Source organism: Ochrobactrum sp. BTU1 (assembly GCA_018798825.1).
GTDB lineage: Bacteria > Pseudomonadota > Alphaproteobacteria > Rhizobiales > Rhizobiaceae > Brucella.
The window spans coordinates 1-57,671 of sequence record CP076355.1; the positions used below are offsets into that span (position 1 = coordinate 1).

The following is a 57,671-nucleotide window of genomic DNA, read 5'->3' on the forward strand; positions in this document are numbered from 1 at the left end:
ATCGTACTGCCCTATATACTACAATATATGTACGATTTTGCAGAACCAAGCGCCTCATTTTCTTTTAAAATACTGAAATATCTTCAAATTATGGGAAGAATAATTCCTTAATTATGTTCAAATAACAGCCTTGCCTAATATAAAAAATTCCTCATTATTATTTTGCCGCAGCTGGCTGCAAAATGGAGAGGGATAATGAGACATCGCGTAATTGCACCTGCCTTTGTAACGTTTCTTTCAAGCACAGCCATTATTACGATCAGTAGTTTTATACTGAAGGCAGATCCGGCTTTCGCGGCCTGTTCATTTTCTCCCACACTTGGTGACGACACTTATATTTGCGACAGCGGCACCTCTTTGGCCGGGCTGACTGATCTAAATGGTAATAACACTTTGCTGTTGCCACCAGGCGGCACGGGTACAATTAACGGCAATGTGTCCTTCGGCGCAGGCACAGACCGGATCGAAGTTCATTCCGGCACGATTGCGGGCAATGTCGTTCAGGGGGATGGCACGGATGCATTCGTGATTTCTGGCGGCGCTGTCACGGGCAATATTCAACAGGGTAGTGGCATTGATGATTTTCGCATGACGGGCGGCGAGGTCGGCTCTCTTAATCAGGGTGATGCGCTCGATACGTTCTTCATGTCTGGAGGCCGGATTGTTGATGCATTCGACGATGGCGATTATGCCGTCATGACCGGTGGCCGGATCGGTCGCGTCAACATGAAGCTCGATAACAATTACTTCAATATGTCCGGCGGCACTATTGATCGCAATCTGGTTGCGGGTTTTGGAGATGATACGATTATCATTTCCAATGGCATGATCGGTGGCAACATCAGCGTCAGCGGCGGCACAGATAGTGTGACGATTACCGGCGGTACGGTTGCAGGCGACATTCTATTGAGCTTCGGCAATGACCAATTTAGCTGGAATGGCGGCGGAATTGTCTACGGCAATATCGATATGGGCGGTGACAGCGATACGGCGGTGCTTACCAATCTGACAGAGGCAAATATCGGCGCGACCAAACGCCTGACAGGCGGCGAGGGTGTTGATGCACTGACTTTCAACAATGTCAAAACCGGTAAGGTTGCCCGCTTTGACAGTTGGGAGACGATCAACCTCACCAATGATACGCGCTTGACATTTGACACGATCCTGACCCTTGGCGACGCAGGCACAGGCACTGGAACGCTCAATGTCGATGCTGCCAGCACGATCTATGGCGGTTCGGCACAAAGTGGCATCAATTCTTTTTCTGCAAACCAGTTCGCGTCCGTCTTCAATGCCGGCCGTATCGATCTGACCAATGGTGGCTCAAGCACTACTGACACATTTACAATCAAGGGTAACTATACTGGCCAGAACGGTCTTCTCTTCGTTGATACTGTGCTTGGCGCGGATGGGTCGCCATCGGACAAGCTTGTCATTGATACAGGGAACGCCTCCGGCTCCACCGGTATCGTCGTCAACAATGTGGGTGGGGCGGGCGCTTCGACCATTTCCGATGGCATTATGGTTGTGCAGGCGCTTAACGGCGCGACCACAGCAAGCAGCGCATTCTCGCTCAATGGTCGTGTCGCAGCTGGTGCTTACGAGTATTTCCTCTTCAAAGGTGGCGTGTCTGCCAGTACGAACGAAAACTGGTATCTCCGTTCTACGCTTATCAGCGGCACTCAGCCTGCGCCTGTGGTTCCTGAGGAGGATTTGTCACCGCAAGCGCCCGAAAATTCTGCTCCACCGCCAACTCTTGAGCAACCACCGGCGACCCTGCCGGTCGATCCGAACGATCCAGACCCCGAAGATACATCTGCGCCTGTCACGGAAAGTTCGCCTGAGCCTGAAGCGCCACCTGCACCCCCAGCAGCAGAAGCGGCCAATCCGCCCGCTGGTTCCAGCGGACAATCGTCAATCCCGCAAATAGGCTTTGAAGGGGCGGTGTCACCATCGCCGGGTGCCACGCGTGTGCAAGGAGATGTCGTCACGCTTTATCGTGTCGAGGTACCGGCCTATTCAGCTTTGCCACCTGTTGCGCATCATCTGGCACTCACGTCTCTCGGAACCTTTCATGAGCGCCGTGGCGAACAGGATCTTCTTAAAAGCGGCGGTTATCTGCCATCTACCTGGGCGCGTTTGTTCGGGCAGAGTATCGATACGAAGTGGAAGGGCACTGTTGCGCCAGGGCTTGATGGCAAGCTTTTCGGCATTCAGGCCGGTCAGGACCTTTGGGGTCATGAGACAGACAGTGGCCATTTCGACCGTTTCGGCTTGTTCTTCGGCTATGCCCGTGTGACAGGAGATATTACAGGGCAGGCGCTGGGCTGGAATGATTTGGCGGTCGGCGATCTGGAAATGACTGGCACCAGCTTTGGCGGTTATTGGACGCATATTGGCCCGCAAGGTTGGTATCTCGATGCCGTGCTGATGGGCACGTGGTATGGCGGCGATGCCAATTCCAATGAAGGGCAGGGCATCGCTGTCGACGGCCATGGTGTCACAGCTTCGTTGGAAGGGGGCTATCCAATTGCGTTGAGTGAAAGCTGGACGCTGGAACCGCAGGCGCAGCTCATCTGGCAGAGCCTTTCGCTCGATGATCAGGCAGATCGTTACTCATCCGTATCGTTTGATTCAGATAATGCCTGGACCGGACGCATCGGAATGCGTCTGCAGGGTGCTGAGGAGACCTCCATCGGCAAGCTGCGTCCCTATTTGAAAGCCAATCTGTGGCAAAATTTTTCTTCCGATCAGACCGTGCGCTTTGCCACCGATCCGATTGTGACTGACCTAAAAGGCACTTCGCTGGAAGTTGGCGGCGGTTTGACCCTCGACATCACCGAGAAGGCCAGCCTTTATGCGACTGCCGATTACACAACCAATCTTGGTGGCGAACGCAACCGAATCTGGGAAGGAAATATCGGTTTGAATGTGAAGTGGTGAATTTTCACTCGCTACTCTGTCTGAGCTGGTGTGTTCGGCTACCTTTCTAACCGACTTGTGGTCGTCACATCCGCGTGATAGTTGCGTCTCCGGCCAATTTTAGGAGTACGCCATGGAACGACTGATCGAACGCAGCCTTTTCGCCAGTCGCTGGCTGATGGCCCCTATGTATATCGGCCTCGCAATGGCGCTGGTCATTCTGGTCTGGGTGTTCATCGTTGAGCTGTGGCGCTTTGCAATGATTGTTCCGTCCATGACGGTCAATGATGCTGTTCTTGGCGTGCTGGCGCTGATTGATCTTAGTCTTGCTGCCAATCTTTTGATGATCGTGATCTTCGCGGGCTATGAGAATTTCGTCAGCCGCATGGATCTGGCCGATCACAAGGATCGCCCTGATTGGCAGGGTGAAGTCGATTTCTCGGCGCTGAAGTTGAAGCTCGTAGCCTCGATTGTTGCAATTTCCGGTATCCATCTCCTTAAGGTGTTCATGGATGTTGCCAAATATTCGGCCGATCACATCAAGTGGATGGTCGTCATTCATCTGGTCTTCGTGATTTCGGGCGTGCTTCTGGCCGCTATGGACTGGATCGCCAATCATGGCAAGACGTTGAAGAAGTCCAAGGCATCCAAAGCGTCAGACTAACTTTGTTCAATTGCGTCGGCTTCGCGAAGACGATAGCCGACGCCTGTTTCCGTCAGAATATAATGCGGCTGATCGGGAGATTTCTCGATCTTCTGGCGCAGCTGACGAACATAGATGCGCAGATATTGAACATCCGCCGCCGGACCCCAGACGTGGCTTAGAATATATTGATGTGTCAGCACCTTGCCTGCGTGCTGCACGAGCAGGCGCAGGATTTCATATTCCTTTGGAGAGAGCTTTATCTCCATCTCATCAAGCTTCACAATGCGCCTGACCAGATCGACCGACAATCCATTGCTCTGAAAGACAGGCTTTTCTCCCTGCTGTTGCAGTTTATGGCGTAGCGCCACGCGCGTTCTTGCTGCTAGTTCCTTCATCCCAAAGGGCTTGCTGATATAATCGTCGGCACCCGCTTCTAGCGCTCGTACTATGCCCGCTTCATCGGTGCGGCTTGAAAGAATAAGAACTGGCAGTGTCAGTCCCTGTTCACGCCACAGACGGAGCAGCTCATGGCCGTCGGTATCGGGCAGACCAAGGTCAAGCAGAACGAGATCAGGATTTTCGCTTTGAAGCAGCATGTCTGCTTCGCGCGCATTGGCCGCTTCTATAATGCTATAGCCTTCGGTTGTAAGCCCAACCCGCAACAATTTGCGGATGGGTGGCTCATCATCGACAACCAGGATTTTCGGCTTTGGATCGCTCATCAGTTCCGGTCCATTTCTCTGCAGTACCCTGCATCCTAGCGCACGCACAAAAGACGCTCCGATGTCTATTTGCAAGCACGTCTTTATTCCAAAACCGGCTCCCACTTCTGGGAGACATGGTTCGCTGGCAAAGGTATTGTTATTGTGAAACGGGCACCGGAACTCTCGGCCCTGTTTCCGGCCCGAATGGTTCCACCCATTGCTTCAGTAAAGCCACGGGCAATGGAAAGACCAAGACCTGTTCCTGCCTGTACATGATCACCCTTTCGAACGCGATAGAATGTATCGAAAACCCGTTCAAGATCGACATCGGGAATGCCCGGGCCATGATCGCTGATCTCAAGCACCACATATCCACGCTCAACATGCGCTTCAAGCCTGATCTCTGATCCCTGCGGCGCATATTTTGCGGCGTTGTCGAGAAGATTAAACAGCACCTGCTCGAACAGGACCGCATCAAGCCGCAGCATGGGAAGCTCGGCTGCAACCGCTACCTGAACCTTGTGATGCGCGAGAATTTTGACGGCTCGATGCAACGCTGCCCCTACAATATCGCCAAGATAATGCAGCGACAAAGTGGGCTCCATAGCGCCTGATTCAATCCGTGTCATATCGAGCAGATTGGCAATAAAACGATTGAGCCGTTCGGACTGCTCGACAATGGTCGTTAGCAATTCGGTGCGATCGCTTCCAGGTAGTGACGCGGAATAGTCGCGCAATGTGGTGGCAGCACCCATGATACCGGCAAGCGGCGTTTTAAGATCGTGCGATATAGAGGTAAGAAGCGCGGAACGGAGCTTGTCTGCCTCTGCTGCAAGCTTGGCGCGTTCGACATCACCAACAAGCTGCACCCGCTCAATGGCAATGGCCGCCTGATCGCTGAGAGCTTCAAAAAGCCTTTGTTGTTCGGGTGTCAGGATTGGCCCCTGCCGATCATTGTCGAGGCCAATCACGCCGACAGACGTCCGTGCCGTCTTGAGCGGCAGATAAAGCCGCTTGGCACCAGGAAGGGTATCCGCACCTCGTCCCGCTGGCAGTTCATGTTCCCACGCCCAATGGGCTGCAGCAATATCGGCATCGACAAGACTGTCATCGGGTGGGTATCCTGCGCGAACCGCAATGCTGTCACCTTCCGGCAGCAGGATGACAACCCGTACTTTCAGCATGGAGGCGATCTGAAAGGCGGTTGCCCAGAGCACGTCGTCGAGCGAACCTGTCCCCGCCAGCTTCTTGCTGAAAAGATAAAGATCCTCAGTCATGTTTGCGCGCTGTCTTGCAGCTGCGGCCTGACGCTGTACGCGGCTTGCCAGATTGCTGGCGACAAAACTGACAAGCAGGAAGAACGAAAGCGCCACCACGCTTTCGGGGTCCGCGATAGACAGTGTGTAGAGCGGCGAGAGGAAGAAGAAGTTATAGGCAAAAGCGCTCAATACAGAGACAAACAGCGCAGGCCAAAGGCCAAGTGTGACTGCAACACCGAGAACACCGACAACGAAAACCAGTGCGATGCTTCGCACGTCGAGAAACTGATCAAGCAAAAGCCCAACACCAAGTGCACATGCTGTGACAAGTGTTGCGACGAGATATGGCTTGAGGTCATACCCGGATGAATGGCTGACGGTTTTAATGTTGCGGGCGGAACCGGCATTGTCGCGGTCAGCGGCCGCGGTGATATGAACATCAATTGCACCGGAATGGCGGATCAGTGCGTGGCCGACCGAGCCCTCAATAGCCTCGCGCCAACGTGGCTTGGCCGATTTTCCGGCGACGATATGTGTGAAATTATGCGTTGAAGCATAACGCACGAGGTCTTCGGCGATGCTTTGGCCGGGAATTATGATTGTTTCGCCGCCGAGCTGTTCGCAAAGTCGCATGGTTGCCGCAAGCCGATCCTTGGCTTCATCGGAAAGCCCGGCCGAACGCGGCGTTTCGATGTGAATTGCAGCCCATGGCGCGCGCATTCGGTCGGCTAGTCGCCGGGCATAGCGGACCAGTGAAGCACTGTTTGGGCGCTGGTCGATCGCAACGAGCACCCTGTCACCGGCAGCCCATGGCCCCTGGATGGCATTGGCGCGCATATGGGTTAGCAATTGCTCGTCAACCCGCTGGGCTGTGCGGCGGAGAGCGAGCTCACGCAAGGCCGTCAGATTGCCAGGGGAGAAATAGTTTCGGATTGCACGCTTTGCGGTTTTGGGCAGATAGATTTTGCCCTGATTAAGCCGCTTTATGAGATCGTCTGGCGTCAGATCAATCAACTCGACATCGTCGGCCCGGTCGATAATGCTGTCGGGCACGGTTTCGCGCACGCGAATGCGCGTAATCTGCGCCACCACATCATTTAGGCTTTCGACATGCTGGATATTAAGTGTGGTATAGACGTCGATCCCGCGCGCCAGAATTTCCTCGACATCCTGATAACGCTTGGGGTGACGGCTGCCCGGTGCATTGGTGTGGGCGAGCTCATCCACCAGAACCAGTTGCGGCTGTCTTTTGAGGATGGCATCAATGTCCATCTCTTCAAGACGGTGGCCATGATAGGACACTGGCTTACGGTCTATGATCTCAAGCCCATCGACAAGCGCTTCGGTTTCTTGTCGCCCATGGGTCTCGACAATGCCGATCACCACATCGATACCGTCTGCTTTTCGTGCACGCCCCGACATTAGCATTTCATAGGTTTTGCCGACGCCGGGTGCTGCTCCCAGAAATATCTTGAGACGACCGCGCGTTTCGCGTTCTGCCTGTTCAAGCAGCGCATCGGGGGAAGGCCTCATATCGCTAAGGCGAAGATCATCCGATACCAAGCGTTGTTCCTCGAAATTAAAAGGCGGCGGGAAAGCGCGCCGTTAGAGCGGTTCCGGTTTTAACAGAATTGTTGGAGCCGCTCTATCGTCTCGTTTGTGCACATGAGCCCGCGCAAACTGCTGCACGTTTTTGCTCAAAGTGCTTCGATCTACTCTAGTTACTGCCTGCCCTGTCGAGAACAAGGTTGAGCTTGAGCACATTGACCACCGGCTCGCCGAGAAAGCCAAGCTCGCGCTGCTCGATCTGCTGCTCGACAATGCCGCGAAGGCTTGTTTCATCGAGCCCACGTGCTTTGGCAACGCGAGGCACCTGAAAAAGTGCGGCTTGTGGAGAGATATGGGGATCAAGCCCACTGGCGGATGTTGTAACCAGATCAATCGGCACTTCGGGATTCGTCGTAGCCTCCCGCAATGAAGCTGCGTCGTCTTTTATGCGTGCAATCAGTGCTGGGTTGGTTGGTCCGAGGTTGGAGCCACCCGAGCTTGCAGCATCATAGCCCTCTTTTCCTGCTGCCGAAGGGCGACCATGGAAGTAGCGATCGCCTGCAAATTTCTGGCCGATCAGTTCGGACCCGATCACTTTGCCATCTTTTTCGATGAGGCTGCCATTTGCTTGTTGCGGAAAGATGGCTTGTGCAAGACCCGTCATGCCAAGCGGATAGATCAGCCCTGTAATCACAGTGAGAGCCACGATCATGACGAGTGCTGGACGCAGATGTTTCAGCATTTTTTATTCCTTAAACCAGGCCGATGGCGACGATTGCCATATCGATGAGCTTGATGGCGATGAACGGAACAATGACGCCGCCAAGGCCATAGATCAGAAGATTGCGCGACAGCAGTGCGCCTGCACCAACGGGCCGATAAGCAACGCCTTTCAGCGAAAGCGGGATCAGCGCCACAATGATGAGTGCGTTGAAGATGATCGCTGAGAGGATCGCGCTTTGTGGGGTCGCAAGACCCATGATGTTGAGCGCGCCAAGCTGAGGGTAAAAGGCGAGAAACATCGCGGGAATGATCGCAAAATACTTGGCAATATCATTGGCAATCGAGAACGTCGTAAGTGCCCCGCGTGTCATCAGCAATTGCTTGCCGATCTCGACAATCTCGATGAGCTTGGTTGGATCACTATCGAGATCGACCATGTTTCCGGCCTCGCGTGCGGCAACTGTACCGGTATTCATCGCAACGCCGACATCGGCTTGTGCCAAAGCAGGCGCATCATTGGTGCCGTCTCCGCACATGGCCACAAGCTTGCCCTTGGCCTGTTCCTGCCTGATAAGCTCGAGCTTGTTTTCAGGCGTGGCTTGCGCCAGGAAATCATCGACGCCTGCTTCTGCAGCAATCGCTGCCGCTGTCATCGGATTGTCGCCAGTGATCATCACCGTGCGAATACCCATGCGGCGCAATTCGGTAAAACGCTCACGGATCCCGCCCTTGACGATATCCTTGAGATGAATGACTCCAAGCAGGCGTCCATCCTTGCTGACCGCGAGCGGCGTACCGCCTGCTTTGGCAATCGTGTCGGCAATGGCTTGGAGTTCGTGAACAGTCTTCTCGTCCGAGGTCGCATGTTTGAGCACTGCATCAACCGCGCCCTTGCGGATTGACGATCCTTCAACATCGACACCACTCATTCGGCTTTGCGCCGTGAAAGGCACGAAGCTCGCATTCAGGCCCTGCATGTCGCGGCCACGCATGTCGTATTTTTCCTTGGCGAGAACGACAATGGAGCGACCTTCCGGGGTTTCGTCGGCAAGTGACGCCAATTGTGCGGCATCGGCAAGGGCGAGCTCGTTCACGCCGCTTACTGGCATGAATGCTGTTGCCTGACGATTGCCCAGCGTAATTGTGCCGGTCTTGTCGAGGAGCAGCGTGTCGACGTCTCCAGCAGCTTCGACGGCGCGGCCGGACATAGCAAGAACATTGAAGCGCACCAGACGGTCCATGCCAGCAATGCCGATGGCCGATAGAAGCGCGCCGATTGTTGTGGGGATCAGCGTTACGAAAAGGGCAACCAGCACGATGACAGGAACATAACCACCCGCATAGGAGGCAAAGCTCGGGATTGTCACGACCGCTAAAACGAAGATCAGCGTCATGCCTGCAAGCAGAATATTGAGTGCGATTTCGTTCGGTGTCTTCTGGCGTTCAGCGCCTTCGACAAGGCTGATCATCTTGTCGATGAAGGTCGAGCCCTGCGCCGCCGTGATGCGGACTTTGATCCAGTCCGACAGAACCTGCGTGCCGCCTGTGACTGCTGAGCGGTCGCCGCCCGATTCACGAATGACCGGAGCGGATTCACCTGTAATGGCTGCTTCGTTGACGGAAGCAACCCCTTCTATGACTTCTCCGTCGGAAGGAATGATATCGCATGCTTCGACGATCACTACATCGCCAACCTTGAGACTTGTTCCGGGCACGACCGTAAAATCAGTGCGCGCCACATCATGCAGCAGTTTAGCCTGGGTTTCGGTGCGTGTGCGGCGCAGGGATTCCGCCTGCGCCTTGCCGCGACCTTCGGCAACGGCTTCAGCGAAATTAGCAAACAGCACAGTGAACCATAGCCACAGCACGATCTGGAACGAAAAGCCGATACCGGTGCCGCTGGTCGCAACATCCTTTATCAGAAGAACTGTGGTAAGCACGCAAACCACTGCCACCACGAACATGACGGGATTGCGTGCAAGGCTTTTGGGGTTGAGCTTGCGAAAGGCATCGCCAATTGCCGGAATGAGAATGCGGGCGTCAATGATGCCGGTTTTAACTATTTTAGGGGTTTGGGACTTGCTCATAGGGAACTCCAGAAAAGCGGACCCAGAAATTCTGCAGCAGCGACGATCATCAGCACTGCTGCGAGGATGAGGAGAATGAGGTTGGACGGGCTGATCATTGGAAAGTTTGCCCGTTGATCATTGCAAGATGCTCAGCAATTGGTCCGAGCGCCAGCGCAGGGAAGAAGATCAAACCGCCGACCACGAGAATGACACCGATCAGCAGGCCGACGAAAAGCGGTCCGTGGGTTGGGAATGTCCCAGCAGATAGGGGCGTTGCCTTCTTGGCAACCAGTGAGCCTGCAATTGCTAAGGCCGGAATGATGACCAGAAAGCGACCCATCAGCATCGCAAGACCGATGGTTATATTATACCAGGGCGTGTTGCCGGAGAGCCCGGCAAAGGCCGAACCGTTATTGGCCGTACCTGACGTATAGGCATAGAGAATTTCCGAAAAGCCATGTGGTCCGGGATTGGCAATTGAGCTTAACCCCGTCGGGATGACTGTGGCGACAGCCGTAAAGCCAAGGATCGAAAGTGGCAGGCATAGTACGGCGAGCATGGCCATCTTTACCTCTTTTGCCTCGATCTTTTTGCCCAGATATTCCGGTGTGCGCCCGACCATCAGTCCGGCAACGAAGATTGCGACGACAACAAACAAGATGATGCCGTAAAAGCCTGCGCCCACACCGCCAATAATGATTTCACCCAGCATCATGTTGATCATCGGGATCATGCCGCCGAGCGCCATCATGCTGTCATGCATGGCGATGACCGCACCGCAGGAAGCGGCTGTTGTCACCACCGCAAAAAGGGCGGACATGGTGATGCCGAAGCGAGTTTCCTTACCTTCCATATTGCCGCCATCAATGCCAAGCGCATGGATCAGCGGATTGCCCGCAGCTTCTGCCCAGTAGCAAATTCCTACACCGGCTATAAAAAGCACGCCCATTGCAGCAAAAATTGCCCAGCCCTGCTTCTCATTGCCAACCATGCGGCCAAAAACATTGGTAAGGCTTGCACCGATCGCAAAGATCGCCACCATCTGCATCATATTCGAGATGGCGTCGGGATTTTCGAACGGATGCGCTGAATTGGCGTTGAAAAAGCCACCGCCATTGGTGCCAAGCATCTTGATGGCAAGCTGCGAGGCGACAGGGCCAGTTGCTATGACCTGGCGAGCACCTTCAAGGGTGGTGGCTTCGACATAAGATCCCAACGTCTGCGGCACACCGAGAGCCACGAAAACAAGCGTCATGGCGATTGAGATCGGCAGCAAGACATAGAGCGTGCAGCGTGTGAGATCGATCCAGAAATTCCCCAGCGTCTTCATAGATTTACGCGAGAATGCACGGATGAGTGCAATGGCAATCGCCACCCCCGTTGCTGCCGAAACGAAATTCTGGACCGTAAGTCCCGCCATCTGGGTGAGATAAGACATGGTGCTTTCACCACCATAATTCTGCCAGTTGGTGTTGGTCACAAAACTTGTTGCCGTGTTGAAGGCGAGATCGGCAGGCACATTGCTCATGCCCATCGGATTGAAAGGCAGGAAACCTTGTGCACGCTGCAGCAAATAAAGAGCGAGGAAGCCCGCCAGATTGAACAGCAGCATGGCGGCGGCGTAATGCGTCCAGTGCTGCTCCTCGCGCTCACTCGTACCGGCCAAACGATAAAGCCCCCGTTCAATGGGAATTAGGAGGGGCGACAAAAGTGTGCGCTCACCAGTGAAAACACGAGTGATGTAACCGCCAAACGGCTTCACGAGCGCGATGATGATCCCGCAGAAGATGAGGATCTGTATCCATCCATTGATTGTCATGGTTTTTCCCAAGCCCAGATCAGGCTCAAATTAATTGCTTATTCAGAACCGTTCTGGACGAATGAGCGCGTAAAGAAGGTAGACGGCGACAAAGGCCGCTACGAAGGCGCCTGCGATATATTCGATCAGCATCGCGTTTCCTCAAAGCCTCTCGCAAAGGCGCAAATAGCCAAATAGCATTGCAAAAAATGCGATGCCGACACCCAGCACGGCGATATCCATTGTCATTTCGAGTATCCTTGGTCGATGTCCTGGCCGGATTGCCCGTGGGCGCCCGGTCTTCACAAAGTCCATTATGCTGCCGTCGCCCATAGGGTTTCGAGAGAGAGAAACGGGCTCAGAAATAAAAAACTCATATATGTTTTGGATCTGGCGCTTGGCGACTGAGCGACTTTTGAAGCAGCAAGCCTCATTTGAAATAATCAATGGGAACAAAAAGAAAGCGCGCCGCAGGCCGCGACGCGCTTTAGGGTTTCAAATTGCGCTGTTGTATTTATGGGTTGCGATCATCAAAAGCTTGGATGATTGCAGCCTTCGGGCTTTTGCTTGCAATCAGACTTGCCAGAAGAATACGCGCCTGTCCCGGTCGCAGCGTTTGCGAATGCACTGCACCGGCTGCAACCAGATCATGTCCACCACCGCCGCCGCCATAGCCTGGGGCCAACATGCCTGTGGGAACGCGGCTAGAAACCACCACCGGAATATTGTTTTGCGCACATTGCTTTACAGCTTGAACAATTGTCGCGTTGGCATTGCCCGAACCTAAAGCCGCAAGCACAATACCGTGGCTTCCGGCTTGAATGCTCGCTTGAAGATGCAGGTCGTCACAACCAGGATGGATCGCCACAATGTCGACCCGCGTACCGCTTACAGATGCTGGCAAGCGGCCTGCTTCAGGTCGTTCGAGTTCGCGGACCGATCTGAAAGCGTCTGCATGGTCGCTGCTGAATTTGAACGCGCCCCATGCAGGAACAATCCGGCCGCCAAAGGCGATCAATACGCCTTGTTGCGCATTAGCAGGGTCTGCTGCCAGATCGATGGCGGTTTTAAGATTGGATGGACCGTCGGCATTGGGATGATCGGCAGTGAACTGTGCACCCGTGAAGATCACCGGTTTGGAATGATTGCGTTGCAGCTGTACCAGGAGCGCCGTTTCTTCCATTGCATCGGTGCCATGGAGCACCACAACGCCGCTGATTTGTGGATCTGCAATCTGGGCTTCAATGGCTTCGGAGATGGACTGCATATCAATCAGTGTCAGGCTGGATGAATCCTTTGCCATCAAATCGATTGGGCGAAGCTTCGCTCCGACCTCGCCAAGCGTCGCAAGCAGATCGTCGCCATTGAGCGTCGGTGTGCTTGCGCCATCGTCCCCGCGCTTGCTTGCAATAGTTCCACCGGTGGCGATGACCGCCACCAATGGTTTGAATTGCGAATTGTTCACGCTACCCCTCAATCAGCTGTTTTTTTGCGCCTCAGCTGCACGTTCAGCAGCCAGACGATAGATTCGATCACGCAGACCATACCAGCCAATAATCAGAGCGGGTACAATGATAATTAGCGAGCCAATTGTATAGGAGCCGACCGGATAATCTGCGGCCATCAGAATGAGTACACCCAACAGGAAGATCAAGGTCAGGATACCGGTGTAAGGTGCACCGAACATCCGGAAATCAGGGCGTGCGATCTCACCCTTGCGCGAAAGGTACCAGAGTTTGAGCTGGCAAAGAATAATCACGGCCCAGGCTGTGATGATGCCAAGCGATGCAAGGTTGAGTGCAATTTCAAAGGCTGCGGCAGGAACCACAGCATTGAGGCCCACGCCGATTGCAGTAACGACCGCAGTCACAGCTATACCGCCATAAGGAACCCCGCTCTTATTCATCTTGGCAAGTGCTGCTGGTGCAGAGCCCGAAACAGCCATTGAGTGAAGAATGCGCCCGGTCGAATAAAGTCCGGCATTCAGCGATGACAGCACAGCAGTCAGAACGACGAGGTTCATGATGATATCCGCACCCTGAACGCCAATCTTGCTGAAAAAGGTCACGAATGGGCTTTCGCCGTCCGAGTAAAGCGTATGCGGCAAAAGTAGCGTGAGCAGTAAAACAGAGCCGACATAAAAGACCAGCAGGCGAAACACGACGGTGCGGATCGCACCTGGCATGATCTTGCGCGGGTCTTCAGTTTCGCCAGCGGTCGTGCCAATCAACTCGATCGAGGCATAGGCGAAGACGACGCCTTGAATAATCACGAGTGCGGGCAGAATACCATTGGGGAAAAGGCCTCCACTTTCGCGAATGAGATGGAAACCCGGCTGATGACCATCAATCGGCGTGCCGGACACAACGAAATAAATGCCAACCGCCAGGAAAATCACCAGTGACAGCACTTTGACAAGGCTGAACCAGAATTCCAATTCACCGAAAACCTTGACCGATAGCAAGTTCATTGACAGCACCAGAATGAGGGCTGTCATTGCAAACATCCATTGGTCAATCCCTTCAAGCCACGGCACATAGTGCTTGAAGAAATTCATGTAGAGCGCGACGGCTGTAACGTCAGCAATCGATGTCATGGCCCAGTTTAGCCAGTACATCCATCCGGCTGCAAAGGCCATTTTTTCGCCGTAGAATTCCCGGGCATAAGAAACGAAGGAGCCGGAGCTCGGACGATGCATGATCAGTTCGCCGAGCGCGCGCAGCACCAGGAATGCGAAAAAGCCACAGACGGCATAAACGAATACAAGCGACGGCCCAGCCTGAACAAGACGTCCACCAGCACCCAGGAAAAGGCCCGTACCGATTGCTCCCCCGATTGCAATCATCTGGATCTGACGCGGTTTGAGCGCTTTGTGATAGCCGCGGTCTTCTTCTGTGAAGACTTCGCGTTCAGCCGGTGTGGCCTTGATAAATTCCGTTGTCATCGCTCCTCCCTGAGAGCTCAGTTTGAATAAAGGCTATAGCTTTACGCGGAACCCGCAACGAAGAACGGCATTCTTGAATCATTGAGATACATGGAGCTCGCGCTTGGCGCGGCAATGCATCGACCATTTTAAATCAAAACATTGCTGAGAAAGGAAACCTCTACGCCCTTTAGCGCAGGCTTCTATTCACTCGCTCATTTGTTCCCGTTGCTATTTCTGTAAAGCTGCATGACAGATTTAATACAAGTCTTAACGCATATCAGAAATGGCTAGTCAAGCTCACAAGTATGTTGACGCTCATGACGAGGAGGAGTACCGGTATTAATCTGTCTGACAGCATGACAGATTTAATCGTTTCGGTTTCAGGAGGACAAAGTGGTCGAGACGCGCATTGAACATGATTTGCTCGGGACAAAGGCGGTGCCTAAAGCTGCTTATTGGGGCATTCATACCGCCCGGGCAGTGGAAAATTTTCAGATCACCGGGGTTACGATCGGACGCTATCCCCATCTTGTTCGCGGTCTGACGTTTGTCAAAGAAGCAGCAGCACTCGCCAATCATCAGCTTGGCCTGCTTAGCCGAAAGCATCTTGATGCAATTGTGGGTGCTTGCCGCGAAATCCGCGATGGCGCGCTGCATGATCAGTTTGTGGTCGATGTCATTCAGGGCGGTGCGGGCACATCCACCAACATGAATGCAAACGAGGTCATAGCAAATCGTGGGCTGGAACTGTTGGGCTTTGAAAAGGGCGACTACGCGCAGCTGCATCCAAACGACCATGTTAATCTCAGCCAGTCGACCAACGATGCCTACCCGACTGCAATCAATGTCGGGCTGATTGAAGCCATTGATGAACTCGCCAACACAATGGAAATTCTTCAGGCATCGTTTGAGCGTAAAGCACATCAATTCGCGAAGATGCTGAAAGTCGGGCGCACGCAGCTTCAGGATGCAGTGCCGATGACACTTGGTCAGGAGTTCCGAACCTTTGCCGTGATGCTTGGTGAAGATCGCTTACGATTGCTTGAATCGGCAAAGCTTTTGCACGAAATCAATCTTGGCGCGACGGCAATCGGTACAGGTCTTAATGCACCCAAGGGTTATGCAGCGCTTGCCTGTGAGCATCTTTCGCGTCTTACCGGTCGTCCGCTGGTCACCGCCAGTGATCTGATTGAAGCGACGCAGGACCCGGGCGCTTTTGTGCACCTGTCTGGCGTCCTCAAACGCGTTGCCGTCAAGCTTTCAAAGACCTGCAACGATCTGCGTCTGCTGTCTTCCGGCCCGCGGGCGGGAATGGGCGAAATCAATCTGCCGGCCGTTCAGGCAGGCTCCAGCATCATGCCAGGCAAGATCAATCCGGTGATCCCGGAAGTGGTCAATCAGGTTGCTTTTGCCGTCATTGGCAGCGACATTACGATCACAATGGCAGCGGAAAGTGGCCAGCTGCAGCTCAATGCATTTGAGCCGATCATCGTGCGCTCGCTTTCTGAAAGCATCAGCCAGCTGGGCGCTGGCTGCCGCATTCTCGCAGAACGCTGCGTAAACGGCATTACCGCAAATCCCGAAATCATGGCTCGTCGTGTGGAAGAATCCATCGGTCTTGCCACGGCGCTTAATCCGCTGATTGGCTATTATGCGGCGACCAAAGTTGCGCAGGAAGCACTCGCAACGGGCAAAACGGTAGCAGAAGTCGTGCTTGCGCAGGGGCATATGACACCTGGTGAATTGCAGCTCGCCCTCAAACCGGAGCAACTTGCCAATTTAGCGGTCGAACCCTGATCATCGCTCAGTTGCCCTTGGAACAACCAAGAACGCCGATCGGACTGGATCCGAGCGGCGTTCGCAGTTTCTAATTATGTATGATCTTTCTCGGCCTCGTTTTGTCCCGCTTCCATTATCTCTGGTCTGATGCGGTTTTTTCCTCAGCCATAATGGTGGTGACAGCCAGTTTGACCTGTCCGAGATGGGTCTGCATTGCAAGACGTGCCTGCTCTTCGGACCCGGTCCTGATTGCCTCTGCAATCTGGCGGTGCTCGATGTTGGAGGCTTCACGTCGACCGGCCATCAGATTGACGAGTTCGGACTGTCGTGAGAGCGCTATCCGGGCGTCCGCTACAATCTTCGCAAACATGGCATTGCCGGACGCCAGTGCAATCATACTGTGAAATTCTGTGTCAAGCAGTACCCATTTGTGCGGATCGGTCTGCCGATCCATGCGATCGCAGAGATCAATGAGATTGGTCATTTGCTCGTTCGTGTGACGGGTTGCGGCCCATCCGGCTGCCGGCACTTCGATGAAGGGGCGCGCCTCGATAAGATCGCGCGCCGAATAGCCACCATAGCTCAGCTCGGGGCCCGGAGACGTTTTAAGCACATAAGTGCCGCTTCCCGTGCGGGTGTGGGTGAGGCCAAGCGTCTGCAGCGAACGTAGTGCCTCGCGCACGATGGGACGACTGACACTATATTTTTGAGAGAGTTGAGTTTCAGAGGGCAGACGTGTTCCAACCGTCAGGCGTCCATTCGCGATAGCGGTGCGAATGTCTTCAAAGACGATTTCCGCAGCATTTTTCCGGTTTACCGGGCTTGAATCTGCCAGCCAGTCAATCACGGCGTCGGGCTCTCCCACTTCGATGCAACTTGTCTAACAGCTAGGCAATTTACGTCGTTTGGGCAACAGGTGTTTCGCGCATGATGTGGCTTTGACAATATTTAGCGTGTCAGCGTGTGATAGTGTCCGTGATGATAGATGAGTGGTTCACCGTTACCACTTACAATCTTAAGCGCGCGACCGATGATGATGGCATGGGTATGACGTTCGATGATCTCTTCAACCTCGCAATCGATGGAAGCGAGTGCGCCTTTCAGTGCCAACGCGCCGCTCGCAAGCGCATACCATTCCGCGCCCTCATAGCGCGCGGCACCTTTCTCACCATTGCGGCCTGCGAAACGGTCGGCCACAGACTGCTGCTCGCTCGATAAGATGTTGAGGCAGAAGCGGCGTTCGGCATTGATTGTCGGCCAGACCGAGGCAGTCAGATTAATATTGACGATTATTGTCGGTGGTTCGACCGAAAGAGCGGTCGCAGAGGTCACGGTTGCACCAGTTCTGGCGTCGCCCGTTCCTGTGGTCAGGACGCTGATGCCGGCAGCAAGCTGTCGCATCGCAGCTTTCAATTCATCCGCCGTGGCCGTATTGGGGATCAAATCGAGCGCTGCAGAGTTCAGTCTGTTGGGATGTGCCATCAATCATGCCAACCGGAAACGTTGGGAGCGCTTCCGGCCTCTTGTTTGGGGGAATTTGGTCTAGCAGCCGCATCGTGTAAATGGGGGAGGAGGGCGATGCGGCTACTGTCTTTATGTATGCTTTATTTCAGGCCGAGCAATATTGAGATGCTCACGTAATGTCGAGCCCGTATATTCGGTGCGGAACAATCCACGCTCCTGAAGAATAGGCACAACCTGTCTGTTGAAGTCTTCAAGTCCACCAGGGAAATAAGGTGGCATTACGTTGAAGCCATCCGCAGCGCGCCCCTCAAACCATTCCTGCATCCGGTTGGCAATCTGCTCGGCGGTGCCAAGAACAATATGGTGGCCACGGCCAGCTGCGACGCGAAGCGCGAGATCACGAATGGTAAGGTTCTCACGACGCGCCAGATCACGCAGAAGCTCTGCGCGGCTGCGAAGCTGATCGGAAATAGGCAGATCAGGCAACGGACCGTCGAGATCGTAATCAGCAAGGCTATGGCCGATGCGTTCTTCAAGAAGTGGCATGGCGCTCTTGATGTCCGTCCAGCGGTTGAGCTCCTTGAGTTTTTCGGAAGCATCTTCAAAACTGTCGCCGATCACCGGCATGAAGCCGGGCATGATTGCGACACTGTCCGGATTCCGACCGGCCTTGACCACCCGCTCCTTTAAGCTCGTATAAAAAGTTTGCGCCTCAGCAATGCTCTGCTGTGCAGTAAACACGATATCCGCGATACGAGCCGCGAGATCCTGACCCGGACCGGACGAGCCTGCCTGAATGAGAACTGGATGGCCCTGCGGAGAACGCGGAATGTTGAGCGGACCCTGTACCGAGTAATATTTGCCCGCATGGTTGAGCACATGCACTTTGTTGGCATCGGCATAGACGCCGCTTTTCTTGTCTTTCGGAAAAGCATCTTCGTCCCAGCTGTCCCAAAGGCCGCGCACGACATCGACGAACTCTTCAGCCACGGCATAACGCTCGTCATGTTCAGGATGACTTTTTGAGAAATTGTTGGCGGTGCGAGCGTAAGAGGTGGTGACGATGTTCCAGGCGGCGCGACCATGGCTCAGATGGTCGATAGACGCAAACGCGCGTGCTGTATGATAAGGCTCGCCGTAAGTGGTTGAAGCGGTGGCAGCCAGCCCGATCTTGTCTGTGACCATGGCTAGTGCGGATAGCAGGGTCAGCGGTTCAAACCGGGCAACCATTGATGGATGAGCATCAACGCCGCTGGTCAGTCCATCGGCGAGAAATACCATGTCGAATTTGGCATCTTCAGCCTGCTTCGCAACGCGACGCAGCAGGTCGAAATTTTCGCTGCCCGCTTCTGCATCTGGGTGCCGCCAGCCGGAAACATGATGGCCTGCACCTTGCAGGAAAAGGCCGAGATGCATCTGTTTCTTGGTCATTGTTTTACTCCGGGGATTGGTTGAGCGACGAAATCAGTGTCTGCAAGTCGTCCACCGTCGTCATGGATTGCACGAGGTCGGGTATGCCTGCAAAGCGCTGGTCATTCTTCGTTGCGTCTTTGAATTTATCGGTCGGGTCGCTGATGCTCGGCAGACCATCGACGCGTTGCGAGAGTGTGGATCCATCCGTGAGCGTTACATTGATGATGACGAAGCGGGTTTTTGGATCGGGTGAAAGCCGCGGGGCATTCTCATCGTGGTGTCGCGTCACTTTGGCCGCGAGTTGTGCCAAATCGCCGTCGACCGGACGTTCATCAAAATGAGCAATCGTTAGCTTTCCGTCGCGCAAAGCGGCCGCAAAAATATACTCGGGGCTGAACCGCGCATCGATGCCCGTCACAGGCGTGGTCGTCACCAGGGCCGCATCACCACCAGGCGGAAAAGTGATCGAAACCGCTGCGATCTGATCGGGTTGCAAGGCTTTCTCATTGCGCAGTGCCAGTGCACCAACCCCGACAGGATGGGCGGCCGTGCAACAAGGAAAAGCTTTAAGGGTCAATCCGGGCACGACAATCTGCCAAGGCTCACCCCAACCTTGTGTGACGCGCGATATATCCTCTGCGCCAAAGGCAAAAGCTTTGAAAAAGCCGTTTGCATTATCGATAAAATCGGGCGCGCCAACAAAGCCAGCTTCTGCCAGGCGCGCAGCACTAAGACCTGCGCGTGCCGCAAACCCTGCATGAAGCGGTTTGGCGTCAAAGCCAAATTGCAGACGAAGACCGGCCGATTGTGTGGCGGCAAGACCGAGCGCTATCGCAGTCGTTGATGCATCGAATTTCAATAGATGTGCGATTGCAGCTGCAGCTCCTAGAGTACCGAGCGTTGCGGTTGCATGAAAGCCGTTTTCATAATGTTTGGTACCCATGGCAAGGCCGAGGCGCGCCATGGTTTCAAGTCCGACAATATAAGCCGAAATCAGAGCATCTGCTCTGACTTCACCCTCCCCGGCGACTGACAGAAGAGCCGGGATGATGGCAATCGTCGGATGTCCGCGCACGCTGCCATGCACATCGTCATAATCGAGGACATGCGCTGCATGAGCATTGATGAGCGCTGCCGTGAAAGGATCGGCGGTCCCGTTCTGGCCAATCAGTGCGACATTCCCGCTCACACTTAGAACCTTGCTGACAAGATGGGTGCTGCGATCACTCGCACCGCCAAGCGCGCAGGCGAGAAAATCAACGATTGCTGTTCGGGCAATGGCGATCGCTTGAGTTGATGGCCTGGAGCCAATGATGGCCCGACTTAAGGCCTCCGTCACATGATCGGTCATATCAGATCCCTTCACCGCCTTCATTGATGCGGCTTACATTGCCGCCTAGGCCGTTGACGAAGGCACCGATGCGCGGGTTCGTGGACTTGTAGAAAAGCTGTTCTGGTGTGCCCTGCTCGATGATGCGACCGTTTTCGGTAAAGACGATGGTATCGCTGATTTCTTCGGCAAAGCGCATTTCATGGGTCACGAGAATGCTGGTCATGCCTTCGTTGACGAGATCACGAATGACCGACAGCACCTCACCCACTGTTTCCGGGTCGAGCGCCGATGTGACTTCATCAAACAAGACCAGTTCTGGACGCATTGCCAAAGCGCGTGCAATTGCAACACGCTGCTGTTGACCACCCGAAAGTTCACCTGGATAGGCATCTGTCTTGTGCCCCAGGCGAACCTTTTCCAGAAGCACCTTTGCATGGCGCTCCGCTTCGATTTTTGAGGTGCGAAGAATTTTGACCGGCGCAATGGTGATGTTTTCGAGAACCGTTAAATGCGGAAACAGGTTGAATTGCTGAAACACAATGCCAATGCGCTTGCGCAGCATTATTCGCTCGGCTTCGGTCTTCAGCTCATCCACGCGCGTCGAACCGACGGTGATTTTCCCCGATTGCGGGATCAACAGACCGTTGATGCAGCGCAGGATTGTTGATTTTCCTGACCCGGATGGCCCGATGATCGAAACTGCATCGCCCTTGTTGATCTTGAGATCAATACCCTTGAGCACTTCGTTCTGTCCAAAAGACAGATGAACGTTCTGAAGTTCGACCAGTGTAGTTTTGGTGGTGTCGCTCATGTGAATTTCAGATCCTTGTCAGCGGGAGGAAAGCCGCTTTTCGAGCCGCTGTGTGAAGCGCGACACGGGATAGCAGAAGAGAAAGAACGCCATCAAAACGGTCAGATAGATGATGACGGTGAAGTCATTGCGCTGGACTGCGGTGCTTGCATCGGTTGCCGAATGCAGCAGCTCATGCACGCCCACAAGTGATGCCAATGCCGTACCCATGGTGATGGATGTATAAAGGTTCATCCAGGGCGGCAGTGAACGTTTGACGCATTGCGGCAGGATGATCCAGCGCAACGATTGCAGGCGTGAAAAACCAAGGCCTTGTGCTGCTTCCCATTGGGCAGTCGGGATTGATTGAATGGAACCGCGAGTAATTTCTGCAATATGCGCGCTTGCTGGGATCGCAAGGCCGACCACTGCTTTAATCCAGTCGGGGAACGCAATGTAATTGCCGAATATCACCAGTTCGAACGGGAAAATATAGGTCGCAGCAAAAATCAGTACCAGATGCGGCGCATTGCGGAAAATCTGCACGTAGGTTACGGCCGGTGCGCGAATTATCCTGTAGGGGGCCAGTTCCATGATGCCGAGCAAAACGCCGGCAAAAGTGCCCAGCGTGATCGCAAAAACGCTGATCAGCACGTTCATGGCAAAGCCCTTGCCAAGATAAGGCAGCCATTCGAGCCAAATCTGGCCAAGTGACGGATCTAGATAAAACCAGAGTGCCGTGGCGAGAATGATGGTCGTGAATGTGAGACTTGCAGGCGACATCCAGATGCCCGGCTTTTGCTCAACAGAGATGTTCATTGGCCATATCCCGGAATTGCAAGGCGCTTCTCAAACCAGTAACCAACGCGTGCCACGATGAGGTTGATGATGCTAAAAAACAGAAGAATGACCAGCATCAGCTCGACTACGTTATCGCGCTGTGTCCAGATCAGAATCGAGGCATAGGTAATCTCGCCAACAGCAATGGCCGACCCAACGGTCGTAAGCTTCACCAGATTGACCAGATTGTTGACCACAGCAGGGAGTGCGGTGCGGATTGCCAGCGGAAGCTCGACATAAATGAGCACCTGAAACGAATTGAATCCGATAGCGCGCGCAGCCTCGATCGTTGTGCCGGGAACAGCTTCAATGCCTCCGCGCAATGCTTCTGCGTGAAGGGCTGCAATATGAAGACCGGTAATCGCGACCAACCAGAAGAATGGCGTGAGTGGATTGTTCTGCGCGCCACCGATTGCGTTGGAAATCAGCATATTGAGAACGAGAAACCCGCACATCAGTTGCACCAGCGTTGGCGTATTGCGAGTGAGTTCGACATAGCCACGCACAGGAATGGCTAGCCAACGCTTTCCTGAGGTCAGTGCGCCAGCAAACAAAACGCCGAAAAACAGGCTCAGCGGAATGGTGATCGCGACCAGCTTAAGCGTGGTGACCATGCCATTGAGCCACATATCAAGCTCATAGCCACTATTGAGAAATTCATAGTTGAGGCCGATTGCGCTGGTGAGTTCAATAAAGCGCGAAATCAGAGCTTCTTTCATTGAAATGATCCATTGCGGTTAGAGCAGGTTCCAATCTGAGTGCATCAGATCAGCGCTCCAAATCCTTTATATTGAGCATAGTTTTATCGAGCGTCGTTTCACTCCGATCGAATTAAGCTCTGAAATTGCGGACGGATGAGCCGTCCGCAAATGCTCTGTAATTTGCGTATTGTATGGCTTATCAAGCCTTCAATTACTGAGACTTGAGCTTGTTATGCTCTTCTTCAAGATAGCTCAGGTTTGGCAGGCGATTTGCCTTGGCGATCTCGATCATCTTGCCCGACGCGTGGAGATCGCGAACGATCTTGTCGAGAGCGGCTTCGGTGTCGTTCTCGTCCTTCTTCAACCAGATGACTGAATCCGAAGGTATCAGGTCGGTTGGAATCAATATGCCGTAATCCTTCCACTCGTCGGCGCGATCCTGAAGCATAAGACCCAGTGTACCGCTGACATGAACCGAAACATCGCAATTGCCGCCTTTGAGTGCCAGCAGTGATTCCGGTTGGCTTGGCAACGCCTTTACGTTCGCGCCATATTCTTCGATCAGCGGCTGAGTGTAGTTGGATCCTTGCGAAACGCAGGCGATCTTGCCCTTGAGATCTTTCCATTCCTTGATGCCGCTGTCTTTGCGACCAAGGGCAGCACCGCCCATGCGATCGTAAGGTGTCTTCACATAACCAAGCGATTTGGCGCGTTCTTCAGTGTACTGCATATTGGCGATCAGAATGTCGACCTTGCCCTGCTGAAGGAATTGGACGCGGTTTGGTGGCGTGACGGTTTGTGTTGCGAGCTCAACGCCGAGGCCTTTCGCCAGTTCGTTAGCGATATCGATGTTGAGACCCTTCTGTTCCTGCGTCTTCGGATCGATATAGCCGAATGGTGCACCTGAAAGGATGACGCCGACGGTCAGCTTGCCTTTGGCCTTAATGCGATCCAATGTTGCGTCTGCATGGGCCGCACCCGACGCGGCAAGGGCCATGAGAGAGCCCGCAATAAGAGTCTTGGAGAGGTTTTTGACGCTGAGGATCATGGGGAACTTCCTTCGATTAAGCTGGCGCGAATTTACAGGAAGTAGAACCCTCTTTACGACGAACGGATTTCCATTGGTTGAGATCGAATTAGAATATCGTTCTAAGAAATTTAAAAATTGGCATGAATTTCTGGCCTGCCGATTACGCTCAAGCTAAAAGAAGCCTTGTCTGATCACGTTTGTCCTGTATCAGAGTCTATTTGGAGGTTCAGATACGAATCCAGCTATCCAGTTTTGGATAAATTGGTAAGTTCTGATCTCAAGAGCGTGCGGGTGAGGGTCGACGACAACCGCGCGGGATGAGGGACAACTACAGAAGAGTGACACTCATGTCTGATCGGTTTAATCGGCTGGTACTGGCCTTTACGACTGCGTTCTGCCTTGCGACATCATTCGGATCATCTTCAGGGGCAAATGCCGCCGAAACACGGCGCATAGAGACCACACAGAATGCCGATTATTTCGGCTTTGATCTGAGAACTGAAAAGAATGTCTCGCTCGAACAATGCAAAAGCGTTTGCCTGGGCGATAATTCCTGTCAGGCCTTCACTTATAATCCCAAGGTCAAATGGTGCTTTCTGAAAGCCGATTTCAACAAGCTCAATGAATCTGTCGGATCCATTGCCGGCAAGGTTGTGACGGAAGCAAAGGCTGCCAAGGGCAAAGATCTTGGCGCTGCACCTGCTATCTCGTTCTTTGCAGCCAATCTGGTTGATGAAGCCCGTCGTCTCAAGCGTGAGATCAGCGGCCTTGAAAGCTCTGACAGCCTGCGCGATCTTCGCAATGAAGCAGGCGCTGCTGGCATGAATGGCGATCCGCGCACGGCCATGGAAAAGTTCCGCCTGGCTGCCAGCATGTCGCCGGACGACAGCGAGATCTGGACAGGATATGCGCTGTCAGCGCTTGCGACCGAGCCTTCCAATGCTCAGGAACGTTCCAAGTTCCAGCGCGATGCGACCTCGGCCTCGTGGTTTGCCTACCAGACTTCCCGCACCAAGGATGAGCGCGCGCAAGCGCTTGCCGTCATGGCGCAGGCACTCGAAAAGCGTGATGCATCGCGCCCGGCTTTGCAGGCTTATGAAGCGAGCCTTGATCTCGTCAATTCCGCGTCCGTTCGAGAAACCTATGAAGATTTGAAAGCCCGCAAAGGTTTCCGCATCGTCAACAACACGGTCGATAATGATAATGCTGCGCCGCGCATCTGCGCGCAGTTCTCAGAAGAACTGGTGAAAAGCGGTGTCGATTATTCGAGCTTCGTTACGCTCGATAATGGCGCGCCAAAAGCCGTTGACGCCAAAGATCGCCAGATTTGCGTTGAAGGTCTCGAGCATGGCCGTAATTATACGGTGACGTTCCGTCAAGGCCTGCCATCAGCTGTTGGCGAAGTGTTGCCAGCTCCGGTCAATCTTTCGATCTATGTGCAGGATCGCGCGCCATCGGTACGCTTTACTGGCGACAGCTTTGTTCTGCCTGCCAAGGCGCGTCGCGGCATTCCGCTGGTCAGCGTCAACCTGAGTACCGCCAAAGTCAAGCTCTACCGCGTCGGCGACCGTTCGCTGGCCCAGCTCCTCTCCGGTTACCAGTTCCTGCGCCAGCTCGACAGCTACGACATCAGCACGGTTTCTGATCAGATGGGTGCGCCTGTGTGGGAAGGCGAGATCGAGGTTGCAGGCAATGAGCTCAACAAAGAAGCGACGACCAGTTTCCCGGTCGATGAAGCGCTGCCGGAACGCAAGCCGGGTGTCTATGTTCTGACCGCTGAACCATTGGTCCAAAAGTCCGATGATGAATATGGAACCAAGGCAACGCAGTGGTTTGTGGTCTCCGACATCGGCCTTTCGACCTACACCGGACAGGACGGGATCAATGTGTTTGCCCGTTCGCTGGAGAGTGCAGAACCGCTTGAAGGCGTGAAGCTGACCCTTCTTGCTCGCAACAATGAAGTGCTGGGGGAAGCGACCACCGACAGCGATGGACGGGCGACGTTCACGCCGGGACTGACACGCGGCACGGACGGCATGGTGCCAGCCGTACTGATGGCGAGTGGAGATGATGATGATTTCACGTTCCTCGACATGGCGCGCGCTGGTTTCGATCTTTCCGATCGTGGTGTGACGGGCCGTGCAGTGCCGAAGGCGCTCGATCTTTATGCATGGACGGAGCGCGGTATCTATCGTGCGGGCGAAGTTGTGCATGTGGGCGCCCTTGCACGTGACGACACCGCAACCGCAATCGATGATCTGCCGCTCACCTTTATCTTCGTGCGTCCCGATGGTGTGGAAGATCGCCGTCTCGTCTCCGACAGCAAGCTGGCCGGTGGTCATGCCATTGACCTGACTTTGCCGTCCAACGCCATGCGCGGCACATGGAATGTTTCGGTCTATACCGATCCCAAGCAACCAGCCATCGCAACACAGATGTTTCTGGTCGAGGATTTTGTGCCCGACCGGATCGAGTTCGATCTGACGTCTGACAAGCCGGAAATCGCGGTGGGAGAGACAGCCAATATCACTGTGGACGGACGTTTCCTCTATGGTGCGCCAGCTGCTGGCCTCGCGCTTGAAGGCGAAGTAACACTTTCAACCAAGCGTCAATGGGAGCGCTTCAAGGGCTATTATTTTGGTCTTGCCGATGAAGAACAGGGTGAAGCCACGCGTCTTCCGCTTGATGACTTGTCGAAAGTGGATGAGAACGGCAAGGCAAGCTTCCCGGTCGCTGTCGATGAAATGCCGTCAACAACGCGTCTGGTGAATGCAGCTGTTACCGTTCGTATGCGGGAAACCGGCGGCCGTGCCGTCGAGCGCAAGATCGATGTTGCCGTTCAGCCGGAAACCGATCTTATAGGCATCCGCCCAGATTTCTCTGGCGATGAGGTTCCGCAGGGCGGTACCGCAAAGTTCAGCCTGATCGCTTCTGACAGCAAGGGTGATCGCAAGACACTTGACGGCGCACAATGGTCGCTGGTCAAGATCGAGCGTAATTATCAGTGGTATCGCAGTGGCAACAGCTGGAATTACGAACCGGTCACGTTCACCAAGGCGATTGCCAACGGCAAGATCGATCTGAAAACCGACAGCGAGGCTGAAATCAGTCTGCCTGTCGATTGGGGTCGTTACCGTCTGGAAATCGAAACAGCCGATGCTTCGGGTCCGGCCACAAGCTACGAATTTGATGCAGGCTGGTTTGTCAGCTCAACCTCGACCGAAACACCCGACGGGCTCGAAATCGCGCTCGACAAGGAACATTATGCGGCGGGTGACACGGCAGAACTGAAGGTCAGCCCTCGGTTTGCCGGTGAGCTGCTCATCACCATTGGTGCGGAAAAGCTGCTCAAGACAATTACCGCAAGCGTGCCGGAAGATGGCACGACCATCGATATTCCGGTGGGTGAGGATTGGGGTGCAGGCGCCTATGTTACGGCAACTCTGTTCCGTCCAGGTGAGGCCATCGAAAGCCGCATGCCTGCGCGTGCTATTGGTCTTAAATGGCTGAAGGTCGATCCTGCCGACAAGCAGCTTGCAGTCAAGCTCACCCCGCCTGAAAAGATTGCGCCGCGTTCCACACTTTCTATTCCCGTTTCGGTCGAGAATGCGGGTGGCGAACAGGCCTATGTCATGGTTGCCGCAGTCGATGTCGGCATTCTTAATTTGACACGTTATCAGCCGCCGAACCCTGAAAACTGGTTCTTCGGCCAGCGTCAGCTCGGTCTTGAAATGCGCGATATGTATGGTCGCCTGATCGACGGCTCGCTTGGTGTCACCGGCAAGCTGCGCACGGGTGGCGATGGTGGCAATATGGCAGCCGAAGGTAGCCCGCCCACCGAAAAGCTGGTTGCCCTGTTCTCCGGTCCTGTTGAACTCGATAGCGACGGCAGAGCGAGCATCGATTTCGACATACCGCAGTTCAACGGCACCGCGCGTGTCATGGCTGTTGCATGGACCAAGAAGGCCGTTGGTCACGCGGTCACAGATGTCATCATCCGTGATCCTGTGGTCATCACCGCTGGTCTGCCACGCTTTATGGCCCCCGGCGATCAGGCCAATATCCGCTTCGATATTGCCAATACGGACGCACCGGATGGCACTTATCGGGTAAGCCTTGAGACCACCGATAATCTCGGTGTCGAGGTTGGCTCTTACCCTGAAAGCATAGTTCTTACAGGTGGCAAACGGCAGTCGATCACCGTTCCGCTGAATGCTATAGCCACGGGTGCCGGTGGTGTGACGATCCGACTTTCCAACGATGCGGGTCTCAATGTTGAACAGGCTTTGGCATTACCGGTGCGTCCAGTCGATCTGCCGGTCACGAGCCGTCATGTCGTCAATCTTAGCGCCAATGGCGGAAGCCTGAAAGTCGACGGCGGCCTTCTGTCTGAGAGCCTGCTTGATGGCGCATTTGTCAGTGTTGGTGTGACGCGCAGTGCAGCATTTGATGTGCCAGCTTTGTTGATGGCGCTCGACCGTTATCCTTATGGTTGCACAGAGCAGACTACCAGCCGTGCACTGCCGCTGCTTTATCTGAGCGAAATGGCGGCAGGTACGGAAGCGGCTGCTGGTCTGGAAAGCCAGGAAGAACTTAAAAAGCGCGTACAGGATTCCATCTTCCGCGTTTTAAACAACCAGTCTTCGAGCGGTTCGTTCGGCCTGTGGTCTCCGGGGTCTGGTGATCTCTGGATGGACGCCTATGTGACTGACTTCCTCACGCGTGCCCGCGAAAAGGGCTACGACGTGCCACAGCAGGCTATGCTGTCCGCCCTTGGCAATCTGCAGAATGCGCTCGGCTATACCACCGATGTTAAGGAACGCGGCAACGACATTGCCTATGCGCTCTATGTTCTGGCACGCAACAAGAAGGCTTCTGTTGGCGATCTGCGTTACTTTGCCGATACCCAGCTCGAAAACTTCGCAAGCCCGATGGCCGTTGCCCAGCTCGGTGCTGCATTAGCGCTTTATGGTGATCAGCCGCGTTCGGAACGCGTGTTTAATTCGTCGCTCCAGCTCGCAACCAGCCAGTCCAGCTATGACTATAATCGCTCCGATTATGGTTCGCCACTGCGTGATGGTGCGGCAATGCTGGCTCTTGCTTCGGAAACCAAGCCTGCGCCGAAAGTGCTGCCGTCGCTGATTACGCTGGTCGAGTTCCAGCGTGAAAAGGCTCGTTATCTCAGCACACAGGATCAGGCATGGATGCTGCTTGCAGCACGCGGTCTGCAGGATGACAATGGCGCCATCAACCTCGACATCAATGGAACTGCACATCAAGGCGCGTTCTCCGAGCGTCTCAATGGTGCAGCCCTTGAAGCGCAGCCGCTGGTCGTCACCAATAAGGGTCAGGGTTCAGTTGATGCGGTCGTAACAGCTGTTGCAGCGCCCGCTCAGTCACTGCCTGCGGGTGGAGAAGGTTTCAATATCGAGAGGACATATTATACGCTTGATGGCGAACCGGCCAATGTTACCGGGGTCAATCAGAATGAGCGCTATGTTGTTGTTCTGAAAATCGACGATCTGCAGGAATGGCAGTCGCGTCTCCTTGTGACAGATCTGCTGCCAGCTGGTTTTGAGATCGATAATCCGGGCCTTGTTTCCAGTGCCGATCTTGGCAATTTCCCGTGGTTGGAAAGTACACAGGCAGCGCATCTCGAATTCCGCAATGATCGATTTGTCGCCGCGTTCGACCGCTCGGCCGGCGAAAAGAAACCGATCACGCTTGCTTATGTGGTTCGAGCTGTGACGCCGGGTCTTTATACCCATCCGGCAGCAACGGTTGAAGATATGTATCGTCCGCAATTTGCAGCGCGCACGGCGACAAGCATGATGGAGGTGGCAGCACCGTAAGCCATGAGCCCGAAAAATGGGAACCGGTTTTCGGCCAAGATCATGGTTATAAAAATGAAAAGGCGTTGGAAAATAGCCATTGGCGGTGCCGCATTCTGTGGAATCGCTGCTATCGGAACCGTGGTCGGGCTTGACTGGCTCGACAGCGCTTTTCCGCCGCCTTTGCCGGAACGGTTGACCATCTCCACAGAAGTCATGGATCGCGACGGCGCTCTGCTGCGCGCCTATGCAACGCCGGACGGCTATTGGCGCCTGAATACACGTATCGAGGATGTCGATCCGAAATTCGTGAAAATGCTGATCGCTTACGAGGACAAGCGTTTTTACGATCATGGCGGCATCGATTTTACAGCACTTTTCCGCGCCGCTTACCAGCTTGCAGGCAGTGGACGCATTGTATCTGGTGGCTCGACGCTTTCCATGCAGCTTGCCCGGTTGATCGAGCCGCGGGAAAGCCGCAGTTTCGGTTCAAAGTTCCGGCAGCTCGCACGCGCGCTTCAGATCGAGCGACGGCTGAGCAAGTCTGAAATTCTTGAACGTTATCTCACACTTGCTCCTTATGGCGGCAATCTGGAAGGCGTGCGATCCGCATCACTTGCCTATTTTGGCAAGGAGCCGTTGCGTCTGACTATATCGGAAGCCGCATTGCTTGTGGCTCTGCCGCAATTGCCAGAGCGCCGCCGTCCGGATCGCCAGATGGAGAACGCGGTTGCGGCGCGGGATCGTGTTTTAAAACGCATGGTCTCCTCTGATGTTTTCACAAGCGAAGAAGCCGAGCGTGCATCGCGTGAACGCATATCTGCTAATCGTCATCCCTTGCCTTCATTGGCTGCCCACTTTGCCGATCTCGCATTGAAGCAGGCACCGACTAAGCCCCGGCATCACCTCACACTTAAAAAGTCGGTGCAGGCAGGACTTGAAGCAGTCGCACGGGAAGCGGCTGGCAAACTCGGGCCAAAAGTATCGGTCGCCATGGTGCTGGCCGATAGCCGAAACGGCAATATCTTAGGCGAGGTTGGTTCGGCTGATTATTTCGATGGCAAGCGGCAGGGCTGGATCGATATGACCCGTGCGGTGCGCTCGCCAGGTTCGACACTCAAACCGTTCATCTATGGGCTGGCCTTCGAGCAGGGGCTGATCGCACAGGAAACCATCATCGAGGACCGCCCGCAGGATTTTGCCGGCTATCGTCCGCGCAATTTCGATATGAGCTATCAGGGCGATGTCAGCATCCGTCAGGCGCTGCAAATGTCGTTGAATGTTCCGACTATCAGCCTTCTCGATGCCGTCGGTCCTGCACGACTAACCACACGCATTCGTCAATCGGCAGTCAATCTGCAATTGCCGAAAGGTGAAGCGCCGGGGCTGGCTATCGGCCTGGGCGGCGCGGGCATCAGCCTGCGCGAACTGGTGCAGCTTTATACCGGGCTTGCCAATGGCGGGCGAGGGGCAGCCCTTCGTGACGGCACTGAAGGCTCCGAACCGGTGCAACCATCGGCCCCTGTCCTGAGCGAGCAGGCATCATGGCAGATCGGCGATATTCTGGCCGGTGTCGTGCCACCGCAAGGCGCGAAACGCCTCGGTCTCGCATACAAGACCGGCACGTCCTATGGCTACCGCGATGCATGGTCGGTCGGCTATGACGGGCGTTATGTGCTGGGTGTCTGGGTCGGGCGTGCCGATGGCGGCTCGGTGCCGGGCCTTGCGGGTTATGTTTCGGCGGCCCCCATTCTGTTTGAAGCATTTGTGCGTTCCGGCATTGCTTCCGTGCCGTTACCGCGCGCGCCCGCTGGCGCGTTTCGTACGGCGCGCGCCGATCTTCCGGTCACCCAAATACGCTTTTCGTCTGCAAGCGATCCTCTGCCGGTTCTCAAAGCCACGATTGAGCCAGCACCTCGCATCGTATTTCCACCTGATGGCGCGCATGTCGAATTGAAAGCGCTCAGCGACAATGCATCGCCACTGGTGCTGAAATTACAGGGGGGGCGGGCACCGTTTCGCTGGCTTGCCAACGGCAAACCGATTTCTGAACCCAATCGCCGCCGCACGGCCACATGGCTGCCGGATGGCACCGGCTACTCCACACTGACCGTTGTTGATGCTGGCGGACGCGCTGCCAGCGTAAAGGTCTTCATTGAGTGAGGCTGATCACCAGTCTGCTCGAAGAAGAATAAATGATGAGGGAAGATTTTAATGTATTTTCGTCCGTTTCTTCTGGCTCTTGCTCTTTCCTTGCCAGTTCTGTCTCAAATCGCTCCTGCACAAGCTGCCGACAAGTGCATTGCCGATGCGGTCATAAAGGCAAAGCAGCTCCTGCTTCTGCACAGCAACAATGACGATCGTGCAGAAATCGATGAACCAACTTTCAAGAAAAGCGGTACGATCAAAGCTCTGCGCGGCAAGGGAAAATTCGATGTTATCGAAGGCTTGGGCTATGTCTATAAGGGAGAATATCGACTGCGCCTTTATTATGCGAAAATCGCAGGAGATTGCGTTTTGATGGGCCAGGAAGTGCTCGAATATTCAGACCCGTTTTCCTGAACGGCCTGAACGGTATTGAGGGGAGCAATCTCATGAAGAAACCATTCATCGTCACGTTTGCACTTGTTCTGACGTTAACTCCCGCTTGCTTTGCTGCCGATAGTGAGCCGCAAGTTCCTGCAGGCACCACATCATGCGCATTTGGTGCATGGACGAATGGTGAAAAGCCCTCGATAGAGGTGCGCGAAGCGCCATCTGCTGATGCCAAGCTTCTGGGCCATATACCAACCGGTTCAAGTTCCGGGGAAGCCGAATATGCTTACAGCATCGGCTTTGATGTGCTTGCAGCGCGCGATGGCTGGCTGAAGATCGCCAATGCGAGCGATGCCTATAATGAAGAGAGCGACGATTACGTCCCGCGCGCGGTCTATAATGGCGAAGGCTGGATCAAATCGGACGAAGCGAAAGTTGGCGTTCAATCCGGACAAGGTTTTCTAAATCCGGATCCGCAAAGTGAGCGCCTCCTTGATATTGGCAGTGACTGGCTAACGGAAATGGGCCAGATCAACAATATCCTCGCCTGCAATGAGGATTGGATTTTGCTGGATTACACGGTGCTGCGCGAGCGTATGGCAGGCGAAGAGCTTGTAGAGCTTACCAGCAAGGATCAACGCACCGGACGCGCCTGGTTCAGAGGACTGTGCTCCAATGCCGAAACCACTTGCGATATGAAATCGGTCGATCATTAATTTTGGGTATTTGATATGAATTTGAAACACTCCGCTCTGCGTCTCTCACTATTGGCTGCGCTGTGCGCTTTGTCCGCACCCGCATTGGCCATTGATTGCAGCAAGGCACAAACGCCAAGCGAAAAGCTGATCTGCTCGAGCAAGTCGCTCCAGAATGCTGATAGCAAGTTGAACAAGACCTATTCGGCAACGCTCAAAACTGCGCCCGACGAGGAAATCCGCTCGATGCTGGTGGTAAGCCAGAAGCGCTGGATCGCCGCACGTGACAGGGCGATAGATGGCCTCATTGGCGAACCCGATAGCGTGCCGGATGATATAACCGTGCAGCAGATTGCCAATAGCATGATTGCCGAACGCACAGCGAAGCTTCAGGAAAAGGGCAAATTAAGCCTTATTGCAGTCGCCACAACCCAGCGGGCCTTTCTCAAGCAGTTCAGCGGTGGTGACTATGCGGGATATGAAACATCCTGCGATATGTTGCCGCCAGACCAGACCTATAATTGCTTTCCCACGCGGCATTATCAGAATGGCAATCGCGTATGCAGCGTCGAGGAATATTGGGCGACCAATACCGGTTATCTCAAACGCTACATTGCCGATATCGTCGACGGTCAGCCAAAGCTGATCGCCAGTTGCTCATTTAATGGCGACGACAACACGTGTCCGAGCACGAGCGGAGAAGGGCGTAGCTGGAATGTGAAGCCTAAAGCCCAGCCAACAATTTATAGTTCGAAACCAGTGCTCAAACTGGACGGTGAAGTCATCGATAGCGACGACTATGACTGGCTTAAGACGTGCTTGACGGACAAGAGCTTCCCGCTTGCAGATCCGAGCAGCCCAGGTGTGAGCGAATAGGCCTTAGGAGAGTTCGGCCTGCAGTTTTGTCTCGCGGGAAGCAGTCTGGCTTTCCGCTAAGCCTTGTTTAAGACGGTATTTGCGATAGGCGACAAAGCCCGAAAGATAGTGTTCCACATCATCAATCCGCACGCGAAACGCGTGGTGACGAATGAAGAAGCTGCCATTGATCCGCGCGGGATTGGCATAGAACATCGCAAGTTCCGGCCAGAAATGGCCATTGAGCAGATGATGAGCGCGCCTTTCCAACGCAAAATAGAACTTTTTAAGATCCACCCTCTCCAGCAGCGGTGCGAGCGCCGGATCAGCCTTGATCCGGCTGATCATCTGCTGTGCGGCCATCATCAGTTCGAGAAGCGTGGGGAATGTCGTGATGCGGTTGCTGACGAAATCCAGATAATCGGCAAAGTTCTGGATGCCAAACGCGTAATATTTCTGTTCCGGACGATAACGGGTCAATTCATTGACTGCATAGGAAAGCCAATGATCGTGGGCCTGCCAGTGATCAGCTTCGATGAAATAGTCAAAGGCCTTTTCCACCGCCTGAAGCCAACGGGCGTCGCCGGTCAATGAATATAGCCGCATCAGCCCGAACGCTGCTTCTCCATCGTAATAGATGATGCGGAACGGCTCCTTGATGCTCAGCGAGGGATAGTTGAGCACATGGCTGAATTTGCCACTCTCCTGATCCTGCATATACACAATTCCAAGTGCGAGTTTTTGCAGCAATGAGAGATAGCGCTCGGTGCCGGTCAGTTCGCTATATTTGACCAGTGCCAGCAGGCAGACGGCATTGCCACCCAGCTTGATCTCACCATTGTCTTCGGTAAGAAAAGCCAACTCTCGGCCTTCCTGTTCGACGGTCTTGATGAGCTTACTGGTGAGGTGTTGAAGCCCCCGCTCAATAGCCTCTTTCAACGCTTGATCTTTGGTGATTTCAAAGGCTTCGAGCATCGCATAAAGCGTGCTTGTGTGGCGGAGCGTGTTGTAGGTCTTGATCTGATTATCGAAGCACGGATGCCAGCCATAGATAAAGCGTCCATCTTCGCCTACCTGAGTTTCCAGAAAACGGCTGCCGCGCTCGATCAGCCCGTCAATATCGGCGATATTCAACATCTCGATCGTTCTGCGGCCCGTGTTGGGACCGGCTCCGGGGATCGAATGGACCGCATCGTCGCTGTCGGTGGTGAAAAGTGCCTGTGTCGAGAAAACATGAAACTGCTCAACCTCAGACACCGAGACTTTTTCTAACCCACGCGCGCGTTTTGCATAGCGGTTGAAGTTGGCTTCGTTAAGGCTCGCAGCGGCAATCGACGGGCCACCGTAGAGCATGGCATTGCCATTGAGTTCTGTTTCAAGGAAAGCCGCTTGAAACCGCGCGTCAAGGGAGATGCCATACCGGAAATAGTTCCGCTTAACCTGCTGAAGTTTTTTGATGAGCTCTGATTTTTCGATTTCTTCGGTGCTTTCCACCCAATCGACGCGCAACCACTTGGGCTGAATTCCTGATTTGGTGATGGATTGCCGAAGTTTCTCGAGCCCTGCATTCCAGCAGTCTTTAAAGCTTCCCGCGGTGACGCTGAGTGTTTGCGCGCGCGATTGCCCATCTGTGAAAGAAAAGAAAAGAATAAAGGGGGGGGTCTTTCCGCTCAGCGGCTTGATATCTCGTTCAAGGAACTGATGAACACGCGAAATCATGTTCTGCAGCTTGTCTGATACCATGCCGAAACCTCCCAATTTATTTCAATCACTGTCAGTTCCTATTTATGTTAGGGCAAAGTATTGATGGTCAAGCTTGATAGGTGGGCTTTTCAGCCTGATTTTTCGTATTTGTGTATGGTGTGCGCGGTGGCATGGAAGTTTAGCCCAACCGACGCTATGTTCGGCGGCAATTGCAATCGTGGAGAACTCCATTGAAAATTTTCATTTTTGGCAGCGTCAACGTGGATGTCAGCGCCCGCATGGCAGCACTGCCTCGTCCCGGGCAGACGCTCAATGCGTCCGGCTATGGTATTGGTCTTGGTGGCAAAGGTGCCAATCAGGCAGTGGCGGTGGCAAAGCTTGGTGGCGATATTCGTTTCGTGGGTGCGGTCGGCAACGATGCCTTTGGCCAACTGGCTGTCAAGGAAATGCAGCAGTTTGGTCTTAACACCGGCGGTGTTAAAATGATTGATGGTGTCGATACCGGCATTGCGATCATTCAGGTCGAAGAAGCCGGGCAGAACACGATTGTTGTTTGCGCCGGTGCCAATGCGAATTGGGCGGCATCTGATATTGATGCCTATGCGTCCGATATAGCGAAAGCCAAAATCACGCTGCTGCAGCGTGAAGTCCCGCATGAAGCCAATCTTGCTGTTGCAAAGGCTGTGAAAGCTGCCGGTGGCACGGTACTGCTCGATCCTGCACCTGTGGGAGATGCAAGCCGCATGGCCGATCTGATTTCATTGAGCGAGATCATTTCACCAAACGAAACCGAAGCCGCTGAAATCACCGGTATTGAACCAACCGATATTGCATCGGCGGAAGCTGCTGCACGCAAACTTCTTGAGCGCGGTCCGAAGATCGTTATCGTAAAGCTTGGTGGTCGCGGTTCATTGCTTGTGACCGCTGACGAGGTCAAGCACTTTGAGCCGTTCAAGGTGAAAGTGGTCGATACGGTTGCCGCTGGTGACAGTTTCAATGGTGGTTTTGCCGTGGCCTATTCGCAAGGTCAGTCGCTGCATGATTGCGTGCGCTTTGCCTCGGCTTCCGGTGCAATTGCTGTAACGCGCGCCGGCGCCGGATCTGCTGCGCCAACGGCCCAGGAAGTGGTGCAACTTTTGCAGAATAATCAGTAAAACTGCAAAAGCCGCAGGATCGTGAATCCTGCGGCTTTTTTCATAGAGTCTGTATGAATGAGCACATTTCGCAAGGTGTGAAACTGTTTGCGAAAAGATCGTGCGGTCAGAATTAGAGCGTTGCCAGGCGCTCAGTCAGTAGCGTGAAGAAACCATCTGCATCGACATCCTTGATGAAGAGGGCGTTCTTTGGACGATCGGTTACTTCCCACCAGTCGACGACTGTTTCGCCGATTGTCAGTTCCGAATTGATTTCGATTTCCACGTTACAATGTCGGCCTGAGTAAAGTTCAGGCTTCAGCAGATAGGCGATGACGTTCGGGTCATGCAGTGGGCCGCCATCGGTGCCGTATTTTGCTTCATCATAACGCTCGAAGAATTCAAGCCATGCAGCCACTACTTCGCCTAACTGCGTGCCGATCCCGCGAATGGCTGCAATGCGCTTCTCGGTGGTCAGCACCTTGTGGGTGACATCAAGCGGCATCATGGTGATCTTGATGCCTGATTTAAACACAATTGCGGCCGCATGTGGATCGACATAGATGTTGAATTCAGCCGACGGCGTAATATTGCCGCCTTCAAAATAGCCACCGCCCATCAAGACGATTTCCTTGACGCGTTCAGCGATTTTCGGCTCGCGGATGAGTGCGGAGGCGATGTTCGTCAAAGGGCCAAGCGGGCAAAGGGTGACGGTGCCAGCTTCCTCGTTCATCAGCGTTTCGATAATGAAATCAACGCCGTGTTGCGCCTGAAGCGGCATTGTCGGCTGTGGCAAATCATAACCATCAAGGCCCGTCTTGCCATGGACGTTTTCCGCCGTCACGAGCGGCCGTACCAACGGACGGATAGAACCCGCAAATACTTTTGTGTCCGGCTTTTTTGCAACTTCACAGATGGTGCGTGCATTGATTTCAGTGCGGGCCAGCGGGCCGTTGCCAGCCACGGCGGTGATGCCTAAAATGTCAAGTTCAGGGCTTGCGAGCGCCAGAAGAATGGCGACTGCATCGTCCTGACCGGGATCGGTATCGATAATGATTTTACGGACCATGATAGGTTTCCTGCGTTAAAGCTTGTCCAGCGAAACTGTGAAGTGGTTTGGCGTTCGGAAAAGCGTGAAAAACTTTAAAGTGCGTTACGCGCCGCGTTGACCGTCTGGTCGACAAGTGTGTCGAACGAGATTATTGCCGGACGGCGCATATAGGTGACAATGTCGTCGGCAAGGAGCGGCTTTGACCAACGGTCTGCGATAATGCCGGGGCCGTGCTGGATGGCAATCATGCTCAGAATCTGCGCGGCATTGCAGTCGACATCGTGGCCGATACCGCAGACGATTTCCAGCGTCTGATCGAAATCGCCTTCACCAAACCATAGTGCCACAACTTGCGCGGCGGCATTTGGCGTGACGTGAATCCAGTTATACTCGGCATATTCCGCATCGCATTTTGCCCATGCATCCTGCCAGCGACCAGCAGCACGGCAAGCATCAAGGGCGAAAGCGAGAACCGCACCATATTCCGTTTCAGTCGAGAAAAGCTCTGCCGTTGAAACCAGCAATTCGCGGGTGTCTTTGATTGCAAAGGCGCGGGCCGCCATGACAGCATTGAACACTTCGCCCAGGATTCCGTTTCCTGCATGCGAAATCTCCGCATCCATGAAGGCAAGACGCGCAGCTTCACGCGCACGCCCCGGCACGACCATGCCGCAGATTGTGCCGCGCATCTGGGCACCAATCCATTCATCGAAGGGATTGTCGGACGTAGCGGTTTCAGGTGCGGTAAGACCACGACGCATATTGGAAAGCGCGATTGCCTCAGCTGACCAACCAAGCGGTATCAGCGACGTCCAGCGCTCGGCAATATCCGCGCTGGTTAAAGCAAAACCCTTGTCGCCAAAGGCTTCCAGAAAGGCGATTTCAAAGGTGATGTCGTCATTATAGGTATTGGGCTCACGCACATAATCGCGGATCGGACCGAAAACCTCCATGATGTTCTCGGCCGTATAGCCTTCAAGTGCTGTGCCAGCCGCAGCACCCACAAGCTGCGCCATCCAAGCGCCCGCTGTGCGGTCGCGAAAATCATCAGACTGGATAGGATAAGGCACATCGTCCGGCCAGTTCACTGACGCATCAAATGCATCCCAAGAGGCAAAGCGTGTGGTTTTTTGCGAGGGATGCTCGGGATCGGGCTTTGCCGCACGCATCAATATGCGCAACCGCATATCGATGCGGTAAAGCGTTTCAAAATCAGAGCGTTCAAGCGCTGCTAGTCCATCCTTGAGAAGCTCTGTATAGGGCGCTAGTCTATAGCCCTTGTTTTCGAGTGATTGCAGTGCGCCGGCCATCAGGCATTCGGGTGCTGCTGAACCCGGTACATTGCTTTTCCAGAACATCGCCATGAGATCGTCCTGCGCCTTCATGACAGCGCTTGCATCCCATGTCTGCTCTTCTGCGGTGCGTACCACAGGCTTCGTGTTGCGCAGAAGATCGCGTGTCAGCTCCCAAGCTTTCATGTTTTTCTCGTTTTCATGCATTTCAGGATTTCTTCAACTGTCTTGCACGCCGCTGTCTTCTTGCGGCGTGTACCGTCAGCACCACAACGGGCACGAGATAAGGGATCATCTGCATCAGCTCGAATGGCAGTCCAAGGCTTTGCAGGGTGATCGCGAGCGATTCTGCTGCGGCCAGGACCAGACTTGCAGCCAGGGTTCCCCATGCGGTTCCCTGTCCCATCACTTCGGCTGCAATGGCAATAAAGCCACGACCAGCGGTCATGTTCTGGCCAAACCAGGTGACATAACCGAGCGAAAGATACGCACCAGCCGCACCACCAAAGATACCTGAAAGGACCAGCGCCTGCATCTGAACGCGTCCGGTGTGAATGCCAGCCGCACGCGCAGATTTCGGATCAACCCCTGTTGCGCGCACGTGAAGGCCGAAACGCGTCCGCATCATCAGAACGCTGACGGCAGGAACCGCGAGCAAAGCGGCAAAGCTTAGGATGTGGATATTGCCAATGTAGGGAACGCTGAGGCTCGGTAACGCCCCGCTTTTAAGCGCTCCCGACATGCCCTTGTCACCGGTTGCAAGAAAGAGTCCGAGCGTTGTACCGGCTGCTGCTGCAATGTTGAGGGCAATGCCCGTCATGATGAGGTCGGTGCCGAGCTTGTTGACCGACAGAGACATGAGCCAACCTAGAAAGGCGCCGACTATAAGAGCCGCAAGCAAGCCAATCGCCGGACTTCCAGTTGCAGCACTTGCCAATACCGCGATCAATGCTGCAATCAGCATCATGCCTTCCATGCCGATATTCAACACACCTGCACGATCAGAGATCATGACGCCGAGCGCTGCAAGCAACAAAGGCGTGGCAACGCGCAGAATGGTTGCAATAAATGCCGGATCGAAGATTTGTGTGAGAACAGTGCTCATGCTTGTTCTCCTTCCCGATTGCGCAGGTTTCGAATGAGCCGCAGCACAGTCGGATGTTTGTGGATTACGCTTGCGGTTGCTCCAACCATGATTGCCGCTGTCACTAGTCCCACCACTTCTGTGGGGATATTCATGTTGCGGGCGAGAAGGTCGCCGCCAACTTGAACGAAGCCTAAGAACAAAGCGGCCGGAATGAGCAGGAATGGATTCTCACGGCCCAGAATGGCGACAACCAGACCCGTCCATCCATAGCCGGGCAAGTCTAGCCATGCAAAGCGGTTATGCAAACCAAGTACCTCCAGCGCACCTGCCATGCCTGCAATCAGACCACCAACGATCTGCGCGCGCATGATTATTCCTGTGAGCGGAAGCCCGAGATGGTTTGCAAATCCCGGGCTGGAACCCGCAATCCGAATATTGAGCCCTGAACGTGTCCAATAGAGCCAGATACCGCCCAGGATACAGGCGAGAATGGCAATGATCGACCCGCTGTTAAGGCGCGTTCCCGCCAAAAGGCGATCAAGCTTGGCTTCGGGGGGAATCCGCATCGACATCATGCCGCCGGCGGCCGGGTCGCGGATGACATAATTGAGTACGAATAGTCCCAAAAACAGGAAGGCGTAGTTTAGAACCAGAGATGTTACCATCTCGGATGCGCCAAAACGAAGACGCAAAGCTGCAGGTATCGTACAGGCAAAACTGCCCGCAACTGCCCCACACAAAATCGCAACAGGCAGGGAGAACCATCCCAGTGATGGCAGCAGAACGGCACCCGCAACAGCACCGAGACCGCCGAGGTAGAAGCCGCTTTCCGCGCCTAAATTAAACAGCCCCGACCGGAAAAGAATTGTGATGGCAAGCCCCGTCAGCATGATCGGCGTTGCAGCTTCCACCACATTGCCCATATGACGGATGCTGCCAAACGGGCCGAGGAAGAAGGTCTTGAGCACACCCAACGGATTATCCTGCATCAAGGCCAAAGGGACAATCAGCAGTGCCATGATAATACCGATGACAAGCACTGTCAGGAAAAACGGGATGAGGTGGGAAATAAGTCTACGCATCACGCAACAGTCCTCGTGCCAAGCATATACGGGCCGAGAACCGCCGGAGTGATGTCGGGCCCGTTCGTCAGAACGGCAACAATTCGACCATTGAAGAACACGACAATCCGATCACTGAGCCGCAACAGTTCATCGAGATCAGCGCTTACGAGAAGAACGGCGCATCCCCCTTGCGCTACTTCATCTATGCGGCGGTGCAAAAAGGCTGCTGCTGAAACGTCAATGCCGCGGGTCGGCTGATCGGCGATCAGAAATTTCGGATTGGTCGCAAGTTCGCGCGCGGCAATAAGTTTTTGTGCATTGCCGCCCGAAAGCGAGTCTAGCCGCTCTGTGATTGCCCCGGCGCGGACCGAGTATTGTTTTATCATTCCGCTAACACGGGCTTTGATCGCGTTGAAGCGCAGGAAGGGTCCTAAATCTGTTTCATGGCTTCCATCTGTGCCGGCAATGGTATTCTCAGCCAGCGACAGACCCGGCGCGCCACCTTGCGAAAAACGGTCGGCAGGCAGATATGCAAGGCCTTGTTTGCGCCAGCTGGCCGTATCGGCTGCAAGCATATCAACGCCATTGAGGGCAATCGCACCGTGGGTTGCGCGCATGAGGCCAGAGAGGGCGGACACAAGCCCGCGTTGGCCACTGCCATCAACACCGGCAACACCGACAATTTCGCCGGCCCCAATGGTGAGGCTCACATCGCGGATACGGTCAGCAGGGTCGAGGGCTTCAATCGTAACCGACGTCAATTCAAGAACTTTGTGCGGCGCATTTCGCTTGTGCGCGCGTTGGGGAATTTCGACCGCGTGGCCCATCACCATTTGCATGATGGCGTCGTCTGGCACATCGGCAAGTTTCTCAGTGCCTGCAACAGCGCCAGCGCGCAAAACCGTTACACTTTCTGCCAGTTCGCGCACTTCATTGAGCTTGTGAGAAATAAAGAGAATGGTAATGCCTTCATCGCGCAGTGCCTTCAGCCGACGCATCAGCTCCTCGATTTCCGGCGGAGAAAGAACGGCGGTGGGCTCATCGAGGATCAGAAGGCGTGTGCGACGCGCGAGCGCTTTTAGGATCTCGATCTTCTGCTGCGCTGCGACCGAGAGTGTGCCGGTGATCGCATCGGGATCGGCATGCAAATCATAATGCCGCATCAGCTCTTCGACGGTTTTGCGGGCGGCTGCACGATCGATAAAGCCGTGTTTCATAGGCTCATGACCGAGAATGATATTTTCAGTAACGCTTAGTGTCGGCACCAGCGAGAAATGCTGATGCACCATGCCAATACCCTTCGCGCTGGCGTCTTCTGGCGACCAGGAAGAAATCGTCTCCCCGTCGATCACGATCTCGCCCGCAGTGGCATTTTCGATGCCAAACAGAATTTTCATGAGCGTGGATTTGCCGGCACCGTTTTCGCCACAAATTGCATGGATCGAACCGGTACGGATTGAAAACGACACATCGCGCAAGGCGACAGTGCCGTTCGGATAGATCTTGCTCACATCGCGAAAGGCGACGATTGCATCGTCGCCTTCTGTGCTTTCGACTTGTTTTTCCACGATTATGGACGAACCTTGTTGCGGATCGCGTTGAGATCCTCTGTGCTCATGCCAAATGCCGTTGGAACCGTGATCTTGCCTTCGGAAATCTCATCAGAAGCCTTCTTGATGGCATCCTTCATTTCCTGTGTGGCCATTGAGGCCATATTGCCATCCTGCACGATGCCGACAGCCCCCTCTTTCAGGCCGAGCGCTTCAGCTTTGCCAAATGGCAGACTGCCTTCCTTGAAACGGTCATAGGATTGCAGAAGGCTGACGTCGACATTCTTAAGGACAGAACTTACGACCTGTTTGGCCATCGCTGGGTCACTGTCTTTGAAGATTGCTTCCTGATCGGAATCCACGCCCAGAACATATTTGCCCGTTTCCTTGGCCGCCGAAAGCTGACCTAGGCCGGTTTGCGAAGCTACGACAAAGCCGAGCGAAACACCCGAACGATACTGTGCGAGACCAAGCTCTTTGCCCTTTGCCGCATCCATGAAGGAACCTGCGTAGGAAATCGAAATTTTTGTATCCGGCTCAATAGCTTGTGCACCAGCAACATAGCCTACGAGGAAGTCGTTGATCACCGGGATGTCCATGCCGCCAAGGAAACCGAGGTTCTTGCCAGTGTCGCCGAGCTTTCCTTCTTTGAGCAGCGAAGCTGCTAGCATGCCGCCAAGATACGAACCTTCGTTCTGCTTATATTGAATGGAATAAACGTTGTCGTATCCGCCTTCTTCATAAGGAACGCTTGCATCGTAAAGGATATATTTCTTGTCTGGATATTGCTGGGCGACCGAGCCTACGGTTTCTGACATCTGGTAAGTGCCGCCGATGATCAGATCCCAATCCTGTTCCGATGCATCCAGGAAAACCGGTTCCCACTTCGTCGGATCGTCACCAATTTCCAGAATCTTGGTTTCAACGTCATCGCCATATTTTTCCTTGATCATCTTCATTCCGTTGGCCGCGGAATCGAAGAAGGACTTATCACCGAGCGCGCCATTTATGATCAACAGGATCTTGTCTTGCGCCTGGGCCGCTGTGGTGGCAATCGTGCCCATCGCCGTGGATCCGGCGAGAGCGAGAGCAAGATGAAACATTCCCCGTCTGGTGAACTTGAACACAACAGAACTCCATTTTTACATCAATAAAGAGATGGATTTTCTGCTCCGGGCTTTTCGCCTCTTTCGACAGATCCCCCACACTTGCCCGATCAAACGACGGCGCATGATGCAAGTCAATCTGCAATTTTGGATCTAAACCGAGATGAAAAGAATGAGTTTTTTGGAAGTAAATAAGTAAAAACATAGGCTTAGAGCGTTGATCTTCAATAATCGGATCGAAAGGCGCTCTAAGCTATCGCTGTGGACAGGTAAGCCTGTTGCGCGGAGAGCTTCAAAACTATCCGATTATTTCACCAAGGCCTGGTTCGGATGTCGCAATGTTGGGTCAAACGGATTGAGCTTTTGCGCAATGGTCGCCGCTTCCTTGCGTAACAACTCGGTCACGGTTTGCTGACGTTTTTCGGTGAGGCGCGAGGCAAGTGTACCAATACTCAGTGCTGCCACAGCTTCACCCTCTCGATTGAGAATAGGCACACCAAGACCCGCCATGCCGTCAATCATGTTAAAGTTGAAGGTGGAAGCGCCTGTCTCGCGTACTTCCGCAATCATGATACGAAGGTCAACCTCATCAATGGTCGCTTTGTCCAGAATGCGTGGCATGTTGAAGCGAATGATCGCCTCGCGCTCCTCTTCGGGTAGAAAAGCGAGAATGGCAAGACTTCCCTGGCCAATACCAAGCGGAACCTTACCGCCGATATCGCCGGTATAAGAGCGGATCGGGAATGGCCCCTCTACACGATCAAGGCAGACGGCGTCGAAATTGCTGCGCACTAAAAGGAAGACCGTATCGTTGAAGGTGGTTGAGAGCCTTAAAAGTGATGGGCGAGCAAAACTCAGTATCCCATCGCGCTGGCGCGCCTGGGCGGCCATGGCAAAAAACTCCAGCGACAGGCGATAGGCTTTTTTGTCAGGCAGCTGTTCAACAAGGTTTTCTGCGATCAGTGTTTTGAGCAGACGATGAGCCGATGGCTGGCTGAGCTCGAGTGCGCGCGCCAGATCAATCAGCCGCACGCCGTCGTCCGTGCTGGCAGCGAGACCTTTCAAAATATGAATTGCCTTGACCAGACTTGAGTTAAGCGCGGCACCAGATTTCATATTCTCTGATATATCATCCATATTATTGCTTCCAAATTCTGCATTTTGAAAGAAATATATAATTTCTTCCGAATATGAAAATTATAATTTGTAATCGTTCGAATTTTTCTGCCATCTAAAACGGTCGCCAATGGGAAGGTCCGGCAAGGCATTGCAATCAATGCTGCAAGCGGATCGGCGGTTTTAACTTGAAGTATGGGGAACGCTGCGGTCGCATAAGTGGCCGGACGGTCATGCGTTCAAAAAATCCAAGTGTGATCAGCGCTCAAATTGCGCGATCAGGCCGCTCCCGCCAGCCAGCCCTGTTTAACAGGCGACGTGAGACAACATCACGGCGCTTCCATTCCCCCATTTGATTGGCGGAGGTCTTGCCGAGAGGGAGACCCAATGAGCTTTTTGACCCTTTCCAATATTTCCCGTTATTACGGCAAGTTTGCAGCCGTGAATGACTTCAATCTGGAGATTGATAAGGGAGAGTTCATTTCGCTTCTCGGCCCTTCTGGTTGTGGCAAGACCACCACCCTGCAGATGATTGCCGGTCTGGTGCCGCCATCATCGGGTGCAATTACTCTTGATGGTCGCGAGATCACCCGTCTTGCCCCAGCTAAGCGAGAACTCGGTGTCGTTTTCCAGAGCTATGCCCTGTTTCCCCATATGACAGTCGCGCAAAATGTGAGTTTTGGCCTTGAAATGCGCAAGGTTCCAAAAGCAGAGCGGGAAAAACGTGTCCGCGACGTGTTGGAACTGGTTCGCCTGAGCGCGCTGGCGGAGCGTTATCCGCGTGAAATGTCAGGCGGTCAGCGCCAGCGTGTGGCCATTGCGCGTGCGCTGGTCATCAATCCGCCGGTTCTGCTGCTCGATGAGCCGCTCTCCAATCTTGATGCGCAGTTGCGTGAAGAAATGCAGTTCGAACTGCGTCGCATCCAGCGCACTGTCGGTATCACCACCATCATGGTGACCCATGATCAGGCAGAAGCACTTTCGATCAGCGATCGCATTGTGGTCATGGAAAAGGGCATCATCACCCAGGTCGATGCGCCCTATAAGCTTTATGAGCACCCACATAACCACTTCATTTCCAATTTCGTCGGCAAGTCGAACTTCCTGAAAGCGCGCGCTGAGGGCGACGTCATTTCGCTGGCCGATACGGCTATCCGGTTTCCCGCTCCAGTGCAGGAAGGCGGAAAGAAGGTATCCGGAGAGCTTTCTGTCTTCATCCGCCCTGAAAAGGTGCAGCTTGTTGCAGCGGAAGAAGGCCACATCGCAGGTGAAGTCTCAACGCGCTATTTCATGGGTGCGCAATGGCTGCTCGGTGTTACAACTCCAGCAGGTCAGCTTTCGGTTGCCCTGCCTAATCTCGGCAACCCGCCACCGGCCGAAGGTACAGCAGTTGGTCTTAGCTGGAATCATGACGATTGCCGCATCCTCACCGCAGGGGTGAACTAAGCATGTCGGCTGTCACCTCACAGGATCAAAACGTTTCGGAGAAAGATCGGCGCAATCTACTCCCGCTCTTTCTGGTCGGACCTTCGACGCTTCTCTTCTTCGCACTCGTGCTGCTGCCGCTTGGGCTCACCGTGCTGCTCTCATTCAATAGCTATAGCTACGACAAGGGTATCGAGGACGTCTACACACTTGCCAATTATACGCAGGTTCTTAAAGACCCGTATTATCTCGCAATCTTCTGGCGCACGCTCAAACTGGCATTGATCACAACCGTTATCACGGTGCTGATCGGTGTGCCTGAGGCCTATATTTTGTCCAACATGCGCAAGCCATGGCGCTCGATCTTCCTGCTGGTCATCATTGGTCCGCTTCTGGTTTCGGTCGTGGTTCGCACATTCGGCTGGAGCATGTTGCTGGGTCGAAATGGCCTTGTGAACAGCGTGCTCGACATGGTCGGCCTGCCGACTACGCAGATCCTTTACACCGAAACGGCCATTGTCATCGGTCTGGTGCATATCATGCTGCCATTCATGGTGATCCCGGTCTGGACTGTTCTGCAGAAACTCGATCCTTCGGTGGAAGCAGCTGCTCTGACGCTTGGTGCATCGCGACTGACGGCACTTCGCAGGGTGGTGTTTCCGCAGGCAGTGCTTGGCATCCTGTCGGGTAGCCTTATCGTGTTCGCGCTTTCGGCCAGCTCTTTTGCCATTCCGGGTCTGCTTGGCGGACGTCGTCTGAAAATGGCGGCAACCGTCGTCTATGACGAATTCTTAATCGAGCTGAACTGGCCGCTGGGTGCTGCCATCGCCATCATCGTTCTGGTCGCCAATCTTGTGATCATGATCGCCTATAATCGCATGCTCGAAGGGCAAGCGAAAAAGAAGCTGGGGTAACCGCCATGGTCAAGAACGGTCCTTTCGCCCTTTTCTTTCACACGCTTATCGTCATCTTCATGCTGGCGCCAATGGTTGTCGTCTGTCTTGTTGCCTTCACGCCGGAAAACACACTGTCCATGCCGTGGAACGGTCTTTCACTTCGCTGGTTCCAGGCCGTTTTCGCGCATAACGACTTCATGACCGCCTTTGGCAACAGTCTGAAGCTTGCTCTGTTCTCGGCAACCATTTCAACAGCGCTGGCCGTGCCCTCAGGTCTTGCAATCGCGCAATATGCGTTCCGTGGCCGCGATGCGCTCAACGCGCTGTTTTTGTCGCCGCTGATCATTCCGCATCTGGTTCTGGGTGTTGCCTTCCTGCGTCTTTTCACGCTGATGGGCTTCACCGGCACTTTTGGCTGGCTGGTGGCCGCACATACGATAGTCGTCACGCCTTATGCGCTCCGCCTTATCCTTGCTTCGCTAGGCAGCATGGATCGCAATGCGGAAAACGCGGCACGCACCCTGGGTGCAGGCGAGTGGACTGTGTTCCGTCGCATCACACTGCCACTGCTGCTGCCGGGCCTGTCGGGTGGCTGGCTTCTCGCCTTCATCAATTCGTTTGACGAATTGACCATGTCGATCTTCGTCACTTCGCCGTCCACGGTTACGCTACCGGTCCGCATGTATATGTATGCAAGCGAATCTATCGATCCGATGATGGCGGCTGTTTCCGCCCTGATGATCCTCGTTGCCACCGTGACCATGATCATTATCGATCGCATGTTCGGTCTCGACCGACTGCTGGTGGGTAAAGGCTAAGTAGGCAGATCATGACATTCTCGGTTTCGCCTGCCGCGGCCCAGTTCCGCAGACGGTATCGGCTGACTGAGCAGCCGATCAGCTTCATGCTTGATGGCGTCTCCTTTGAGGGACGCCGTGGCGATACCGTGCTGACTGCTATCCTCTCGGTGCAGGGCAAGGTGCGTCATACCGAATTTACCGGAGAACCGCGTGCCGGTTTCTGCCTGATCGGCGCGTGTCAGGATTGTCATGTGATGACGACCGAGGGCTACAAGCTTCGTGCCTGCACCACGCTACTTGAAGAGGGTATGTCATTTGTGACGGAGCCTGCATTATGAGCACTCGGCTCAATCCGGTTATTGTGGGCGCAGGACCTGCCGGCATTCGTGCAGCCGAAATCCTCGTTGAAGCTGGGCTTAAACCCCTCGTCATCGATGAGGGCTTTCGCGCGGGCGGTCAGATTTACCGACGGCCACCACTTGATGACGGACGCAGTTATCGCAGCCGTTATGGTTCTGAGGCGCATAAGGCTGAAGCGCTGCACACCACTTTCGACGCATTGCGCAGCGCAATCGAATATCGCCCGGAAACGCTCGTCTGGAATATCACGCGCGGCGAGGGCGATCGTCTCGATCTGCTGACCAACGGTTCGCATAGCCAGCTGGCCTATAGCCATCTCATTCTCGCGACAGGTGCGACCGACCGGGTTTTGCCGTTCAAAGGTTGGACCAAGCCGGGCGTTTATACGCTCGGCGCTTCGCAGACCGCACTCAAAGCCCAAGGCTGTACCGTCGGCGAACGCGTGGTGTTCATGGGGTCAGGTCCGCTGCTCTATCTGGTGGCCTGGCAGTATCATAATGCAGGTGCGAAGGTCGTGGCGGTTCTCGACACAGCACCTTTTACCTCCAAGTTTCATCTGGCACATCTTGCGCTTTATGCGCCGCGCATCGTTGCGCTCGGCGCATATTATGGTCTGCGTCTCAAGCTTGGTGGCGTGCCGATCCATTATAATGTGCGGCCGGATGAGGTTTTGGGCGAAGGTCATGTGGAAGGCATTCGCTTTCGCACGGGCAGCCGCGTTCGCGAGGTTAAGTGTGATGCGCTGGCTTATGGTTTTGCGCTGCGTCCTGAAAGCCAGCTTGCCGATCTCGCGGGTTGCGAATTCCGCTTTGAAGAGCGCGACCGCGCATGGCTTCCTGCCGCAGACCAGCTTGGGCGGACAAGCCGCGAAGGTGTTTATGTGGCAGGTGACGGTGCAGGCATTGCCGGTGCGGATGCTGCTGAAATTCGTGGGTCATTGGCCGCAATTGCAATGTTGCGCGACATGGACCTGCCGTTTGATGAAGGCATCGAACGCAGGCTTCTCACAAAACTCGATCATATTTATCGCGAACGCCTCATCGTCGAAAAAGCCTTCCCGTTCCCGCGAAACTGGTTCGACACGATTGCAGGCGATGTCACCCTTTGCCGATGCGAAGAAATCGCCGTTCGTGATGCAAAGGCAGTCATCAGTCTGGGTGATACGCGGGAGATCAATCGGCTCAAGGCGCTTACTCGTGTAGGAATGGGCCGTTGTCAGGGGCGTATGTGTACTGCTGCCGCCGCAGAACTTCTCGCGTCAGTGCAGGACAAAACGCCTGCTGAATTCGGGCGGATCCGCGCACAGGCGCCGGTCAAGCCGATCCCGCTCGGCTTTGGCGCTCCCGCTAAGGAAAGCGCTTCGTCATGACCAGACAACTTCAGGCGGATGCGGTGATTATTGGCGGCGGAATCGTTGGCGGATCGGCCGCGCTTTTCATGCGTCAAGCCGGATTGTCGGTCATTCTGCTCGACAAGGGCTTTTGCGGTGCGCAGGCGAGTGGTGTTAATTATGGCGGTGTCCGCAGGCAGGGTCGCGCGCCCGAACAACTGCCGCTCGCACAGCGTTCGCACAAATTATGGGCGCGTCTGTCAGAACTGATCGGCATCGACGGCGAATATAACCGCAGCGGACATTTGAAACTTGCTCGCACGGAAGCTCATTTCGCCAAGCTTGAGGCCTATGCAGAAAAAGTCAAACCGCTCGGCCTAGATGTTGAGCTGATCGGCGGCAATGCGGTGCGCGAACGTTTTCCATGGCTTCCGGGCGATGTTGCAGGTGCTTCTCTTTGTGCGGAAGATGGCAATGCCAATCCGCGTCTGGTTTCGCCTGCCTTTGCCCGCGCCGCACTAGCTGCAGGTGCCACCGTTCTGGAAAACACGCCGGTCATCGAAGCGCGTGAAACGGGTGACGGTTTTGCTATCTTGGCGGGAGGCAATCCCGCGGGCGACACCATCGAAATCCGCTCGCGCCTTCTGTTCAATTGCGCAGGCGCCTGGTCGGATCAGTTTGCGGCCTCGTTCGGCGAGCCGGTTCCGTTAACGCGGATTTATCCGACGATGGTTGTGACCGAGCCAATGCCGTTTCGCTTGCCGATGAGCCTTGGCGAAGAAGGCGGCGGTTTCTATGGCCGTCAGGTCACGCGCGGCAATTACGTCATGGGTGGGGGACGTGGTACGCCGCTGGTGAACCCAGATTTTTCTCGGCCTTCGGTCAATGCAGCTTCCTCGGTGATGCTGCGTGCAATCGAACTGTTTCCGCATCTCCAACATGCACAGGTGATCCGTTTCTGGTCCGGAACGGAAGCTGAAATACCAGATGATAATCCGGTGATTGGCCCAAGCAGTCGGGTCAAGAACCTTTATCACGCCTTCGGCTTTTGCGGTGCCGGTTTCCAGACCGGGCCGGCAGTCGGCGCTGTGCTTACAGATCTGGCGCTTAAAGGCGAGACAGAAACACCGATCGATGCATTTTCGATCAACCGTTTTACTTCAACCAATACCAAACTTAACATGGAAGGGAACTAAGCATGAAAAATCAACATATGACCGCTATGGCGGCAATGGCACTGGGCCTATCGGCAGCCTTTGTATCGGGCGCATCGGCTGAGACCAAGACGCTCTATATCGGCATGAATGGCGGCAACATGGAACGCGCCTATACCGAGCACGTTCTGCCGGAATTCGAAAAAGCCAACGACGTCAAGGTTGTCGTCGTTCCAGGCACTTCGGCTGATATTCTGGCCAAGGCAACGGCGCAGAAAGACAAGCCACAGATGCATGTCATGCTGCTCGACGATGGTGTCATGGTGCGTGCAATCAATTCTGGCCTTTGCCAGAAAATCTCTGACGATCCGGTTCTCGCTGACATTCAGCCAGCCGCACGTCTGAAGGACGATATGGCAATCGGCGTCGATATGGGCATGACCGGTATTGCCTATAACAAGAAGCTGTTCGACGAGAAGGGCTGGGCCGCTCCAACATCGTGGATGGATTTCGCTGACGAGAAATATGCGAACGCCGTTGTGTTCCAGTCGGCTTCGGCCTCGACTTTCGGTCTGCATGCATTCTTGATGTTCAATCGCATTCAGGGTGGTGACGACAAGAACCTCGAACCAGGTTTTGAAAAATTCCCTGACACGATTGGAAAGAACGTTCTGGAATTCATTCCGTCTTCTGCGAAGATTTCGGAGATGGTCCAGACCGGCGAGGCAGCGATCTTCCCGCTGACCCCAACCGGCGTAAACAACCTGAAGGACAAGGGCATTCCGGTTGAATATGCTCAGCCAAAGGAAGGCTCCGTCATTCTCGCAGTGACCGAATGCGTGCTTGCAGGTAACAGCGAGCCGGAATTGAGCCAGAAGCTCGCCCACTACCTGCTTTCCGCTGATGCGCAGAGCAAAGCGCTTGATCATGGCAATGTCATTCCATCGAACCTGAAGGCAAAAGCCGGTTCGCCAGATGCACAGGCAAAGCTCGATGCGTTTAATGGCTACATGAAGACAGCCAACACGCTTGATTGGGATGCTGTTAACGAAGGCCGTCAGCAGCTCAACAGCCGCTGGAACCGCACGATCGAAAAGTAAGATCGTATTTTTGGTCTTTACGTGCATCTTCTTCCAGAAATGGGCTTCCAGTTTTGGGATGCGCTTTGATCTGAAAAAACCCGCCCTGAGCAATTAGGGCGGGCTTTTTGTTAGGCTGTGGCTTTGGCCTTCTGCATTCGTGCAGATTGCCAGACCAACGGCACAAGAATGAGAGCGACAGCCGGGAAGATCAGCCAGTTGATGGTTTCCCAACCAGACGAATGCAGCAGTGATCCGGCAAAGAACGATGCGCATGCAACCGTTCCAAAGACGAAGAAATCGTTCGCACCCTGTGCCTTGCCGCGTTCTTCCGGAGTGTGACAATCAGCAACCATCGCGGTTGCGCCAATGAAGCCGAAATTCCACCCGATGCCGAGCAGGATCAGCGAAGCCCAGAAATGAGTAAGATCAAGGCCCGAGAGTGCAACGATTGCCGACAAGCCAATGATCAGCAAGCCCATAGCGGTGACGCGTTCCTTGCCGAAGCGAGTGATCAACATGCCCGTGAAGAAGCTTGGAGCAAACATTGCCAGCACATGCCACTGAATACCAAGTGCTGCATGATCGACCGAATGACCATGACCAACCATGGCGATAGGCGCGGCTGTCATCACAAATGTCATCAAACCATAGGAGACGACGCCAGCGGCCAAAGCCAGTATGTAACGTCGGTTCAGCAAAATTTCTTTGAGGGGGCGGCCATTATTGGCGGTATTGCTGGATTTTTCAGCCTTTGGTGAACGAAATAACATGAGAACAGGAATAGCCAGCAGCGCAAGGACTGCCTGGCTCAAGAAGCTGCCTGCATAGGGCGTTGCTGGCAATGAGTCTCGTGTCCAGATGACAAGCTGCGGTCCGATGATTGCGGCGATCAAACCACCAACCATCACCCAAGAAATGGCGCGTGCTTTAAGTGCACCTGTGGCGGCGTCGGTCGCAGCAAACCGATAGCTTTGAACATAGGCAGCATAAAAGCCCGCAATAAATGTACCGAAACAGAAGATGACGAAAGACGCCGAAAAAATGCCGAGCGCTGCAATGAGACCTGCAGCCATGCCGAAACAAGCGCCCAGCAGATAGCCGTTGCGACGACCGAAGGACCGCATGACAAAGGCTGCCGGCAGGGTGCCTGCTGCAAGACCAAGATTGAACAGACTGACTGGCAGGGTGACGAGCGCAGGGTCAGAAGAAAGCTGCTGGCCGACCAAACCGCCTAGCGAAATAATGATTGGTGGGCTTGCAGCACCCAGTGCCTGAGCGGCAGTCAGTACAAAAATATTGCGTCTGGCGATAGTCTGGTCGGTCATCTTCTATACTTCTTCATCGTCGCTTATGCAGTTGCATTCAGTCTCCAGCTAATCTTTCACTGGCATCTGAAAATGTTTGCAGATAACCGCCATCACCTGCTTCGCTATATCGCTTTGAACACGATACCAGATCGTCTGCCCCTCACGGCGTCCGGCAATAATGCCCTCGCGTCGTAACAAAGCCAGATGTTGTGAGACGGTGGAATCCCTTAGGCCGATCAGCTCGGCAAGTTCTCCCACAGACTTTTCACCTCCGTGCAACCGGCAAAGGATCATGAGCCGGTGATTGTTGGCGATAGATTTGAGGAATTGACTTGCCTCGTCGGCCGCAAGGTGGGTTTGTACGCCCGGGTCGATTGGGTCAGTTTTGTTCATAAATACGTATCTACGAAACTATGAAGATATAGTCAATATTACTCAAAAATATGCCAATGGGGGAATTTGGTTCTGATCCACAGGTTCGCTATCACCGATATTGAAAGGGCTTCTGCTCGCCGTCATCATATTGTAGCCTGCGCCCATTGTTTTGGCTGGTCGGGCTTGGAGTCATCGTGCGTATAGCTGTGTTGAGTGTTGTTTTCGGTTTTCTGTTTTCGGGCTTGGCTCTTACAGAACAAGCCCACGCGGAAGACGACTGGAAAGCCGTTGAAGTCATAAAGCCTTATGCGATTTCAGGACGTACGGGTCCGCAGCTTTATGAATCAATCGGTGAGCGAGGCCCGAAGGCTGGCAAATCCCGGGTCATTGCGCACACGACTTTTGTGCTGACCTGGGATCGCAAATTCGACAATTCCAATAATGGTTGTCGGATTGTTTCAGCAAAGCCGAAGCTAAAAATTACCTATACGCTTCCAAAACCATCTCAGAAGCTCGCCTCTCCAGTGAAGGAAAACTGGGAACGTTTTTATGATGGCATCTATAAGCATGAACTTGTTCACGGTGAGACTGCCAAAGACATGACGCGCGAGATCGTCCGTACAACAGTGGGCCTTTCAATTCCGAATGATCCAAAATGCCAAAAAATGCGCCGTGAACTCATTACCCGCATTACCGATTTGGTAAACGTCCAACGCCAGCAAGGTCGGGATTTCGACCGCGTGGAAATGGGGTCGGGCGGGAATGTTGAACAGCTTATTCTGTCACTTGTGAACGGCGGATAACCGTTGCCAGAAAAAGGGCCAGAAATGGGTCAGCAATGCGACATGCAATCGGGCAGGGGTTTGCTTGTTTAGCTTAAGTGTTGGTTTTCCTTAGGTGCTCATCTCAAAGACCGGTTTCCACATTTCCATGACATCCCTTTGCGAAACGCTTTTTGCGGCCGTCACCATCTTGAAGAGGGCAGGCCGCGCCCCAGCTCATTCGCGGGCCTTCAGACCGCAATAGCGATTGATACAAAGTTGGCCAAATGCAAATCTCCACAACATGTCACTATCAAATAAGGAAATGTTTATGTGATCATATGCATTCAATCGACGGAATGCCTGAGCCGATGCATGAGGGGAAGCGAACAACCATCCAGAACTCGAATTAAGAGAATTCGAATAAAAACATATAATTAGCGCACCAGGGCAAACTTCGTGAGCACCTGCAATCTCAATTGATATAGCTCTATGACGGGACTCATGCTAACGGTGCAACTTATGGGTTGGTACGTGGTCGGATATCTGAGCTAGATCTCTGATTTTGTTGTTTAAAGAAGAGATGAGTTAGCCGAATCCTCAACGGTGATTATTCGCGTTCTCGCCTTGAGGGGGGCAGGATATATTTCTATGAGTTTCAAATATCCATGGCAGAGACTGGCATTATTGCCGCGCTTTGGTAAGCAGATCATACTTCTGCTGAGCGACTCTGTATTGCTTTTGGTCAGCGCCTATCTCGCCTTTGTAATGCGCATTGGTTTTGTTTTTGTCCCAACGCCAACGCAGATTTTCTTGATCGCTATTGCCCCAGCTCTCGCAATTCCCGTGTTCATTCGCTTCGGGCTCTATCGAGCGATCATAAGATATTTGGCCGAGCGCGCCATTTGGCCGATTTTTCAGGCAACTGCCATTGCAGCACTTTTCTGGGTTGCACTGGTGTTTTTGATGGAATCCTACGGCGGTTCCGGCCTGCCGCGCTCAGTGCCGCTTCTTTACTGGCTGCTTAGCACCGTCCTTATCTCAGCCAGTCGATTTGGAGCCAAATGGCTGCTGCGCAGCGCTGAGTCCAATAAGAACTATACAAGCACTGCCCTGATAATCGGCGTGGGCGAACCCGGACGTCAGCTGGCGACAGCACTCAGAAGCCATAGTGATACACATGTCATTGGCTTCGTTGATCCTTCCGGCAGGCTCGCCGGCATGGATATCGTAGGACTTCGTGTCTATGACATTGCGTCGATCCCTCGTTTGATTGAGAACCTAGGCGTCAGTCAGGTCGTCATATCTGAGCCAGAGATCGATCAAAAACAACGTCAGGAACTTGCGCGCCTCCTGGGGCGACTTCCGGTCAGTACTCGTATTCTTCCGCCAATAGCTGATTTAACGGCGGGAAAATACCTCGTTAGTGCTCTGCGTCACGTCGAAATCGACGACTTGCTTGGCCGTTCGCCCGTTCCACCCGATGTCAATCTTCTGCGTGAGGTCGTCGAAGGCCGTCGCATCATGGTCACAGGAGCGGGCGGGTCAATTGGAAGCCAGCTTTGCCGAACCATCGCGCAATGGAATCCAAGCTGTATCGTGCTTTTTGAATCAAGCGAATTTGCCTTGTATCAAATCGAGCGGCAGTTGCGCCAGATCGCTCAATGCGATGTCATTCCGGTCCTCGGCACCGTCGCAAACCAGCATTGCATCGAAAATTCTATCCGCGCTCATTGCGTCGATACGGTCTATCATTGTGCGGCATATAAGCATGTGCCGCTGGTGGAAAAGAACGCGCTGGTTGGCGTTTATAACAATGTGTTCGGAACGTTGAACGTGGCTGCAGCAGCTTTCGAGACAGATGTCGAGCGCATGGTGCTTATATCTTCAGATAAGGCCGTGCGCCCAACCAACGTGATGGGTGCCACCAAACGATGGGCTGAGCTGGTCGTCTATTATTATGGAACGCTTGCTGAAAAAGCTGGGCGCGATAAGACGTTCTATTCTGTTCGCTTCGGCAATGTTCTGGGTTCCAACGGCTCAGTTGTGCCGCTTTTCCGCGAACAGATCGCCAATGGCGGCCCGGTGACGCTCACGCACGAGGACATGACGCGCTATTTCATGTCTATCAAAGAAGCTGCCGAGCTCATCGTTCAGTCCGGAGCGATTGCCCAATCAGGCGATACCGTGCTTCTTGAGATGGGCGATCCAGTGAAGGTGCGCGATCTTGCAGAAAATATGATTCTGCTGGCAGGTCTTACTGTGCGCAGTGCTGATAATCCGGATGGCGATATCGCGATTGAAGTCACGGGCATTCGTGAGGGTGAGAAGATGTACGAAGAACTCTTCTACGATCCTTCTCATGCTCAGACCACACAACATCCAAAGATCATGCGTGCGCCAAAAGGGCAGAAAGTGGCCGTCGACGTTCCAAAAAGCCTCGATGCTCTAAGGGCCTCGATGGAGACTGAGGATGAGGCTGCGGTGCGTAAAGTGCTGTTCGACGTCATAACTTTGTAAATCGGCCGCGGAAATCAAGCAGCAGCAACAGAACGGCTATCACCGCGACAAGTAGAAATATAATCTGTGCAGCGAAATGGTCGAAAACCAAGATCGCGGCCGCACAAGCTATCAGGACGACGTTGAGGAGCGCGACGTGGCCGACAACGTTTAGCACGCTTCGACCAGAACGCTTTGCAACTTGATAGGCATGTTTTGAATGTGCTTTGAGAACATTTTCGCCCGCGAGCGCTCTTAGAATGATCGTCGTGCCAGCATCCAACACATAGTAGAGTGGCGGAATAAGTGCCACAACGAGATGTGTTTCGCGTGCCAATAACAACAGAACCGTGCCAGCGATCAGGCCGAGTGGAAAGCTACCGGAATCGCCGAGAAAAATACTTGCCGGAGGACGATTAAAAAACGCGAACCCAAAAAGCCCGCCTGCTGCAATAGCAGCGATTGTACCGCTTTCAATGCCTGACAGGTGAAACGCTGTAAGGAGCGCAATACCCGCAAGAGGCACGCCGATGCCAGCGACGGTCATCCAGTCCAAACCGTCCATGAAGTTGGTAACATTGATGGCGGCGACCAGCGACGTGACGACCAACGTAATTTCCAACCAATGCGGTAAAAAATCAGGAAGCAGCCGGAAGTCTGGCCCCAAACCATATGCAACCAGGCAAGCTGCAACGAATTGCGACCCAAACCGCGTTGA

Annotated in this window: 45 protein-coding genes (1 of these 45 running past the window's edge); 18 read left to right on the forward strand and 27 right to left on the reverse strand. The window is 54.1% G+C overall.

Annotated elements, in window-relative coordinates:
• Positions 1-195 precede the first annotated feature (195 nt).
• Together KMS41_11465 and KMS41_11470 are read left to right on the forward strand one after the other, a co-directional pair.
• Positions 196-2,943, forward strand: coding sequence for an autotransporter outer membrane beta-barrel domain-containing protein (locus KMS41_11465; protein ID QWK79557.1), 2,748 nt, complete (start codon positions 196-198; stop codon positions 2,941-2,943).
• 112 nt (positions 2,944-3,055) lie between these two features.
• Positions 3,056-3,586, forward strand: coding sequence for a TIGR00645 family protein (locus KMS41_11470; GenBank protein ID QWK79558.1), 531 nt, complete (start codon positions 3,056-3,058; stop codon positions 3,584-3,586).
• Here KMS41_11470 and KMS41_11475 read toward each other — a convergent pair.
• The 8 genes from KMS41_11475 to KMS41_11510 form a co-directional block, all read right to left on the reverse strand.
• Positions 3,583-4,290: a response regulator transcription factor gene (locus tag KMS41_11475; GenBank protein ID QWK79559.1), complete on the reverse strand. Its 708-nt coding sequence runs from the start codon at positions 4,288-4,290 to the stop codon at positions 3,583-3,585. The two genes, KMS41_11470 and KMS41_11475, sit on opposite strands and share 4 nt — an antisense overlap.
• Before the next feature lie 83 nt (positions 4,291-4,373).
• A complete protein-coding gene (locus tag KMS41_11480) occupies positions 4,374-7,094 on the reverse strand; it encodes a sensor histidine kinase KdpD (protein QWK79560.1) in 2,721 nt (906 codons plus the stop codon).
• A 154-nt stretch (positions 7,095-7,248) separates the two neighbouring features.
• Positions 7,249-7,821, reverse strand: coding sequence for a potassium-transporting ATPase subunit KdpC (gene kdpC, locus KMS41_11485; GenBank protein ID QWK79561.1), 573 nt, complete (start codon positions 7,819-7,821; stop codon positions 7,249-7,251).
• Between the two features lie 10 nt (positions 7,822-7,831).
• Positions 7,832-9,889 carry a potassium-transporting ATPase subunit KdpB gene (kdpB, locus tag KMS41_11490; protein ID QWK79562.1) on the reverse strand — a complete coding sequence of 686 codons (2,058 nt, stop codon included), beginning with the start codon at positions 9,887-9,889 and terminating at the stop codon, positions 7,832-7,834.
• 94 nt (positions 9,890-9,983) lie between these two features.
• Positions 9,984-11,690, reverse strand: a complete 1,707-nt coding sequence (kdpA, locus tag KMS41_11495) for a potassium-transporting ATPase subunit KdpA (GenBank protein QWK79563.1) — start codon at positions 11,688-11,690, stop codon at positions 9,984-9,986.
• Between the two features lie 42 nt (positions 11,691-11,732).
• Entirely contained in the window at positions 11,733-11,822 is a 90-nt protein-coding gene (gene kdpF, locus KMS41_11500; protein QWK79564.1) for a K(+)-transporting ATPase subunit F, read from the reverse strand.
• Between the two features lie 361 nt (positions 11,823-12,183).
• Positions 12,184-13,134, reverse strand: coding sequence for an asparaginase (locus KMS41_11505; GenBank protein QWK79565.1), 951 nt, complete (start codon positions 13,132-13,134; stop codon positions 12,184-12,186).
• Between the two features lie 12 nt (positions 13,135-13,146).
• Entirely contained in the window at positions 13,147-14,613 is a 1,467-nt protein-coding gene (locus KMS41_11510) for an amino acid permease (GenBank protein ID QWK79566.1), read from the reverse strand.
• A 375-nt stretch (positions 14,614-14,988) separates the two neighbouring features.
• On the opposite strand from KMS41_11510, the gene KMS41_11515 reads away from it, so the two are divergent.
• Positions 14,989-16,392 (forward strand): aspartate ammonia-lyase, encoded by a 1,404-nt coding sequence (locus KMS41_11515; protein QWK79567.1) that lies wholly within the window; start codon positions 14,989-14,991, stop codon positions 16,390-16,392.
• A 115-nt stretch (positions 16,393-16,507) separates the two neighbouring features.
• On the opposite strand, the gene KMS41_11520 is transcribed toward KMS41_11515, so the two are convergent.
• The 8 genes from KMS41_11520 to KMS41_11555 form a co-directional block, all read right to left on the reverse strand.
• Entirely contained in the window at positions 16,508-17,221 is a 714-nt protein-coding gene (locus tag KMS41_11520; GenBank protein QWK79568.1) for a FadR family transcriptional regulator, read from the reverse strand.
• 101 nt (positions 17,222-17,322) lie between these two features.
• Positions 17,323-17,856 carry a flavin reductase family protein gene (locus tag KMS41_11525; protein QWK79569.1) on the reverse strand — a complete coding sequence of 178 codons (534 nt, stop codon included), beginning with the start codon at positions 17,854-17,856 and terminating at the stop codon, positions 17,323-17,325.
• A gap of 111 nt (positions 17,857-17,967) precedes the next feature.
• Entirely contained in the window at positions 17,968-19,269 is a 1,302-nt protein-coding gene (locus KMS41_11530) for an LLM class flavin-dependent oxidoreductase (GenBank protein ID QWK79570.1), read from the reverse strand.
• Between the two features lie 4 nt (positions 19,270-19,273).
• Positions 19,274-20,602: an MmgE/PrpD family protein gene (locus tag KMS41_11535; protein QWK79571.1), complete on the reverse strand. Its 1,329-nt coding sequence runs from the start codon at positions 20,600-20,602 to the stop codon at positions 19,274-19,276.
• A gap of 1 nt (position 20,603) precedes the next feature.
• On the reverse strand, positions 20,604-21,395 hold the full coding sequence (locus KMS41_11540) for an amino acid ABC transporter ATP-binding protein (protein QWK79572.1): 792 nt from the start codon (positions 21,393-21,395) through the stop codon (positions 20,604-20,606).
• An 18-nt stretch (positions 21,396-21,413) separates the two neighbouring features.
• Positions 21,414-22,193, reverse strand: a complete 780-nt coding sequence (locus KMS41_11545; protein ID QWK79573.1) for an amino acid ABC transporter permease — start codon at positions 22,191-22,193, stop codon at positions 21,414-21,416.
• Positions 22,190-22,933 carry an amino acid ABC transporter permease gene (locus KMS41_11550; protein ID QWK79574.1) on the reverse strand — a complete coding sequence of 248 codons (744 nt, stop codon included), beginning with the start codon at positions 22,931-22,933 and terminating at the stop codon, positions 22,190-22,192. Before KMS41_11550 ends, KMS41_11545 begins: the two co-directional genes overlap by 4 nt.
• Before the next feature lie 193 nt (positions 22,934-23,126).
• Positions 23,127-23,963, reverse strand: coding sequence for a transporter substrate-binding domain-containing protein (locus tag KMS41_11555; GenBank protein QWK79575.1), 837 nt, complete (start codon positions 23,961-23,963; stop codon positions 23,127-23,129).
• 329 nt (positions 23,964-24,292) lie between these two features.
• On the opposite strand from KMS41_11555, the gene KMS41_11560 reads away from it, so the two are divergent.
• Genes KMS41_11560 through KMS41_11580 form a run of 5 tightly spaced genes read left to right on the forward strand, consistent with a single transcriptional unit; the run spans position 24,293 to position 33,882 of the window.
• Positions 24,293-29,797 (forward strand): alpha-2-macroglobulin family protein, encoded by a 5,505-nt coding sequence (locus tag KMS41_11560; protein ID QWK79576.1) that lies wholly within the window; start codon positions 24,293-24,295, stop codon positions 29,795-29,797.
• Positions 29,798-29,839: 42 nt separating this feature from the next.
• Positions 29,840-31,939, forward strand: a complete 2,100-nt coding sequence (gene pbpC, locus KMS41_11565) for a penicillin-binding protein 1C (GenBank protein QWK79577.1) — start codon at positions 29,840-29,842, stop codon at positions 31,937-31,939.
• A 51-nt stretch (positions 31,940-31,990) separates the two neighbouring features.
• Positions 31,991-32,338 (forward strand): hypothetical protein, encoded by a 348-nt coding sequence (locus KMS41_11570; GenBank protein ID QWK79578.1) that lies wholly within the window; start codon positions 31,991-31,993, stop codon positions 32,336-32,338.
• A gap of 32 nt (positions 32,339-32,370) precedes the next feature.
• Entirely contained in the window at positions 32,371-33,027 is a 657-nt protein-coding gene (locus tag KMS41_11575) for a hypothetical protein (protein ID QWK79579.1), read from the forward strand.
• A 15-nt stretch (positions 33,028-33,042) separates the two neighbouring features.
• On the forward strand, positions 33,043-33,882 hold the full coding sequence (locus KMS41_11580; protein QWK79580.1) for a DUF1311 domain-containing protein: 840 nt from the start codon (positions 33,043-33,045) through the stop codon (positions 33,880-33,882).
• Positions 33,883-33,885: 3 nt separating this feature from the next.
• Here the strand turns inward: KMS41_11580 and KMS41_11585 are convergent, their stop codons facing one another.
• A complete protein-coding gene (locus KMS41_11585) occupies positions 33,886-35,604 on the reverse strand; it encodes a hypothetical protein (GenBank protein QWK79581.1) in 1,719 nt (572 codons plus the stop codon).
• A gap of 191 nt (positions 35,605-35,795) precedes the next feature.
• On the opposite strand from KMS41_11585, the gene rbsK reads away from it, so the two are divergent.
• A complete protein-coding gene (gene rbsK / locus KMS41_11590; protein QWK79582.1) occupies positions 35,796-36,719 on the forward strand; it encodes a ribokinase in 924 nt (307 codons plus the stop codon).
• A 112-nt stretch (positions 36,720-36,831) separates the two neighbouring features.
• Here rbsK and KMS41_11595 read toward each other — a convergent pair whose 3' ends face one another.
• The 7 genes from KMS41_11595 to KMS41_11625 all read right to left on the reverse strand — a co-directional run bounded on the left by KMS41_11595 (position 36,832) and on the right by KMS41_11625 (position 44,985).
• Positions 36,832-37,767: a nucleoside hydrolase gene (locus tag KMS41_11595; GenBank protein QWK79583.1), complete on the reverse strand. Its 936-nt coding sequence runs from the start codon at positions 37,765-37,767 to the stop codon at positions 36,832-36,834.
• 74 nt (positions 37,768-37,841) lie between these two features.
• Positions 37,842-39,248 (reverse strand): ADP-ribosylglycohydrolase family protein, encoded by a 1,407-nt coding sequence (locus tag KMS41_11600; protein QWK79584.1) that lies wholly within the window; start codon positions 39,246-39,248, stop codon positions 37,842-37,844.
• A 1-nt stretch (position 39,249) separates the two neighbouring features.
• Entirely contained in the window at positions 39,250-40,146 is an 897-nt protein-coding gene (locus KMS41_11605; protein ID QWK79585.1) for an ABC transporter permease, read from the reverse strand.
• Positions 40,143-41,210 carry an ABC transporter permease gene (locus KMS41_11610; protein ID QWK79586.1) on the reverse strand — a complete coding sequence of 356 codons (1,068 nt, stop codon included), beginning with the start codon at positions 41,208-41,210 and terminating at the stop codon, positions 40,143-40,145. The genes KMS41_11605 and KMS41_11610 overlap by 4 nt, the downstream gene beginning before the upstream one ends.
• Positions 41,210-42,760 carry an ABC transporter ATP-binding protein gene (locus tag KMS41_11615; protein ID QWK79587.1) on the reverse strand — a complete coding sequence of 517 codons (1,551 nt, stop codon included), beginning with the start codon at positions 42,758-42,760 and terminating at the stop codon, positions 41,210-41,212. Before KMS41_11615 ends, KMS41_11610 begins: the two co-directional genes overlap by 1 nt.
• Positions 42,761-42,762: 2 nt before the next feature.
• The gene (locus tag KMS41_11620; protein ID QWK79588.1) at positions 42,763-43,869 is read right to left on the reverse strand and encodes a BMP family ABC transporter substrate-binding protein; all 1,107 of its coding nucleotides are present in this window, start codon (positions 43,867-43,869) and stop codon (positions 42,763-42,765) included.
• Positions 43,870-44,154: 285 nt separating this feature from the next.
• On the reverse strand, positions 44,155-44,985 hold the full coding sequence (locus KMS41_11625; GenBank protein ID QWK79589.1) for an IclR family transcriptional regulator: 831 nt from the start codon (positions 44,983-44,985) through the stop codon (positions 44,155-44,157).
• Between the two features lie 366 nt (positions 44,986-45,351).
• Here KMS41_11625 and KMS41_11630 point away from each other — a divergent pair, with 366 nt between their 5' ends.
• The 7 genes from KMS41_11630 to KMS41_11660 are packed head-to-tail and all read left to right on the forward strand — an operon-like array spanning position 45,352 to position 52,029.
• On the forward strand, positions 45,352-46,410 hold the full coding sequence (locus KMS41_11630) for an ABC transporter ATP-binding protein (protein ID QWK79590.1): 1,059 nt from the start codon (positions 45,352-45,354) through the stop codon (positions 46,408-46,410).
• A gap of 2 nt (positions 46,411-46,412) precedes the next feature.
• Positions 46,413-47,303 carry an ABC transporter permease gene (locus KMS41_11635; protein QWK79591.1) on the forward strand — a complete coding sequence of 297 codons (891 nt, stop codon included), beginning with the start codon at positions 46,413-46,415 and terminating at the stop codon, positions 47,301-47,303.
• A 5-nt stretch (positions 47,304-47,308) separates the two neighbouring features.
• Entirely contained in the window at positions 47,309-48,103 is a 795-nt protein-coding gene (locus KMS41_11640) for an ABC transporter permease (protein ID QWK79592.1), read from the forward strand.
• Positions 48,104-48,114: 11 nt separating this feature from the next.
• Entirely contained in the window at positions 48,115-48,423 is a 309-nt protein-coding gene (locus tag KMS41_11645) for a (2Fe-2S)-binding protein (GenBank protein QWK79593.1), read from the forward strand.
• Positions 48,420-49,814 (forward strand): FAD-dependent oxidoreductase, encoded by a 1,395-nt coding sequence (locus KMS41_11650; GenBank protein QWK79594.1) that lies wholly within the window; start codon positions 48,420-48,422, stop codon positions 49,812-49,814. Before KMS41_11645 ends, KMS41_11650 begins: the two co-directional genes overlap by 4 nt.
• Positions 49,811-50,971, forward strand: a complete 1,161-nt coding sequence (locus KMS41_11655; protein QWK79595.1) for an FAD-binding oxidoreductase — start codon at positions 49,811-49,813, stop codon at positions 50,969-50,971. The genes KMS41_11650 and KMS41_11655 overlap by 4 nt, the downstream gene beginning before the upstream one ends.
• 17 nt (positions 50,972-50,988) lie before the next feature.
• The gene (locus tag KMS41_11660; protein ID QWK80232.1) at positions 50,989-52,029 is read left to right on the forward strand and encodes an ABC transporter substrate-binding protein; all 1,041 of its coding nucleotides are present in this window, start codon (positions 50,989-50,991) and stop codon (positions 52,027-52,029) included.
• 110 nt (positions 52,030-52,139) lie between these two features.
• Here the strand turns inward: KMS41_11660 and KMS41_11665 are convergent, their stop codons facing one another.
• A complete protein-coding gene (locus tag KMS41_11665; GenBank protein QWK79596.1) occupies positions 52,140-53,336 on the reverse strand; it encodes an MFS transporter in 1,197 nt (398 codons plus the stop codon).
• A gap of 48 nt (positions 53,337-53,384) precedes the next feature.
• Positions 53,385-53,711 carry a metalloregulator ArsR/SmtB family transcription factor gene (locus KMS41_11670; protein QWK79597.1) on the reverse strand — a complete coding sequence of 109 codons (327 nt, stop codon included), beginning with the start codon at positions 53,709-53,711 and terminating at the stop codon, positions 53,385-53,387.
• 191 nt (positions 53,712-53,902) lie between these two features.
• Between KMS41_11670 and KMS41_11675 the strand changes: the two genes are divergently transcribed.
• Both KMS41_11675 and KMS41_11680 read left to right on the forward strand, forming a co-directional pair.
• Positions 53,903-54,496 carry a DUF922 domain-containing Zn-dependent protease gene (locus tag KMS41_11675; protein ID QWK80233.1) on the forward strand — a complete coding sequence of 198 codons (594 nt, stop codon included), beginning with the start codon at positions 53,903-53,905 and terminating at the stop codon, positions 54,494-54,496.
• A 609-nt stretch (positions 54,497-55,105) separates the two neighbouring features.
• A complete protein-coding gene (locus tag KMS41_11680) occupies positions 55,106-56,974 on the forward strand; it encodes a polysaccharide biosynthesis protein (protein QWK79598.1) in 1,869 nt (622 codons plus the stop codon).
• Here the strand turns inward: KMS41_11680 and KMS41_11685 are convergent.
• On the reverse strand, positions 56,961-57,671 hold the 3' portion of the coding sequence (locus KMS41_11685) for a glycoside hydrolase (protein ID QWK79599.1). It continues 297 nt past the right edge of the window; only the last 711 of its 1,008 coding nucleotides appear in the window; its start codon lies off the right edge, out of view — the gene reads right to left on this strand; its stop codon occupies positions 56,961-56,963. The genes KMS41_11680 and KMS41_11685 overlap by 14 nt on opposite strands.

Coding starts and splice junctions, on each gene's coding strand:
- KMS41_11465 (QWK79557.1), top strand. CDS start 196: ATGAGACATCGCGTAATTGCACCTGCCTTTGTAACGTTTCTTTCAAGC.
- KMS41_11470 (QWK79558.1), top strand. CDS start 3,056: ATGGAACGACTGATCGAACGCAGCCTTTTCGCCAGTCGCTGGCTGATG.
- KMS41_11475 (QWK79559.1), bottom strand. CDS start 4,290: ATGAGCGATCCAAAGCCGAAAATCCTGGTTGTCGATGATGAGCCACCC.
- kdpC (QWK79561.1), bottom strand. CDS start 7,821: ATGCTGAAACATCTGCGTCCAGCACTCGTCATGATCGTGGCTCTCACT.
- kdpB (QWK79562.1), bottom strand. CDS start 9,889: ATGAGCAAGTCCCAAACCCCTAAAATAGTTAAAACCGGCATCATTGAC.
- kdpA (QWK79563.1), bottom strand. CDS start 11,690: ATGACAATCAATGGATGGATACAGATCCTCATCTTCTGCGGGATCATC.
- kdpF (QWK79564.1), bottom strand. CDS start 11,822: ATGCTGATCGAATATATCGCAGGCGCCTTCGTAGCGGCCTTTGTCGCC.
- KMS41_11510 (QWK79566.1), bottom strand. CDS start 14,613: ATGACAACGGAATTTATCAAGGCCACACCGGCTGAACGCGAAGTCTTC.
- KMS41_11525 (QWK79569.1), bottom strand. CDS start 17,856: ATGGCACATCCCAACAGACTGAACTCTGCAGCGCTCGATTTGATCCCC.
- KMS41_11530 (QWK79570.1), bottom strand. CDS start 19,269: ATGACCAAGAAACAGATGCATCTCGGCCTTTTCCTGCAAGGTGCAGGC.
- KMS41_11535 (QWK79571.1), bottom strand. CDS start 20,602: ATGACCGATCATGTGACGGAGGCCTTAAGTCGGGCCATCATTGGCTCC.
- KMS41_11540 (QWK79572.1), bottom strand. CDS start 21,395: ATGAGCGACACCACCAAAACTACACTGGTCGAACTTCAGAACGTTCAT.
- KMS41_11545 (QWK79573.1), bottom strand. CDS start 22,193: ATGAACATCTCTGTTGAGCAAAAGCCGGGCATCTGGATGTCGCCTGCA.
- KMS41_11550 (QWK79574.1), bottom strand. CDS start 22,933: ATGAAAGAAGCTCTGATTTCGCGCTTTATTGAACTCACCAGCGCAATC.
- KMS41_11555 (QWK79575.1), bottom strand. CDS start 23,963: ATGATCCTCAGCGTCAAAAACCTCTCCAAGACTCTTATTGCGGGCTCT.
- KMS41_11560 (QWK79576.1), top strand. CDS start 24,293: ATGTCTGATCGGTTTAATCGGCTGGTACTGGCCTTTACGACTGCGTTC.
- pbpC (QWK79577.1), top strand. CDS start 29,840: ATGGTTATAAAAATGAAAAGGCGTTGGAAAATAGCCATTGGCGGTGCC.
- KMS41_11570 (QWK79578.1), top strand. CDS start 31,991: ATGTATTTTCGTCCGTTTCTTCTGGCTCTTGCTCTTTCCTTGCCAGTT.
- KMS41_11575 (QWK79579.1), top strand. CDS start 32,371: ATGAAGAAACCATTCATCGTCACGTTTGCACTTGTTCTGACGTTAACT.
- KMS41_11580 (QWK79580.1), top strand. CDS start 33,043: ATGAATTTGAAACACTCCGCTCTGCGTCTCTCACTATTGGCTGCGCTG.
- KMS41_11585 (QWK79581.1), bottom strand. CDS start 35,604: ATGGTATCAGACAAGCTGCAGAACATGATTTCGCGTGTTCATCAGTTC.
- KMS41_11595 (QWK79583.1), bottom strand. CDS start 37,767: ATGGTCCGTAAAATCATTATCGATACCGATCCCGGTCAGGACGATGCA.
- KMS41_11600 (QWK79584.1), bottom strand. CDS start 39,248: ATGCATGAAAACGAGAAAAACATGAAAGCTTGGGAGCTGACACGCGAT.
- KMS41_11605 (QWK79585.1), bottom strand. CDS start 40,146: ATGAGCACTGTTCTCACACAAATCTTCGATCCGGCATTTATTGCAACC.
- KMS41_11610 (QWK79586.1), bottom strand. CDS start 41,210: ATGCGTAGACTTATTTCCCACCTCATCCCGTTTTTCCTGACAGTGCTT.
- KMS41_11625 (QWK79589.1), bottom strand. CDS start 44,985: ATGGATGATATATCAGAGAATATGAAATCTGGTGCCGCGCTTAACTCA.
- KMS41_11630 (QWK79590.1), top strand. CDS start 45,352: ATGAGCTTTTTGACCCTTTCCAATATTTCCCGTTATTACGGCAAGTTT.
- KMS41_11635 (QWK79591.1), top strand. CDS start 46,413: ATGTCGGCTGTCACCTCACAGGATCAAAACGTTTCGGAGAAAGATCGG.
- KMS41_11640 (QWK79592.1), top strand. CDS start 47,309: ATGGTCAAGAACGGTCCTTTCGCCCTTTTCTTTCACACGCTTATCGTC.
- KMS41_11645 (QWK79593.1), top strand. CDS start 48,115: ATGACATTCTCGGTTTCGCCTGCCGCGGCCCAGTTCCGCAGACGGTAT.
- KMS41_11650 (QWK79594.1), top strand. CDS start 48,420: ATGAGCACTCGGCTCAATCCGGTTATTGTGGGCGCAGGACCTGCCGGC.
- KMS41_11655 (QWK79595.1), top strand. CDS start 49,811: ATGACCAGACAACTTCAGGCGGATGCGGTGATTATTGGCGGCGGAATC.
- KMS41_11660 (QWK80232.1), top strand. CDS start 50,989: ATGACCGCTATGGCGGCAATGGCACTGGGCCTATCGGCAGCCTTTGTA.
- KMS41_11665 (QWK79596.1), bottom strand. CDS start 53,336: ATGACCGACCAGACTATCGCCAGACGCAATATTTTTGTACTGACTGCC.
- KMS41_11670 (QWK79597.1), bottom strand. CDS start 53,711: ATGAACAAAACTGACCCAATCGACCCGGGCGTACAAACCCACCTTGCG.
- KMS41_11680 (QWK79598.1), top strand. CDS start 55,106: ATGAGTTTCAAATATCCATGGCAGAGACTGGCATTATTGCCGCGCTTT.